This window comes from Novosphingobium sp. (genome assembly GCF_019748365.1).
Lineage (GTDB): Bacteria > Pseudomonadota > Alphaproteobacteria > Sphingomonadales > Sphingomonadaceae > Novosphingobium.
Map to the genome: position 1 here is coordinate 1 of NZ_JAIEPN010000008.1, position 48,217 is coordinate 48,217.

Annotated in this window: 36 protein-coding genes; 14 read left to right on the top strand and 22 right to left on the bottom strand. The window is 66.0% G+C overall.

Annotation, left to right across the window (positions count from 1 at the left end; genetic code table 11):
- Nucleotides 1–2: 2 nt before the first annotated feature.
- The 6 genes from K5Q19_RS01840 to K5Q19_RS01865 are packed head-to-tail and all read right to left on the bottom strand — an operon-like array spanning nucleotide 3 to nucleotide 3,604.
- Entirely contained in the window at nucleotides 3–293 is a 291-nt protein-coding gene (locus K5Q19_RS01840; protein WP_292940410.1) for a c-type cytochrome, read from the bottom strand.
- Complete coding sequence (locus K5Q19_RS01845) at nucleotides 290–760, bottom strand: cytochrome c (RefSeq protein WP_292940413.1); 471 nt, start codon at nucleotides 758–760, stop codon at nucleotides 290–292. Before K5Q19_RS01845 ends, K5Q19_RS01840 begins: the two co-directional genes overlap by 4 nt.
- Entirely contained in the window at nucleotides 760–1,335 is a 576-nt protein-coding gene (locus K5Q19_RS01850) for a methylamine dehydrogenase light chain (protein ID WP_292940416.1), read from the bottom strand. The genes K5Q19_RS01845 and K5Q19_RS01850 overlap by 1 nt, the downstream gene beginning before the upstream one ends.
- 3 nt (nucleotides 1,336–1,338) lie before the next feature.
- Nucleotides 1,339–1,938: a methylamine dehydrogenase gene (locus K5Q19_RS01855; protein ID WP_292940419.1), complete on the bottom strand. Its 600-nt coding sequence runs from the start codon at nucleotides 1,936–1,938 to the stop codon at nucleotides 1,339–1,341.
- Complete coding sequence (locus tag K5Q19_RS01860) at nucleotides 1,935–2,423, bottom strand: MauE/DoxX family redox-associated membrane protein (RefSeq protein WP_292940422.1); 489 nt, start codon at nucleotides 2,421–2,423, stop codon at nucleotides 1,935–1,937. Before K5Q19_RS01860 ends, K5Q19_RS01855 begins: the two co-directional genes overlap by 4 nt.
- Nucleotides 2,423–3,604 (bottom strand): amine dehydrogenase large subunit, encoded by a 1,182-nt coding sequence (locus tag K5Q19_RS01865; protein WP_292940425.1) that lies wholly within the window; start codon nucleotides 3,602–3,604, stop codon nucleotides 2,423–2,425. Before K5Q19_RS01865 ends, K5Q19_RS01860 begins: the two co-directional genes overlap by 1 nt.
- 154 nt (nucleotides 3,605–3,758) lie before the next feature.
- Between K5Q19_RS01865 and K5Q19_RS01870 the strand changes: the two genes are divergently transcribed.
- Nucleotides 3,759–4,409 carry a TetR/AcrR family transcriptional regulator gene (locus tag K5Q19_RS01870; RefSeq protein WP_292940428.1) on the top strand — a complete coding sequence of 217 codons (651 nt, stop codon included), beginning with the start codon at nucleotides 3,759–3,761 and terminating at the stop codon, nucleotides 4,407–4,409.
- On the opposite strand, the gene K5Q19_RS01875 is transcribed toward K5Q19_RS01870, so the two are convergent.
- Genes K5Q19_RS01875 through K5Q19_RS01885 form a run of 3 tightly spaced genes read right to left on the bottom strand, consistent with a single transcriptional unit; the run spans nucleotide 4,406 to nucleotide 8,477 of the window.
- Entirely contained in the window at nucleotides 4,406–5,866 is a 1,461-nt protein-coding gene (locus K5Q19_RS01875) for an aldehyde dehydrogenase family protein (RefSeq protein WP_292940431.1), read from the bottom strand. The two genes, K5Q19_RS01870 and K5Q19_RS01875, sit on opposite strands and share 4 nt — an antisense overlap.
- 8 nt (nucleotides 5,867–5,874) lie before the next feature.
- Nucleotides 5,875–7,200, bottom strand: coding sequence for a glutamine synthetase family protein (locus K5Q19_RS01880; RefSeq protein ID WP_292940434.1), 1,326 nt, complete (start codon nucleotides 7,198–7,200; stop codon nucleotides 5,875–5,877).
- A gap of 11 nt (nucleotides 7,201–7,211) precedes the next feature.
- On the bottom strand, nucleotides 7,212–8,477 hold the full coding sequence (locus K5Q19_RS01885; RefSeq protein WP_292940437.1) for a cytochrome P450: 1,266 nt from the start codon (nucleotides 8,475–8,477) through the stop codon (nucleotides 7,212–7,214).
- A 144-nt stretch (nucleotides 8,478–8,621) separates the two neighbouring features.
- Here K5Q19_RS01885 and K5Q19_RS01890 point away from each other — a divergent pair, with 144 nt between their 5' ends.
- Nucleotides 8,622–9,476 carry a 3,4-dihydroxyphenylacetate 2,3-dioxygenase gene (locus K5Q19_RS01890; RefSeq protein WP_292940440.1) on the top strand — a complete coding sequence of 285 codons (855 nt, stop codon included), beginning with the start codon at nucleotides 8,622–8,624 and terminating at the stop codon, nucleotides 9,474–9,476.
- A 962-nt stretch (nucleotides 9,477–10,438) separates the two neighbouring features.
- Here K5Q19_RS01890 and K5Q19_RS01895 read toward each other — a convergent pair.
- Nucleotides 10,439–11,272: a type 1 glutamine amidotransferase gene (locus tag K5Q19_RS01895; protein ID WP_292940443.1), complete on the bottom strand. Its 834-nt coding sequence runs from the start codon at nucleotides 11,270–11,272 to the stop codon at nucleotides 10,439–10,441.
- A 15-nt stretch (nucleotides 11,273–11,287) separates the two neighbouring features.
- On the bottom strand, nucleotides 11,288–12,274 hold the full coding sequence (locus tag K5Q19_RS01900; RefSeq protein WP_292940446.1) for an AraC family transcriptional regulator: 987 nt from the start codon (nucleotides 12,272–12,274) through the stop codon (nucleotides 11,288–11,290).
- A 211-nt stretch (nucleotides 12,275–12,485) separates the two neighbouring features.
- Between K5Q19_RS01900 and K5Q19_RS01905 the strand changes: the two genes are divergently transcribed.
- Genes K5Q19_RS01905 through gabT form a run of 3 tightly spaced genes read left to right on the top strand, consistent with a single transcriptional unit; the run spans nucleotide 12,486 to nucleotide 16,386 of the window.
- Nucleotides 12,486–13,661: a hypothetical protein gene (locus tag K5Q19_RS01905; protein ID WP_292940448.1), complete on the top strand. Its 1,176-nt coding sequence runs from the start codon at nucleotides 12,486–12,488 to the stop codon at nucleotides 13,659–13,661.
- 23 nt (nucleotides 13,662–13,684) lie between these two features.
- Nucleotides 13,685–15,094: an NAD-dependent succinate-semialdehyde dehydrogenase gene (locus K5Q19_RS01910; RefSeq protein WP_292940450.1), complete on the top strand. Its 1,410-nt coding sequence runs from the start codon at nucleotides 13,685–13,687 to the stop codon at nucleotides 15,092–15,094.
- Nucleotides 15,091–16,386 (top strand): 4-aminobutyrate--2-oxoglutarate transaminase, encoded by a 1,296-nt coding sequence (gene gabT, locus K5Q19_RS01915; RefSeq protein WP_292940453.1) that lies wholly within the window; start codon nucleotides 15,091–15,093, stop codon nucleotides 16,384–16,386. Before K5Q19_RS01910 ends, gabT begins: the two co-directional genes overlap by 4 nt.
- A gap of 24 nt (nucleotides 16,387–16,410) precedes the next feature.
- Here gabT and K5Q19_RS01920 read toward each other — a convergent pair whose 3' ends face one another.
- Together K5Q19_RS01920 and K5Q19_RS01925 are read right to left on the bottom strand one after the other, a co-directional pair.
- Entirely contained in the window at nucleotides 16,411–17,427 is a 1,017-nt protein-coding gene (locus K5Q19_RS01920; RefSeq protein ID WP_292940456.1) for an AraC family transcriptional regulator, read from the bottom strand.
- Between the two features lie 36 nt (nucleotides 17,428–17,463).
- A complete protein-coding gene (locus K5Q19_RS01925; protein WP_292940459.1) occupies nucleotides 17,464–18,351 on the bottom strand; it encodes a fumarylacetoacetate hydrolase family protein in 888 nt (295 codons plus the stop codon).
- Between the two features lie 129 nt (nucleotides 18,352–18,480).
- Between K5Q19_RS01925 and K5Q19_RS01930 the strand changes: the two genes are divergently transcribed.
- On the top strand, nucleotides 18,481–19,284 hold the full coding sequence (locus K5Q19_RS01930; RefSeq protein ID WP_292940462.1) for an acetoacetate decarboxylase family protein: 804 nt from the start codon (nucleotides 18,481–18,483) through the stop codon (nucleotides 19,282–19,284).
- A 115-nt stretch (nucleotides 19,285–19,399) separates the two neighbouring features.
- Here the strand turns inward: K5Q19_RS01930 and K5Q19_RS01935 are convergent, their stop codons facing one another.
- Nucleotides 19,400–20,671, bottom strand: a complete 1,272-nt coding sequence (locus tag K5Q19_RS01935) for an amidohydrolase family protein (protein WP_292940465.1) — start codon at nucleotides 20,669–20,671, stop codon at nucleotides 19,400–19,402.
- A gap of 348 nt (nucleotides 20,672–21,019) precedes the next feature.
- Between K5Q19_RS01935 and K5Q19_RS01940 the strand changes: the two genes are divergently transcribed.
- Together K5Q19_RS01940 and K5Q19_RS01945 are read left to right on the top strand one after the other, a co-directional pair.
- Nucleotides 21,020–21,889: a hypothetical protein gene (locus tag K5Q19_RS01940; protein ID WP_292940467.1), complete on the top strand. Its 870-nt coding sequence runs from the start codon at nucleotides 21,020–21,022 to the stop codon at nucleotides 21,887–21,889.
- Nucleotides 21,890–21,912: 23 nt separating this feature from the next.
- On the top strand, nucleotides 21,913–22,284 hold the full coding sequence (locus K5Q19_RS01945; RefSeq protein WP_292940469.1) for a hypothetical protein: 372 nt from the start codon (nucleotides 21,913–21,915) through the stop codon (nucleotides 22,282–22,284).
- Between the two features lie 30 nt (nucleotides 22,285–22,314).
- Here the strand turns inward: K5Q19_RS01945 and K5Q19_RS01950 are convergent, their stop codons facing one another.
- From K5Q19_RS01950 to K5Q19_RS01960, 3 genes are read right to left on the bottom strand one after another with little or no spacing between them, the layout of a single operon-like run.
- Complete coding sequence (locus tag K5Q19_RS01950; RefSeq protein WP_292940470.1) at nucleotides 22,315–23,760, bottom strand: TolC family protein; 1,446 nt, start codon at nucleotides 23,758–23,760, stop codon at nucleotides 22,315–22,317.
- 1 nt (nucleotide 23,761) lies between these two features.
- Nucleotides 23,762–24,868 carry an HlyD family efflux transporter periplasmic adaptor subunit gene (locus K5Q19_RS01955; RefSeq protein WP_365758074.1) on the bottom strand — a complete coding sequence of 369 codons (1,107 nt, stop codon included), beginning with the start codon at nucleotides 24,866–24,868 and terminating at the stop codon, nucleotides 23,762–23,764.
- The gene (locus K5Q19_RS01960; RefSeq protein ID WP_292940473.1) at nucleotides 24,852–26,549 is read right to left on the bottom strand and encodes an ABC transporter ATP-binding protein; all 1,698 of its coding nucleotides are present in this window, start codon (nucleotides 26,547–26,549) and stop codon (nucleotides 24,852–24,854) included. The genes K5Q19_RS01955 and K5Q19_RS01960 overlap by 17 nt, the downstream gene beginning before the upstream one ends.
- Before the next feature lie 116 nt (nucleotides 26,550–26,665).
- Here K5Q19_RS01960 and K5Q19_RS01965 point away from each other — a divergent pair, with 116 nt between their 5' ends.
- Nucleotides 26,666–27,577 (top strand): hydrogen peroxide-inducible genes activator, encoded by a 912-nt coding sequence (locus K5Q19_RS01965; protein ID WP_292940476.1) that lies wholly within the window; start codon nucleotides 26,666–26,668, stop codon nucleotides 27,575–27,577.
- 129 nt (nucleotides 27,578–27,706) lie between these two features.
- Here K5Q19_RS01965 and K5Q19_RS01970 read toward each other — a convergent pair whose 3' ends face one another.
- From K5Q19_RS01970 to K5Q19_RS01980, 3 genes are read right to left on the bottom strand one after another with little or no spacing between them, the layout of a single operon-like run.
- A complete protein-coding gene (locus K5Q19_RS01970) occupies nucleotides 27,707–29,113 on the bottom strand; it encodes a TolC family protein (protein ID WP_292940480.1) in 1,407 nt (468 codons plus the stop codon).
- On the bottom strand, nucleotides 29,110–32,289 hold the full coding sequence (locus K5Q19_RS01975) for a multidrug efflux RND transporter permease subunit (RefSeq protein ID WP_292940483.1): 3,180 nt from the start codon (nucleotides 32,287–32,289) through the stop codon (nucleotides 29,110–29,112). Before K5Q19_RS01975 ends, K5Q19_RS01970 begins: the two co-directional genes overlap by 4 nt.
- Nucleotides 32,289–33,353 (bottom strand): efflux RND transporter periplasmic adaptor subunit, encoded by a 1,065-nt coding sequence (locus tag K5Q19_RS01980; protein WP_292940486.1) that lies wholly within the window; start codon nucleotides 33,351–33,353, stop codon nucleotides 32,289–32,291. The genes K5Q19_RS01975 and K5Q19_RS01980 overlap by 1 nt, the downstream gene beginning before the upstream one ends.
- A gap of 316 nt (nucleotides 33,354–33,669) precedes the next feature.
- Between K5Q19_RS01980 and K5Q19_RS01985 the strand changes: the two genes are divergently transcribed.
- Nucleotides 33,670–34,182: a (2Fe-2S)-binding protein gene (locus tag K5Q19_RS01985; protein WP_292940489.1), complete on the top strand. Its 513-nt coding sequence runs from the start codon at nucleotides 33,670–33,672 to the stop codon at nucleotides 34,180–34,182.
- A 17-nt stretch (nucleotides 34,183–34,199) separates the two neighbouring features.
- Entirely contained in the window at nucleotides 34,200–36,389 is a 2,190-nt protein-coding gene (locus K5Q19_RS01990; RefSeq protein ID WP_292940492.1) for a molybdopterin cofactor-binding domain-containing protein, read from the top strand.
- 167 nt (nucleotides 36,390–36,556) lie between these two features.
- Here the strand turns inward: K5Q19_RS01990 and K5Q19_RS01995 are convergent, their stop codons facing one another.
- Nucleotides 36,557–39,943, bottom strand: a complete 3,387-nt coding sequence (locus tag K5Q19_RS01995) for a LamG-like jellyroll fold domain-containing protein (RefSeq protein ID WP_292940495.1) — start codon at nucleotides 39,941–39,943, stop codon at nucleotides 36,557–36,559.
- Nucleotides 39,944–40,044: 101 nt separating this feature from the next.
- Nucleotides 40,045–42,585: a glycoside hydrolase family 3 protein gene (locus tag K5Q19_RS02000; RefSeq protein ID WP_292940498.1), complete on the bottom strand. Its 2,541-nt coding sequence runs from the start codon at nucleotides 42,583–42,585 to the stop codon at nucleotides 40,045–40,047.
- A gap of 235 nt (nucleotides 42,586–42,820) precedes the next feature.
- On the opposite strand from K5Q19_RS02000, the gene K5Q19_RS02005 reads away from it, so the two are divergent.
- The 3 genes from K5Q19_RS02005 to K5Q19_RS02015 form a co-directional block, all read left to right on the top strand.
- Entirely contained in the window at nucleotides 42,821–45,829 is a 3,009-nt protein-coding gene (locus tag K5Q19_RS02005) for a TonB-dependent receptor (RefSeq protein WP_292940501.1), read from the top strand.
- A gap of 145 nt (nucleotides 45,830–45,974) precedes the next feature.
- Nucleotides 45,975–47,516, top strand: coding sequence for a tryptophan halogenase family protein (locus K5Q19_RS02010; RefSeq protein ID WP_292940504.1), 1,542 nt, complete (start codon nucleotides 45,975–45,977; stop codon nucleotides 47,514–47,516).
- Nucleotides 47,513–48,217 (top strand): ROK family protein (locus K5Q19_RS02015; RefSeq protein ID WP_292940507.1); only part of this gene is annotated, 705 nt, incomplete at its 3' end. The genes K5Q19_RS02010 and K5Q19_RS02015, both read left to right, overlap by 4 nt.

Consider the following 48,217-nt stretch of genomic DNA (forward strand, 5'->3'; position numbering starts at 1 on the left):
GTCTAGCAGGACTGGCCCATTTTTAATCCGGTGCTACCGGCCGATCCGTGGCCCCTTTTATTCCCGGTGTTCTCAAAGCGCGCGACAATGCCGCGCATCGGCGGGTTGGACCGGGCGTCGCCGCTGCCATCGGGGCGGTGGCAGCCCTGGCACTTGAGCTGATAATCGGTACGCGCCTGATAGGCATCGCGCACACCGGGGATTGCCGCCTCATCCGCCCGGACCACAGCGCTGGCCGCGAGCGCGAGGCTCAGCGGAAGCGACATGGCAAGGGCAAGGCGGCCGGGCTTCATTGGCCGCCCGCTGCGGCGTGGAGCTTGCCAACATCCTGCGCGGAAAGCGTTGCGCCGCCAGCGCGGATGCCAGCGATCTCGGCTTCGGCGAAGGGCCTGAACTCGGGGCCGGTCTTGGCAATTTCGCTGCCGACGTGGTTGAGCACGGCGGCGACGGAGGCATCGTCAAGCGTGGCCTGCGCGGGCATCACCCCGGCATAGGGCTTGCCGCCAACCTTGATCGGACCGCTAACCCCGCGCGTCACGACCAGCGTGAGGTAGCGCCGACCGGCATCGCTGGCGGCCATCACGCGGAAGTCCTCGCCCAGCGGCGGGAACACGCCGGGCACACCGGCCCCGGTCTTCGTATGGCAGGCAGCGCATTTGCCGTAGATCGCGGCGCCATCGGGCGCGGCATGGACAGGGAGCGTGAGACCGGCCAGCGCCGCAGCGCCGGCAGCGGCGAGCGCGAGGAACGCGCCGCGCATCACTTCGCTGCCGGCAAGGCTACGCCGATGACCGCCGCCACCGAGCAGTTGTAGATCGAGCTCTCCGAGCCGAGGCACCAGTTGTAATCGTTGTTCGACTGCGGGCGGGCCTGCGGGCGATCGCCCTCGTTGCGGTTGCACAGACACTGGCCGCACGAAGAAACGCCGCAGCAATCGTTGTAGCTGATGACATAGGCGCGCCCATCGGCGGGGTTGGTGCAGGTGCCGATCCAGGTGATCGGGCTCATCTCGGTGCCCGGCGGGCAGGTGTTGACCGAACCGCCGCAGCACGAACAGAGGAACCCGTCGATCGCGCAGTAGCGCCAGTAATCGCACGATGACTGATCGCCGGGATCCTGCTCGAGGCCGGAAACGATGGGGGGGCGCGCCGCGCTGGGGCCATGGGGCCCGTGCGGAGCTTCCGGCGCAGGCGTCGCGGCGCGCGCCACCGGCAGCAGCGGGATCGAGGCCGCGCCCGTCATCCCGGCACCCAGCCAGGCAAGCAGCGAGCGGCGCGAGGTTCCCCGGGCGATCCCGCGCGCAAGGTTTTCAGTCAGCTTGTCGAAACGCGCCATGGATCAGGCCTCCTGAGGTGCTTGGCGGCGGGCGAGAAATTCCTGGATCGAAGCGACGCCCCGCTCCTTGGCCTCGAAGAGGCTTTCGAGATGTTCGCGGCTGTTGACGAGGCCCAGCGAGGCGACGCGGCCTTCCTCGTCGAGCAGCACGGCATAGGGCAGCTTGGAGACACCAAAGGCGCGCCCAAGCGCTTCGGAGAGGACCACTGGCATCGCCTCCAGCCCATGATCGCGCACCATCGCGAGATAACCGGGCTTGCCTCCGTCACCCGCCACCACGATATCGAGCCAGCCTGCTTCGGCGCGCGCTGCGCTGCGCACGATGGGGAGCAGCGATTTGCACATCGGGCAATCGGGCGAGGCGAAAAACAGCAGTTGGCTGCGGCCCTGCCGCTGGCCGCCGATGGCGACGCCGACGCCGTTCATGTCCGCCAATGTCATCGGCGTGGCCTTTTCACCGAGCGCGACCTTCTGGTGCAGCGTGAGCGCGCCGGCGGGGGCGATCCGTTCATGCAGGATGCCCACCTGACGCGCGAGCGCGGCGATCAGCAGGGCCTGGACGATCACCGCCGTCCACAGCAAGATCTGGCTAGTCAGCATCATGCAGCTTTCCAATGAGCCGCGGGGATGGCGATGAGTTCGCTTGCCCCGAGGTAGAGTGCGAGAAGCCCGGCCGCCGCGAAAGGCGCATCGAGCGTGAACGGCGCTTCGGGCAGGACCGCGATGATCCCGGCGAGAACGGCAAGTCCTGCCGCGCGCAGCACGAGCGCGGTGGTGACAGGCTTGCTGCGCGCAGCAAGGTCGCAGCCGCAGTCCAGCGTTTCACCCCGGTGGCAGGCGAGGGCGAGTGCGTATGCGCCCCAGACGAGCGCAGCGATGACAGCGCCGGCCGTGCGCAATTGCGGGACGATGAGGCAGCCTGCAGCAACAAGCTCGAGCGTGCCCGCATGGATCAACAGAAGCTGCGCCGGAACCGGGCTGATGCCTGTCAGCCGGGACGTCGCCTCGATCATCCGCACCCGAGAGAGCGCCTTGTGCAGCGCCGAAGCGGCCAGCAATGCCGCGCAGAAGAGAGCCAGGGCGGCCATCACGGCACCTGGATCAGGATCGGATTGGCGGCGACCGTGGCACCCAGCGACCGCACGAAGGCACCGCTTGCCGCATCATAGATATCGATCGCACCGCTTGCCTGCGCGGCGACGAGATGCGGCGTGCTTTCCTTGGTGACCGCGATGGCAAGCGTCTGGCCCTTCAGCGGAATGCGCAAGGTGCGCGCCTTCTTGGCTGGATCGACCACCCAGACTTCGGTGCCGCCGTCCTTGTGGCTGCCTTCCTTGCCATAGGGGCTCATCAGCACATAGAGCTTGCCGGACGCATCAGCGTTGATCACCTGCCAGCCGCCGGGGCGCCATTCGGGCGCGCCGCCTTCGGCTGTGCCCACGCTGAACGAGCCGGGCAGCGGCCTTGCCACTGTGCCGGAAAGGTCGAAGCCCTGGATCATGCCGTGGAAGCTGACGAACCACGCGGTCGTGCCGACCATGGCCGGGGTGCCGAACAGCGCCTGATTGTCGATATCCTGCACCTTGGGCACCGACTTCGACGAAGCGGCGGCGCCGTTTGCATCGAGCGTCACGCTGAACAGCGAGCCATCGGCGCAGAGGCTGGCGAAGCCGCGCGGCCCGGTCGGGTAGATCTGCGAGCAGCCGGGCAGGTCGATCTCGCCCAGCACCTTGCGGGCATCGAGATCGACCACGGTGACCGACTGCGCCGGGGTGAAGTTCGCGATCAGTGCCCACTTGCCGCCATTGGTGAGCTGAAACAGGTGCGGATAGGTGACCGACTGCTGGCGCTTGCCACCAGGGAGCACAATCTCGCCCTTGGGCTGCAGGGTTGCCATGTCCCACACGGTGATCGCATCGGTCCGCTCGCCGCGGGTGAGGCGGCTGTAGAACGTCTCGGCGGTGTAGATCTCGCCCTTGTCTTTGGCGATCAGCGCATTGGCGAACTGCGCCGCGCGGACAAGGCCCTTGAGCGGCTGCACCGGATTGGCCGTGTCCACCACCGCAAGGCGGCCATCGACGATCGCGTTGAAATGGAAATCGTGGATCGCAACCCAGCTTGACGGCCAGGTTGCCGGAAGCTTGGTGACGCTGGGCAGGCTCTCTTCCGCGAGCGGCTGCGGGAAACGGTTCTCGGCGGCCGCAGCGGGCGAGGCCAGCACCGCGCAGAGGCACAGAGCAGATGCGAAAACGGGTGCGATCAATCGCATTCTATTCCCCTTTCAAAACGGGCGGACCCCGCTTTCCCTTCCGCAAGATGGCCCCGCGGGCATAAAATTGTCAACTGTCCTAAATTGGACGTTGGACATAAATTCGACTTGGGTTAGGTTTATCGCATGGCACTTCGCCCTGCCGGAGATTGACATGGACGCTATCCCGAAGCTGGTCACCGACCTCCTCATGCCCGATCGTGATGGCGGCTATGCCAAGGGTTATGAGACGCGCGAGCTGATCCTTCGCACCGCGCTCTACATCCTGATCGAAGAGGGCTACCGGGCCATGTCGATGCGGCGGATCGCGGCGGCTTGCGGCATGCGCCTTGGCAACCTCACCTATCACTACCCCACGCGCGAGGATCTCGTGCGCGAGCTGCTCAATGCGGTGATCAGCAGCTACGAAGTCGAGTTCGGGGCGATTGTCCATGCCCCCGGCCTCGCTCCGGAAGAACGCCTGACACGGCTGTGCAGCCTCATCATCGAGGACATCGGCAGCAAGAAGACCACGCGCCTGTTCCCCGAGCTCTGGGCGCTCGCCAACCATGATGCCTTCGTCTACGAACGCGTCCACGAACTTTATGACCGCGCCCGCGCGCCGCTGGTCGAGATCATCGCGGAAATGCGGCCCGATCTGCCGGAAGAGGCGCGGCTGGACCTTGCGCTGTTCATCTCGGCCTCGATGGAGGGCCTCACCGTTTTCGCCGGCTATCAGATGCCGTTTGCCCAGCGCATGCCGGCGGTGGAGCACATCGCGGTGCGCTCCTTCATCGATATCGTGCGCAGTTTCAATCCGGCCTAGGCCACGCTGCCCTCGAGGATCTGCAGCGTCTTGAGGTCGGAGTGGAAGTCGAGCGCATAGTCGCCGCCCTCGCGCCCGATCCCTGAGATACCGATCCCGCCGAACGGGGCGGTAAGGTCGCGCACGAGGAAGGTATTGACCCACACCGTACCGCCGCGCACCGTGCGGCCGACGCGCTGGGCGCGTTCTTCGCTGCCGGTGTAGACGATGCCGGAAAGGCCATAGGCGGTCGAATTGGCGAGGGCGACCCCTTCGGCTTCATCCCTGAAGGTCTGGAAGGTGAGGACGGGGCCGAAGACCTCGTGCTGGACGACTTCGCTATGGTTGTCCTTCGGCACGATCAGCGTCGGTTCGATCCAGTTCGCGCCTTCCTTGAAACGCTTGCCGCCGCGCACGATGGTGTCGCCTGCCGCCCGCGCGCGGTCGATGAAACCGAGGACGCGCTCCGCATGGACGGGGTGGATGAGGGCCGACATGGTGGTCGCGGGATCGCGGCTGTCGCCCATGACATGGGCGTCCGTGTAGGCGTGGAACTTTTCGAGGAACGCGTCCTTGATGCTGTCCTCGACGATGATGCGGGTGCCGGCCATGCAGACCTGGCCGCTGTCGTCGAACTGACCGGCGGCCTTCTTTGCGGCGGCGTCGATATCGGCGTCGGCAAAGACAAGGAGCGGGGATTTGCCGCCTAGTTCGGCGGTGAAGGGGACAATGTTTTCCGCCGCCGCCTTGCCGATGATCCGCGCGGTGGGGACCGAGCCGGTGAAGCTGATGCGCTTGATGCGCGGATCGGAGGTGAGCGCGTTGCCGAGTTCGGCGCCGAGGCCCTGCACGATATTGAACACGCCAGCCGGGAAACCGGCTTCTGCGATCAGGTCGGCGAGGACCGAGGCGGAAAGCGGCGACCAGTCGGCGGGCTTGAGGATCACGGTATTGCCCGCCGCGAGGGCAGGGGCGCACTTCCATGTCGAGAGCATGAAGGGCGCGTTCCACGGTGTGATGATCAGCGCGGGACCGGCGGGCATGCGGATGACGCGGTTCAAGGTGCCGCGCGAAGACCAGACGCGTTCCTCGTGGTTGGTCGCAAGATCCGCGTAGTTGCGGAAGTTTGCCGCGCCGCGCAAGATCACGCGCAGGCGCAAGCTTTCGAGCAGCATGCCCATGTCGAGGCATTCGACCATGGCGAGCTTTTCGACATTGGCTTCGATGAGGTCCGCCAGCCGGTGTAGATAGGCGCCGCGTTCCGCCGCCGTCAGCGCGGCCCATGCCGGAAATGCTGCAGTCGCTGCCTCTGCAGCAAGTGCGGCGGTCTGGGCATCGCCGCGCGCTATATCGGCGAGCTTGCGGTCCCAATCGAAGGGGCAGCGGGTCTCGAAGGTTTCGGGCGAGCTGACCCGCTTGCCGCCGATGAAATGGTCGGGCGAGACGGATACGCCGTCGATATCGATGCGGCCTGTCATGGTTGCTCTCAAATGAAGTGCAGGTAGTAGGCGGTCTGCTCTTCAGCCGACTTGCCTTCGAGAATGCGGACTTCCTCGCGCTTGATCGCGATGAAGTTGTCGACCAGTTCCTGCCCGATTGCGGCGGAGAGCACGGTATCGGCCTCCAGCGCATCAAGCGCGGCGCCAAGATCGTGGGGCGTGTGGCGATCGGTGCTGATCGTCTCGAGCCCGTCGTTCACTTCCTCGGGCGGCAGTTCATAGCCGTTTTCGAGGCCAAGCAGACCTGCCTGCAGCATGGCGGCCATCGCGAAATAGGGGCTCGCGGCGCAATCGGCCATGCGGTGCTCGATGCGCGCGGCGGGGCCGGTTTCGGCCGAGACGCGCACCGTCACGCTGCGGTGGTCGATGCCCCAGTTGGCCCAGTAGCCCGAAAGACTGGCGGGTTGCAGGCGAGCATAGCTCTGGGTGATCGGGGCCATGATCGCCGAGAGCGCTTCATGGTGCTGCAGCATGCCGGCGATGGCGCCTTGCATGGTGGGCGAAAGATTGCCGCTGGCGACATCATTCGCGAAAACGTTGCTGCCATCGGCGTCGAGGAAGCTGAGGTTGAAGTGCAGGCCGCTGCCGCTCTTCTCGGCAAAGGGCTTGGGCAGGAACGAGAGCAGGTAGCCGCGCTTGTAGAGCACTTCGCGCGCCATCTGGCGGAACAGGAAGGCATCGTCCGCCGCCTTCATCGCATCGGCATAGCGCAAAGTAAGCTCGAACTGCGGTGCGTCATATTCGGCGTTGATGGATTCGATGGGGATGCCGCAGGCCGCTGCCGTGGCCCAGACTTCTTCGATCAGGCCGGCGGGATCGGCGAATGGCCCGGTGCCGTAAACAAACGCGCCGGGCGTGTCATAGGGGACCCACGAGCCATCCGCGCCGCGCTGGAAGACATAGGCTTCCATCTCGATGCCGACCATCGGATCGAGCCCGCGTGCACGCCACGCCTCGATCGCGCGCTGCAATGCACTGCGGCCGCACAGCGCGAAGGGTTCGCCCTGAAAGCGCAGGGCTCCCAGGGCGATCTGGGTGTTCGCTTCCCACGAGGGACGCAGGGCTGCGGGATCGAAGGTGACTTCCATGTCCGGCAGGCCGGTGAGCAGGCCGCCGCCGGGGGCTGCCACAAGTTGCCGGTCATAGGTCACGGCATAAGTGCCGACACACATGCGGGCATGGCCCTTGTGGGCCTCGCTCATCGGCACATATTTGCCGCGCGCGAGATTGAGCTGGTCGGCAAGGAGAATGCGGCAGCGCTCAAAGGTTTCGGCGCGCACTTGTCCCGGTTCGATTTTCGACATGCGGTTCATTTCTCTCCCCTTCAGCGCGCCGTTACGCGTACCGGCAAATGCTTTATGCCGTGAATGAAATTGCTGCGCAAAAAGGCGTGGTCGCTGACCTGTTCGATGCCGGTCAGCCGCTTGGCCAGTTCCTGCATGACGATGGCAACCTCGAGCTTGGCCAGCCACATGCCGAGGCAGATATGCGGGCCGCCCTGGCCGAACGAGAGGAAGGGATTGCGCTCGCGCCCCAGGTCGATGCGGTAGGGATCGGGGATGGCGGTCTCGTCGCGGTTGCCGGCGATGAACCACAGCAGCACCTTGTCGCCTTCGCGCACCTCTTTGCCCTGAAAGGTGAAATCGCGCGTCGCGGTGCGGCGGAAGTGGGTGGTGGGGGAGGCATAGCGGATCATCTCGTCCGCCGCGCCTTCCCAGCTCGCGAAATCGCCGCTCTGCAGGCGCTTCAGCAGCGCCGGGTCGTTGGCGAGCGCATGGATCGTCGCCGAGATCGAATAGCGTGTCGTGTCGTTCCCCGCCGCCACCAGCAGGCAGAAGAAGTTGCGGAACTCGTCGCGCGACATCTGCGTGCCGCTGTTGGTGGGCTGGCGCACGAGATTGAGCACGCCGATCTGCTCGCCCGCATCCATCCGGTCGAGCAGCCCGTTCGCATAATCGAACAGGTCCATCGCGGCGGGCGAGCGGAACGGAAGCATGCGGTAGGCATCGCTATCGAGCTGATCGACGACGAAATCGGTGTAGTCCGGGTCCGCATTGGAGATCAGCGCATCGCCCTTTTCGACGAGCCACGGCCCGTCTTCCTGCGGCACGCCCATGATCTGCGCGAGCATCTGCATGGGGAGGCGCCGGGCGATGCGGTCGACCGCATCGAATTCGCCTTCTTCGAGCGCGACATCGAGCAGGTTCGTCACGATGCTGCGGATCTGGTCCTCGAACTGGGCGACGGTGCTTTTCGAGAAGGCCTTGGAGACCAGCGCGCGGAAGCCGCGGTGGTGCGGGGCGTCGGTTTCCTGGAAGGTCTTGCGCGCCTCGACTTCCTCGGGGCTCTGGTCTTCCATGCGAATGCCGCGTGCGGAAGAGAGGAGATCGGCCTGCCGGTTGAGCTCGAGCAAGTCGGCATGGCGGGTGACCGACCAGAAGCCCGTCTCGCCGCTCGTCATTTCGGACCATGCCATCGGCTCTTCGCGGCGCATGCGCTCGAAGGTTGCGAAGGGGGCGCCTTCATTGAAGGCGTCGAGCGAGGACAGATCGACGTGCGGGTCGGCCTGGCGCGAAAATGCAAAGGGCATGCAGAACCTCTCCTGTTCGCTTGTCGTGCTAGTCTCGGGCCGGGGATGGGACTTGGCATAACCGGACAGAGTGGGGCGGGGGCCTTCTGATCAGCGCGCGGCGGGCCTATTGAGGCGGGGTCAGCAATCGCAGGGAGCCGCAACATGGGCGAAATCATCGGAGCAGGGCTGGTCGCGCACGCGCCGACGATCATGATGTCGGAAGCGGATCGCTACGAGCTGAACGAGGGCAAGGAAATCAGCCTTGTGCCGGGGCTCCACCGGCTGAAGCGCGAAGTGCTCGATGTGCTGAAGCCCGATGTGATCGTGCTGTTCGATACGCACTGGTTCACCATCGTCGAGTTCTGCATCGCCGCCCATGCGCGCCGTACCGGGCGCTATACCTCGGACGAATTGCCGCGCGGTATGAAGCAGATCCCCTACGATATTCCCGGCTGCCCCGAGCTTGCCTTCGCGATGGCTGAGCGCGCGACCGAGCACGGGGTGCGCACGACGGCGAACGATGATCCCTACCTCCCGATGCACTACCCCACGGTCAATCTCTCGACCTTTCTACAAGGCGAGGAGAAGTGGATTTCGGTGAGCCACGCCTATTCGGCCGAGCCGCACAATTTCCTCGGCGTCGGCGCGGGCATCGGGCAGGCGATCCGCGAATCCGACAAGCGCGTGGTGCTGATCGCGAGCGGTTCGATGAGCCACCGCTTCTGGCCCTTCGACCAGATCGCGCAGCATGAGGCATCGGACCCGATCCACATTTCCTCTGCGGAAGCGCGCGAGGCAGACCTTGAACGCCTGCGCTGGTTTGCGGAAGGCAACCACGCGGCGGTGATCGACACGATGCCGGACTATCTGCGCCATGCGCCCGAAGCGCGTTTCGGCCACTACCTGATGATGGCGGCGGCCTGCGGGGGGCACGAATGGAAGGCGAAGGGGCGCCAGTTTTCGGACTACGAGAACGCGACCGGGACCAGCCAGGTGCATGTGTGGTTTGATATGTAGGGTCGCCAGCGCGTCCCGCTTTTGTTGCTCGTCGCCCGGGCTTGATCTGCGGTCCCGCTTGGAATGCGGGCGCGGTGGTTGCGGCTCTGGATTCCCGCCTGCGCGGGAATGACGAGGTTTTTGAACGTGTCGGGGTTTGGTCACCACGGGCTTGGCTTGGGGTTCCGCTTGGATGGTCGGCGCGGCGGTTGCGGCGAGAAGCGGGACCCCGGATCAAGTCCGGGGTGACGGGGATGGTTGTTTTCCTCCAACCTTCGTCATTCCCGCGAACGCGGGAATCCAGAGCCCCAAAACGCCGCGCCTGCCGCTCTGGATTCCCGCCTGCGCGGGAATGACGAGGTGGTTGGCAGAGTGGTCTGAGCCTGTTGGATTTGGCGGCGCGGCGGCGCGGTGTTTGGGCAGGGAGGGTGATCGCGCGACCGGTGCGGCGCCTGCACTGGCGCTGCGGGGAGGACGTCGTGTTCCGCCTTGGTGCGAGTGGCCGGATGGGCAGAAGCGGTCCGGCGCAGCCTTCTCGTCGATCATGGCCCGGGACCGGGGTAGCGGCTCGCGTGCGTACCGGTCTTTGCTCGCATTCGGCCAGATGCCGATGGGAGCCATGATCTGCGTGCTGGCGCGGTAGTGTGCCTGGCCAAGGACTTGGGGGAGACCGCCCCACCTTGAACCCGCAGCCCGCACCGGTCGCGTTGGCGTTTCACGGCCAAAGGAGCGAGGGCGAGGCCGGCCTAGCCTGCTCCCGATCTGGGCGGGGTGTATAACCCATTTGGTTCGTTTTGTCAAGGGTTCTGATCGGAGGAGGCGTTGCTGGCCCACCCCCAGCCCCTCCCGCAAGCGGGAGGGGGATTGATGTGTGGTTGCAATCCCAAGCTTCGTCATTCCCGCGAAGGCGGGAATCCAGGGCGGCGGGCGCGGTGTGTGGGGCTCTGGATTCCCGCCTGCGCGGGAATGACGAGGCTTTGTTTTTAAAGGACTTTGGCTTCGATCCAGGCCAGAATTTCGGCGCGGCGGGTGCGGTTGTCGAGGACGTCTTCGTCGACGCCCAGCTGCCAGGCGAGGCCCGCGTTGGCAGGATCGGCGGCGAGGGCTTCGAGCTTGTCGCGGTAGGCGACCAGTTCCGCCATGTCGGCGAAGAAGCCCTGGGTGACCATGTCGTCGGCGTAGAGCGTGTAGAGCTGGACGAGCTGGGCGAGATCGAATTCGGGGTGGTATTGCACCGCCCAAACTTCGCTGTTCGCCAGCGGGATCACCGCCGCCTGAATTTCGCTGTGCGCGTTGGAGGCGAGCAGCGTCGCGCTTTCGGGCAGGCGGATCACTTCGTCGTAGTGGATACAGGGCGCGTCGAAGACCGGAGCCTTGCCCTTGAACATCGGGTGCGCGCGGCCAGCCTCGTTCAGCAGGATCTTGCGCGCAAAGCCCACTTCGCGGCCCTTGGGATTGAAGGCGACTTCTCCGCCTGCCGCGACGGCGGCGATCTGCAGGCCCCAGCAGGAACCGAAGATGGGAAGACCGGCCTCGGCGGCCTGCTTCAGGAGGTCGATCTGGTTCGTGACGGCAAATTCGGCGTCATAGGCATGGAGCGCCGAGCCGGTCACGACGAAGCCCGCGTAATCGGACCAGCTACGCCCGCCGGGGATCATCTCGCCCTCGTCGGCGCCGTTCAGCACGTCGAGCGCGATGTCCGGATAATGTGCGGCAATCGCCTCGATGTAGATTTCGCTCGAGGTGCGCACACCCAGTTCATGCGCGCGGGCGCGCTTGGGGGCGGTGTTGCCTTCGAGCAGCAGCAGTCGGGTCATGGCTTGTCCTGAAGATCAGTGCGCCGTGCTGGCGAGGTTCGCGCGGTAGGCCTGCGGGGAGACCCCGCTCCAGCGGTGGAAGGCGCGCGTGAAGTTGCTGTGTTCGGCATAGCCCAGCCTTAGCGCGATCTGCGCGATCGACAAATCGGGGCGGACGCGAAATTCGAACACCGCTTGCCGCATGCGGCATTCATCGAGCACTTGCTGGAACGAGGAGCCCTGTTCGGTCAGCTTGCGGCGAAGGGTGCGGCTCGACATGCCCATTTCGCGGGCGAAGCGCTCCTGCTCGATGGCGCAGGAATTGAGATCGCGCAGCACCATCTGGCTGAGGCGATCGACCAGCGGTGTCTCTCGCCGCTTGGTGACGATCGAGCGGGTGAGCTGGCGGACATCGCAGGCGCCCGGCTGCGCCGAAGGCAGTGCGAGATCGAGCAGCGCGGCGGGGAAGCGGATCTGGTTGGTATCGGCGCCGAACGTGCAGGGCGCGCAGACAACCTTGCCGATATCGCCACGCATCTCGTGGCTTTCGGCCTCGAACGCGAACTCGACCTTGTCCCATGCTCCCCGCGTCCCGCGCTTGAGGATCTGGCTGACGATGCCCAGCGTGAACATCGCATCGTGGTGGCGCGGCCAGATATCGGGATCGAGGATGCGGTAGCTGACCGAGGCCATGTCGTCCTCAAGGCCGAGGCGGATATCGGTGCAGTCCTGCAGCAGCGAGAAGTAGTCCACCAGCCGCCGCAACGCGGAGCCGACGCGCCCCGCCGAATTGATCGCATCGCCCAGCGGCCCCAGTGCGGCCAGATCGTAGTTGCCGCCGGCAAGCCAGGGGATCGCGACATCGCGGGTGCGGCTGACCACAGCTTCGGAAAACCGCACGAACTCGGCCAGCGGCATGGATTCCGGAGGCGGGCCATCGCCGAGCATCGGCGCGGCAAGCGTGTCTTCCAGAAAGCTTTCCCAGCCGTTCATTGCGGCGGCGCGGACGGTCGCTGGTGCCATGCTGTCTCCCCGGGGTGCACACATGCGCGTGCTCTTGTGATGGAAGGCTAAGCGATTCGGGGCAAACTGATATTGATCCAGATCATCAAAAGGTGATCGAAAAATTCACCAGCTTGGGCATGGACGCGGGCGCCGGAATGTCCGATCCTGCCAAGCGGGCACACCCTCGCCATGCAAGGGCACCGGGGACAGACGGGGAGACAGAGTGGACATGGCGAGAGCTACGCCGGCGCGGCGCGACATCGACGTCAATGGCTGGCCCGCGATCCTCTGCGCCGTGATCCTTGGCACGATCGGCGTGCTTTCGTTCATCATCCAGCCCGGGATCGTGCAAGGCTATGTTACGCAGCTGCAGGTGGACGAGGCGACTGCCGTCAACCTCGCCGGTGTCGAGATGCTGGGCGTTGCGCTGGCGACGATCTTCATGGCCGTGTGGGGCACGCGGATCAACTGGCGCTGGGTCGTGGCGGGCGGCCTGCTGATCGCGGCGGCGGGTGATCTGGCGTCGCTCGGTGCGCCGCTCGGCGGGCGTTTCGAGTTGGCGCGCTTCGTGGCGGGGCTGGGCGAAGGGACGATCACTTCGATCAGTTTCACCTTCGTCGGCGTCACCAATCGCGCCGAGCGCAATCTTGCGCTCTATCTCACCCTGCTGCTCACCTACGGCGCGTTCGGGCTTTGGTTTCTGCCCGATTTCCTTGGCAGCCATGGGCTCGATGCGATGTTCGTCGGCTTTGCCCTACTCTCGCTGGCCTCGCTCGCCACGCTATCGTTCCTCCCGCACGCCTATTCCGCGGAGGAAATGGTCAATCCCGAAGCGCGGCAACTGGCTGTGCCGATGCTGGTGATCGCGCTGGCCGGGGTGCTGGCCTACAATATTGCGCAGGGGATCGCCTGGGCTGTGCTGTTCCTTGTCGGCATCGGCGCGGGCCTTCCCGAGCAATCGGTGGCAGATGCGCTGTTCCTGTCGCAGATCCTTGCCGTTGGCGGCGCGCTCGCTTCGGTGTTCCTCGCCGGCCGCGTGAACCGCAACGGCGCGATCGCGTTCGGCATCCTTGCGGGCGCGGCGAGCATTGCCCTCCTGATCGGCAAGCCCAGCCTGACCCTGTTCGTGATCGGCGTCTGCGGGTTCAACGTGCTGTGGAACTTCGTGCTGCCGTTTATCCTTGGCCGCGTCTGCGATTTCGACGAGACCGGGCGGATGATGTCGTTCGCGATCATGATGCAGATGATCGGCCTTGGCGGCGGTCCGCTGATTGCTGCGCAGCTGCTGGATGGCAGCGGCTACCGTTCGGCCGAATTGCTCTGCGTTGCGCTGTTCATCGTCAGCTATGCGCTGCTGCTGGTTCCCATTCGCAAGCATCAGGCGCTATCCGCGCTGCCAGCTTGATATCGTTTCAAGAGGAGTCGTCCGTGTTTGCAACCGTGCCAGAGGGCACCGGCCTCGCTGTCCACAATCCCGCCACCGGCGCACTGATCGCGACCGTGCGCGACTATGCACCTGCGGAAATCAGCGCGATCATTGATGCCGCCGATGCCGCCCGTCCCACCTGGGCGACTGAAACCGCCAAGGCCCGCGCGGCGGTGCTGCGCCGCTGGTACGGCCTCATCATGGAGCGGCAGGAGGAGCTTGCAGCGCTCATCACCGCCGAATGCGGCAAGCCGCTGGCCGAAGCGCGCGGTGAAGTGGCCTATGGCGCCTCGTTCATCGAATGGTTCGCCGAGGAAGCCAAGCGCGCCTATGGCGAGACGGTTCCGACCTTCGCGGCAGGCAAGCGCGTGCTGACGATCAAGCAGCCTGTGGGGACCTGCGCCGCGATCACGCCGTGGAATTTCCCGATCGCGATGATCACCCGCAAGGTGGGTCCGGCGCTGGCGGCGGGGTGCTCGATTGTGGTGAAACCCGCCGAAGCGACGCCGCTTTCGGCGCTGGCACTGGAGACTTTGGCACGCGAGGCGGGGGTGCCGGCGGACGTGTTCCGCGTGACGCCCTCGAACGATCCGGCGGCTGTCGGCACGCTGTTCTGCCGCCATCCCAAGGTGCGCAAGCTGAGCTTCACCGGCTCGACACGCGTCGGCAAGATCCTGATGGCGCAGGCGGCGGAGAACGTGACGCGGCTGAGCCTTGAGCTGGGCGGCAATGCGCCGTTCATCGTGTTTGACGATGCCGATCTCGATGCTGCGGCTGATGGCCTGATGGCGAGCAAGTTCCGCAACGCCGGGCAGACCTGCGTCTGCGCCAACCGCGTGCTGGTGCAGGATGGGGTTTATGATGCCTTTGTCGAACGCCTTCGCGCCAAGGTCGCCGCGTTGGTCGTCGGCGATGGAGCGGCGCCGGGCACGACCATTGGCCCGCTGATCAACGCGGCAGCGGTGGATAAGGTGGAGAGCCTTGTCGCCGACGCGCTGGCAGGCGGCGCGAGCGCGCTGATGGGCGGAAATCGCTCCAACGCCGGGGCGGGGTTCTTCGAGCCGACCGTGCTTGCCGGCGTGACGGCGCAAATGGCCATTGCCAGTTCCGAAATCTTCGGCCCGGTCGTCCCGCTGATCCGCTTCAAGGATGAGGACGAGGCCGTAGAGATCGCCAACGACACGCCCTTCGGGCTCGCCGCTTATTTCTTCGCGCGTGATCTGGGGCGCGTGTGGCGGGTGATGGAAGCGCTCGAATACGGGATGGTGGGCGTCAACGACGGCATCATCTCCACCGAAGTCGCGCCGTTTGGCGGCATCAAGCAATCCGGGCTCGGCCGCGAGGGATCGCGCCATGGCCTCGATGAATATCTCGAACTCAAATACTGCCTCATGGGAGGAATTGGCCGATGACCACCAATCAGGACCTTTGGGCCCGCCGCGAAGCCGCTGTTCCGCGCGGGGTCTCCTCGATCCACGCGCGCTTCTTCGAGCGCGGGGCGAATGCCGAAGCGTTTGACGCGGAAGGCAACCGCTACATCGATTTCGCGACCGGCATTGCGGTGTGCAACACCGGCCATTCGGACCCGCGCATCGTCGATGCGGTGAAGCGGCAGCTCGATCAGTTCTCGCACTGCTCGTTCCAGGTGACGCCTTACGAGAGCTACATTTCGCTGGCCGAGCAGCTGAATGAAGCGGCGCCCATCGAAGGGCCGGTCAAGACGATCTTCCTGACGACCGGCGCGGAAGCGCTTGAGAACGCGGTGAAGATCGCGCGCATGGCGACCGGACGGCGCGGCATCGTGACGTTCCAGGGCGGCTATCATGGCCGCACGCTGCTCACCCTCGCGATGACGGGCAAGGTGCTGCCCTACAAAGCCGGGTTCGGTCCGCTGCCGGGCGATGTGCACCATACGCGCTTCCCGATCCCCTATCATGGCTTTGACGAGAAGCAGGCGGTGGCGGGGCTGGAAGCCCTGTTCGCCTCGACCATCGAGCCGTCTGCCGTTGCGGCCATCGTGCTCGAGCCGGTGCTGGGCGAGGGCGGGTTCTACACCGCAAGCTATGCGTTCTTCCGCGCGCTGCGCGAGATTTGCGACAAGCACGGCATCCTGCTGATCGCCGACGAGGTCCAGTCGGGCTTCGCGCGGACGGGCAAGCTGTTCGCGATGGACTGGGTGCGTGAAGCGACCGGCGTAACGCCTGACATCATGACCATCGCCAAGGCCATGGCCGGTGGCTTCCCGATCTCGGGCGTGATGGGCCGCGCCGATATCATGGATGCGCCCGATGCGGGTGGGCTGGGTGGCACGTATGGCGGATCGCCGCTGGGCTGCGTGGCGGGGCTGGAAGTGCTCAAGATCATCAAGGAGGATAACCTCTGCGAACGCGCCGTCACCATCGGCAACACGATCAAGGGCACCCTGCGCGCGCTGCAACAGGGCGGCATGCGCACAATCGGCGATGTGCGCGGCCCGGGCGCGATGATTGCGATGGAACTGGTGCATGACGGTGATCCGGACAGGCCCAATCCTGAGCTGACCAAGGCGATCGTGCAGGAAGGAGCGAAGGACGGGCTGCTGCTGCTTTCGTGCGGCCTGCGCGGCAATGTCGTGCGCTTCCTGCCCGCGCTGACGATGCCCGATGACCTGCTCGGTGAGGCGATGGACCGGCTGACCGGCCTGATGCGGCGCGTGGCGAACTAACCGAATTGGAAATAGGGACTGTCCCTATTTCTGTGGTGTGACCTCGCCCTTGCGGTAGCGTCCGGGCGAGACACCGAAATGCCTTGCGAAAGCGCGGGTGAAGCTCGCGCTTTCGGCAAAGCCCACGTCGAGCGCGATGGCGCTGACATTGCGGCGGCTGGTGCGCAGCAGGCGCGCGGCGGTTTCCATGCGGTGGGCTGAAACCAGCGCGCGCCAGCCGCTGCCTTCGGCGGCGAGGCGGCGGTGCAGCGTCGGCACTGACAAGTCGAGCCGTGCCGCGACCTCTGCGAGTGGCGGCGGCGTATCGAGCGGCGCGGCCTCGATCAGCGCCTTGACCGCATCGGCGAGCGAGTCATTGCCCTCACGCCCCGCGAGGCGGCGCAAGTGTTCGTCGAGAATGGGATGCAGCGCCGGGCTGAGCACGCGGCCGCGCAGATCGAGATAGCGCGCCTCGATGGTCAGCGCGTTGCAATCCTGCTCGAAGAACACGTCGCAGCCGAAGTAGTCGCGGTAGCGCGCATAATCGCCCACGCGCTCGTGCTCGAAACGCACTTCGCTGAACTCGATCTCGCCGCCGGTGAACTGCCGGGCGAGGCTGACCATCGCGCCGATGGAGTATTCCGCGTCCTGCCGGCGGCGCGAGAGCGACTGATCGACCAGCCCATAGGCGAACGTTGCGCGCTTCCCCTCGTCGGTGAACTGGTGGCGACTGGCCTGCTGGAAGGTCGAGAGATAGCGCGAAAAGCTGGCGAACGCGGTCCTGAGATCAGGCGCGCTGAGGAACAGGAAGCTCAGTGGCCCGATGCTGTCAGACCCGGCGAGGCGCCCCGCATGCAGCCCGAAATGCGGATTGCGCACCAATGCCGCCGCTTCCTCGAAAAAGGCGAGGAAATGCGCGAGCGGGATCAGGCCTTCGGGGTCCTCGAGCATCTCGCGCGTCACAGCAATCTGCTCGAGCAGGCCGTTCGACGAGTGTCCGGTCAGCTCGACGCAGTTGGCGACGTGCCGCAGGAACTGCGCCGAGATGGTGGGCTCTGCCATGCGGGCAGCCTAGCAGTCACCCCGTAGCGGACAAGCTCACTTGGTCTCGAGCGCGGACTCATAGAAGGCTGCGCCCTGGCCGCCAGCCGCCCGCTTGCCGCGAAACTCCCAGTCGCCGCCCATCGCGGTCGAGATGACTTCCTCGGATTCGGTCGGCTGCGCGCCGCAATCGTCGCGGATCGGGGTGGGGCCGTGGACCACGGTGTTGGTGAGCTTGCCGAGGCCTTCGACTTCGACTTCCACCACATCACCCGGCTGCACCGGGCGGCTGTTTGCGGGGGTGCCGGATAGGAGGACATCGCCCGGCTCCAGCGTGATCGTGCGGGCAATATCGGCGACGAGGTAGTGCATGTCCCACTCCATCTCGCTGGTGTTGCCGTCCTGCCTGACTTCGCCGTTGACCAGGGTGCGGATCTGCTTGTTCCGGAAATCCCAGCCGGTCACGAGGCCGGGGCCGATCGGGCAGAGCGTATCCGAGCCCTTGACACGCAGCATCGAGCCGGCGTCGGTATCGCGGAAATCGTGGAGGCCATAGTCGTTGGCGACCGAGTAGCCGAGGATGTAGTCCGCCGCTTCCTCGGGCGAAATGTTGCGGCAGGAGCGGCCGATGACGATGGCGATCTCGCCTTCGTAGTTGAGGTACTTGCAGCGCTCGGGCCGGACGACGGCGCCCTTGTGGGTGTTGAGCGCGGTGATCGGCTTGTGGAAATAGGTCGGTGCGGGCGGAAGCTTGGTGATGAACTCCTTGACGCGGCTGACGTAGTTGAGGTGCACGCAGATGATCTTGCTGGGGTTGCACGGCGCGAGGTGCACCGCTTCGTCGACGCCAATGCTGCGGCCGTCCTTGGTGACGAGCTCGTCGCCGTGGCGGGTGGTTAGGATGGGGTAGCCATCGAGCAGGATGCGGCGGTATTCGGTGGTCATCGCAGAAGCCCTCGTTTCCATTTGCGTTACCCCTTAGCCAAGGCCGACGCCACTGGCATTGGCCGCTGCGGCCAAGCTTGGCAGGAGAAGGGCGCTAGAAGCACAGCGAGACATCCAGACGAGGTAATGATGAGCAACCTGAAGGGCCTGTTCTACCCGCGCACGCCGAGCGGCAAGGCGAGCATCGTGCCGCCGGTGCCGTGGCACTATTCGGGCGAGCTCATCACGCTGGAATACCGCACCGACCCCGCCAAGATCGCGGCGCTGCTGCCAGAAGGTTTCACGCTGGCCGAGGAAGACCCCGGCGCTGTCGCGGCAATCTGGGCGGACTGGCAATCGACTTCGGACGATCCGTTGCAGATCCTCGATCCGGTGCGGGTGCAGTACAAGGAAATGTTCATCGTCGTGCGCTGCCAGTTTCAGGGCAAGACCTGGTCGCGCTGCGTCTACATCTGGGTGGACAAGGAATTCGCGATGCTGCGGGGGCAGCATCAGGGCTATCCGAAGAAGCTGGGTTCGATCCAGATGAGCCGCCCGGTCTATGTCGGCAAGGCGGGCCCGCGCCTGCAGCCGGGCGGGACGTTTGGGGTGACGCTCGCGGCGTTCGACCGGCGGCTTGCCGAAGGGCGCTTCACGATTACCGAGACGGCGGAGAAGCCCGGCTTCGTCAATGGGCTGCCGATGGTGCACAATCGCTGGATGCCGGCAATCGAGACCGATGGCACGCAGAGCCTCGACGAAGTGGTGACGATGTCGAGCTATGATGTGGACTTCGGGCGCTGCTTCAAGGGCGATTTCGACCTCACGTACTTCGACTCGCCGGTCGAGGAGCTGCTGGATATCGCGCCGCAGGAGAAGATTGCCGGGTACTGGCACGAAGTCGGCGTCTCGTGGCGCGCAGGGACGACTTTGGCGCGGAATAATCTGGTCTGAAGACTACCCCCGTGTCATTCCCGCGAAGGCGGGAATCCAGTGGGGCTAGCGCAGCGTTTACCGCTCTGGATTCCCGCCTTCGCGGGAATGACGAGGGGGGGTGGGCAAGGCGTAACTAACGAACCACCGCGCCGCCTTTCATGACGAGCTTGATGCGGGTGAGCGCTGACAAGTCGCGGGTCGGGTCGCCCTCGACGGCGATCAGGTCTGCAAGGAGGCCCGTCTTCACCGCGCCGCGATCGGTGAGGCGGAACGCCTGCGCATTGCCCGACGTGGCGGCGATGAGGACAGCGGCGGGCGTCATGCCTTCGGCGGCCATCGCGCGCATTTCGCTGGCGTTGTCGCCGTGGGCGAAGACGCCGACATCGCCGCCCATGCAGATCGGCACACCGGCGGCGAGCGCGGCGCGGAAGGCGGTGCGGCCCTCCCAGACACCGGCGGGCGGATGCTCCGGGTCGGTCCAGCCGCGATAGCGCGCGATGGCCTCGCCAGCGGCGAGCGTGGGGCAGAAGGCGATGCGCTTGGCCGCCATCGCCTTGAACACGGCGGGCGTGCCTTCATCGCCATGTTCGATGGTATCAACCCCGGCGGCAATGGCGCGGCGCATGCCCTCGGCAGTCACGGCATGGACCGCGACGGTGCGCCCGGCATCGTGGGCGGCGGCGGTGGCGGCGGTCAGCTCGGCTTCGGAAAAGGTCGGCAGGCTCGGCTCGCCCGGGCGGTAGTGGTAATCCGCGTAGAGCTTCACGACATCGGCGCCCGCCGCGATCTGGTTCCTCACCGCGCGGACCACGCCTTCGACGCCGCTGGCTTCCTCGGCGCCTTGCGGGACGGCGACGCCGGGTTCGAAGCCCTTGGGACCATAGGCGCCCTGCGCGACGATGGCGCGGGTGGCGACGAGGAGGCGGGGGCCGGGGGTGAGCCCGCTGTCGATCGCCTTCTTGAGGCCGACATCGGCATAGCCTGCGCCTTCGGTGCCAAGGTCACGCTCGGTGGTGAAGCCCGCGCGCAGGGTGGTCTCGGCCGCCTTGGCCGCGCGGATCGTGCGCAGTGCAAGCGGCTCGTGGAGGACCTGATCATCCCACGGCGTCTCGTTGTAGGGATGGAGGAACAAGTGGCCGTGGCCCTCGATCATGCCGGGCATGAGAGTCTGGCCGGGCAGGTCGATGGTCTGGGTGCCGGGGGGCACGGACAGGTTCGGGCCGACTGCGGCGATCCGCTCGCCCTCCACCAGCACCTGCCAGCCGGGATGGGGCGCGGGATCGGTGCCATCGAAGACCTGCGCCGGGCGGAGCAGGGTGCGCTGCGGTTCGGCGTTTGCTGCGAAAGGCAGGGCAAGCACGAGCGCGAGCAGCAGCTTGGAGACCGGGGCGATCAGAACCTTCATGCGCAGCGCGCTCCGTCTGAATTCAGGTCAGGTTGACACGGTTGACACAGTCCTGAGCGAAATCGCGCAAGGCCCCTGAAGGCCCGTGTGCCTGCGGGGCATTGGGCCTTGCGGGGCGCGCATCTGCGGGGATTTCCGATCATCGGGCGAGTGTATCCCAGTGCGGACAAGTAGGACAGAGGCGGCGGAGAAAACCGCGCCGGCCTCATGCAGCATCGCGTTAACCACGGCGGCACGCAATGGTTTACACGGTTGTTATCGGGCAAGTCCGTAGGCTAACGATCGGGCAGATGGCCGCGCACTGCCGGGGGCGGCAGCGCGAGCCGGGGCTCAGGGGGGGAGAATTGCATGATGAAGCGTATGGCCGTTCTGGCATTGGTCGCGGCGGCGCCCGCAGCGATGGCGCAAACCACTCCCCCGCCGGCCTCGGCCAGCGCTGCACCGGCGGTGCCGACCGCCATCGTCTTTTCGGAAAAGGGCGCCAACGGGATGAGCGATCTGCCGATGGGCGTCCACCGCATCCCCGACAGCAATGTGGTTGTCTCCGGCTATCAGGGCGGCGGCGGAATCGGGATGCTGTTCGGCGTCGTCGGCATGCTGGTGCAGAGTTCGGTGAATACCGGGGTCGGCACAGACAAGGTCCGCACGGTCGAGGATGACTTGCGCTTCGACGTCCGCGCCAAGGCGATCGAGATGACCAATACGATCATGGCGGGCGATGCGTTCCGTTCGGCCTACACGCTCACGCCGCAGCCGGGCGGGAGCACGATGACGGTGACGCCCTATGTCGTGCTCACCTTCGTCAAGAAGACCGAGGACTTGCGCCCCTATGTCGTGCTGAAGACGAAGGTCGCGACCGGGACCGATTCCGGCAAGACGATCAAGTATTTCTGCTGCGAAGGAAAGGCCCTGCCGCTGGCCAGCCTGACCGAGAACAACGGGGCCAGGCTGAAGGAATTGCTGACCTCCGAGCTCGATACCGCGATCAACGTGATGCTGCGCGATCGTTCGCAGCCGTTTCTGCGGAATGACGAGGCCAAGATCGAAACCTTCGGCATGGTGCCTTTTGTCGGCAAGCCGCTGAAATGGAGGGGCTTCGATCTGGGCCAGTACAAGGATTACAATCTGGTCGAGTTTCGCGGCGGGATGATCGTGTTCTCGGGCGTGAATATCGTCGAGCCGGGGTCGCTTGAGATCAAGCCCGTTGTCAAGAAATGACGGCGCGGGGAGGGCAGCCGGTTATGCGGTCATGGCTGATCGTGGCCACCGTGCTGGCTGCCGGAACTGGCACCGCGAGGGCCGAGCCAGCCGAACCGGTGGCCGCACCGCTGAAATGCGATATCGGCCCCGTCCACCGTACCTTCGGCGGGACCAACTGGATCGTCTACAGCTGCGCCGACCAGACTTCGATGGCCATCGTATCGGACAAGGGCAATCCCGCTGCGCCGTTCGTCTTCGTCCTCAAGTCGGAAGACGGGGCCTATGCGATCTCGGGCGAAGGCAATGGCGATAGAAATGCCAGCGACGCCGCGGGTGACGCGCTCGAGACGATGAGCCCGGCGGAATTTGCCGCGCTGCTCGCCGCAACCAAGGCTGCTGCTACCAAGTCCTGATGCGCGGGCCCAGGGGGGTAGCCCTTCGCCTTAGGGCAGAGGCCCGTCCGGCAGGCCCAGCGCGGCGCGGTCCGCGGTTGCGCCGGCAAGGTCGACACCGGCCAAGGCCGCGCGGGCCTGAGCATCGAGCAGGCGGACGCGGGCGTCGGTAGCGGCTTCCTCGCGCATGTTGAGCAGGAAGAAGTCGCTCGCGCCAAGGTCGAAGCGGCGGCGTTCGGCGGCGGCAAGGTCGTCGGCGAGGGCGGCTTCGTCGGCGGCGAGGCGGGCGGTCTTGGCCGCGCCATCAACCGCGATGGCGATGCCCTTGACCTCGACCGCGATCTGTTCGCGCACGAGCTGCTGCCGGGTGCGCAGACCATCGATCTCGGCGCGGGCCTCGGCGATCTTGCCCTTGGCGGCGCGGCGCTGGAGCGGCACGGTGAGGCGGATGCCGACGATGGCTTCCTCGCCGTCGCGCGATTTGCCGCCGGCGCCGGTCCCGCCGATATCGTAGGACAGCTCGCCGCGCACATCGAGGCGGGGCTTCAGTTCGTTTTCGGCGAGCGCGAGCTTGAGTTCGGACTGGGCGAGGCGGGCGCTGATGGTCTGGACGTCGGGCCGGTCCATCGGCGTGCCCGGGCGGGTCGGCCGGAAGCCGGGGAGGCTGGCAGGCAGGCGTTCGGGGCCAGGGACAAGGCGTTCGCCATTCTCGTCGCGGTAGAAGAACGAAAGCGCGTTGGCGGCGGCGCCGAACTCCTGCTCGGAGCGGACAACGAGCGCGCGGCGGCGGACGATGTTGGTATCGGCCTCGGTGAGGAGGATCGCGGGGCGCGCGCCGAGCTGGACCTGCCGGGCGATGCCCTCGCGGCGCTGTTCGGCAAGATCGAGCAGGGCCTGATAGGCCTTGAGGCGCAGACCCGCAGCGACCCAGTTCTGGTAGTTCGCGGCGGCGCGTGCCTGCACGCCGATGGCGACCATCTCGCGCTCCAATCGCGCGGCATCGATATCGCGCGCGGCCATGGCAATGCGGCCACGGCGCTCGTCGATCGCCTTGTCGCGCAGGAGAGCGAAAAGGCCGCCGATCTTCAGCTCGCCAAGGCGGTCGGTATAGGCCTTGTCCTCGTAGATCGGGAAAGTGCCGCTGCTGACGCGGTAGCCGCCATAGATCGAGCCGCCATTGCCGGTGAGCGGGCGGGTGGCCTTGCTTTCGAGGTAGCTGCCCGAATAGTAGCCGAGCACGCGGCTGCCGACATCGACATCGAACACGGTGTCGAACGCGCCTTCGGCGGAGAGCGCGCGGCCCTCTGCCTGGCGGACGCGGGCCATCGCCTCGACGATCTGGGGCGCCTGCGCTGCCGAGCTGGCGAGGATTTCGCCCAGCGTCAGCGGACCGGCAGCCGGGCTGGCCGCTGGCGCCGGATCGGCCGGTGCCGCAGCGGCCAGCGGCCATGCGCAGCCGAGCGCGAGCGCGGTGAGGACAGGTCGGATCAGCCTCATGTCACTTCGGCTTGCCGGCCTTGCGCACGGTGGCATCGTCGTCCTTCGAGACGCCACCCGTATCATCGTCCTTGGCGTTCTTGCCGCTGATCGACGCCTTGATATCCTTGCTGAATTCCAGCGGGAAATCGTTGAGCTGGCGCCAGAGTTCGTAGCCGACCTTGACGGTTTCCATCTGGATCCAGCCGCGCACCTTGGCGCCGAGCTTGGTGAAGCGCAGGTCCGGCCAGGGGCGCTTGCCCGGCGCGGGATCGACGAGGACGCGGAAGAGGCCGCCCGAGCCGGAGGTGGGATCGACCGCACGAACGCGGCCATCGAAGATGCCCTGCGCCACGGAGGGCCAGCCGCTGAACTGGATCGCCGGCCAGCCTTCGAATTCGAGGCGGACCTGCTGGCCGGGGCGGACAAGCGCGATATCGCGGCCATCGATATAGAGCGCGACGGCGCGTTCCGCCGTTTCGGGCGCGATGGAGGCCAGCACGGAACCGGGCGAGACGACGCCGCCGCTGAGGCCGGCGTTGACGGTCTGGACGCGGCCGGCCCGCGGCGCGCGCACGACCTGCGACGACTGGCGGGCCAGCTGCACATCGATGCGCTGGAGCTTGGCGCGCGATTCGGCGAGCTTTGCACCGCCCTCGGCGACCTTGATCTGCGCGAGTTCGTAGTCGCGCCGGGCGATCAGGCCGTCGCGCAGCAGCGAGGAGGCGCGGTTGACGTCGAGCATCGCGGTTGCGCGCGACTGGGTCACGGCGGCGATTTCCGCCTGGATCTGCGCGCGTTCGGCGGCGAGGCGGGTGAGGTAATCGGGATCGAGATCGACCACGCGGGCGATCGGTTGGCCAGCGACGACCTGCTCACCGTCCTTGACGTACCACTCGGTGATCCGCCCCGAAACGAGCGAGGAGACATCCGCCGCGCGGTCGTCCGGATTGAGCGCGACGACGAGACCATCGCCGTTGGCCGTCTGCACCCAGGGCACGAACGCCATGACCAGCGCGGCGGCGGTGATTGCCAGCGCGACCATCCACGCGGTGATGACCACCACGCGCGGCGCCTTCATGCTCGCGAGCGTGGGGAAATTCTCGATGTGCTCAAGACGATACGGCACGTGCAGCCTCCCGATCCTTTACATGGGCCTGCAGTTCGGCGGCGGAGGCAAAGCGGATCTGTTCCTGCTTGCCCAGCCAGAGCCAGCCATCGAGCGCGAAGGAACCGGGCCGGGCGGTGCACATGAGCACGGTGGTGCCGGCAGCCTTGAGCCGTTCGAGCACGCCGAACAGCTGCGCCGGCGGCATGACATCGAACACGGGCGCGAGCACGAGCATCTTGGGGCAGGCAAGCAGCGCGTTGGCGAGCTTCAGTTCCATGACTTCGCCCACGGTCAGCGGCCAGCCCGAGGAGGCAAGCGGGGTATCTAGCCCTTCGGGCAGGCTGGCGATGCGCTCGCTGAGGCCGACGGCCTCGACCGCATCGAGGATGCTTTCCGCCGTTGCATCGGAAATCGCGAGATTGAGGTACTCGCGGATGGTGACTTCGACGATCGTCGGGCGATCAAGCACGATGATCTCGGAGCGCAGCAGGTACATGTTGAGCCCGCCGAGATCCGAACCGCCCACGGTGACAAGGCCGTGCTCGGGCGCGACGTGGCGCTTCAGCAGCATCGAAAGGGTGCGCTCCACACCCGGTTCGGGCACTGTCACGAGGCGTTCGCCGGCAGTGAGCGAGAAGTTGAGGTGCGTTTCGCCAAGCTTGACGTCGCGCAGCGAAATGGCGCCATCGCGCGGGCCCTGGGTGCTGGGCATCGGCAGCTTTTCCTGGGCGATGCCATAGAGCAGCGAGAGTTCCTCGCAGCTCGCGACGAGATCGTAGAAGGAATCGAGGTACCAGCCGAGCTGGCTGACACCATAGAACACCCCGGAAAGGATAAGTTCTGCGCCGACGAGCTGGCCGATGGTAAGCTCGCCCGCAAGGATCAGATTGCCGCCGAGCGCGAGAAGCGCCGCCGACGCGGTGGCGTAGAGCGTGAAGAACGCCAGCGTCTGCGCGAAGCTGTAGCGGAAATAGCCCTTGTGCTTGGCGATGTAGTTCGCGGTCATCGCCTCGGAACGGCTCATCGCGAAGCCGACATGGCGGCTCGACTTGTAGAAGCCGTTGGAACTGCCGACGCTTTCAAGCCAGCGCGCGGTATCGTGCTTGGCATGGCTCAAGGCAACCGCGCTGGTCATCGAACCGCGCGACCAGAGCAGCCAGATCACGAGGAGTGCAAGCAGCAGCACCACGTTGAACGCGAGGAAAAACGGGTGGTAGAAGCTGGTGACGACGAGGCCGACCGCAGACTGCAGCACGATGGTGAAACCGCCGATGAGGAGGCTCGGCACCGCTTTCTGCACGACGGTAAGGTCGAAGAAGCGGTTGAACAGGTCCGCCCGCCGCGCATCGCCGAAGAACGGATCGCGCGCGTGAACCGCGCGTATCGTGATCTCGGCCACGATGCGGGCGAAGAGGCGGCGCTCGAACAGGTTCATTACATAGACCCGGAGCGCCGAGAGCATTGCCACGACGAAAAGCAGTGTGAAGAGAAGGCCCGCCAGCGTCCATAGCTGGGCGGGCAGCGCAGTATAGGCGACGCTGTTGATAAGCAGCTGGACGGAAATGGGGGTGGCGAGTGACAGCAGCCCGATGGCTATGCCGTACACCGCTGCCAGGCGCAGATAGCCGGCGTCCGGGCCGATGATCTCGGCCAGCCAGCGTATTGCATCGCGCAGTTCGACCCGCGTTGGTGCAGCCATGAAATTCCCTGAGAGCTCTGATGTCCGAAACCGGTATGGTCCCTCTAGGACATTGTGCAGCGCAGCGCCAATTACAACTCTTGTCTGACGGCTATAGGCTGTGATTATATCCTCGGATGCCAACGATCCGCCAGCTGCAATACCTCGTCACGTTAGCTGACACGGGATCCTTTGCCGAGGCGGCGCGGATCAGCCATGTCTCGCAGCCTGCACTCAGCCAGCAGGTCAAGGCGCTGGAAGAGCGGCTGGGCGTGCGGCTGCTGGAGCGTTCGACCACGGGGGCGATTCTCACCCCGATCGGGCGGAGCATCGTTTCCAAGGCGCGGGGCATTCTGGGCGAAGTGCGCGGCATCGAGGAACTGGCGCGCAGTGCCGCAACGGGCCTTACGGGCACGCTGCGAATGGGGACGACCCCGACGCTGGGGCCCTATCTGCTTTCACCGATCATCGCCGATCTGCACCGGGCGGCACCGGGCCTCAGGCTCTATGTGCGCGAAGGCATTCCCGACGAGCAGGCGCTGCAAGTCTCGCGCGGGGAGCTTGACGTCATGCTCGGGCCGCTGCCGATCCGGGGCGATGACCTCGAGATCGAGCCTTTGTTCCGTGAACCACTCGATCTGGTGGCAGCGGTGGACAGTCCCTTTGCGCAAGGGCCGGTGGCGCCCGGAGCGCTGGCGGGGCAGGTGCTGCTCTCGCTCGATACGCGGCACCACCTGCACCGCGAGACGCAGCTGATTGCCGAAGCGTACGGCATGGCGCTGAGCCCGGATTACGAGGGCACGAGTCTTGACAGCCTGCACATGATGGCGGCCTCGGGTCTAGGCCTCACCGTGTTGCCGCGGCTCTATCTGCAAAGCGATGTGGGCGGGCTTTCCGGGCTGAACGTTGTCGATGTCGAGGGTTGGAAGGCGCACCGCTCGGTTGCGCTGGCGTGGCGGCGGGGAACGAGCATGGAAGCGGCGTTTCGCGTGATCGCCGAACACGTGCAGCGCTCGGCACGGCGGATGCTGGAGCGGGAGTTGGGCTGAGCTTCTTGCCGGCGGGCGCTTGTGCGTGGGGCTCTGGATTCCCGCCTTCGCGGGAATGACGAAGCTTCCTCCACCGTCCCTCGTCACCCCCGCGTAGGGCGGGGGTCCAGAGCGGTTGGCCGCGGCGCTCTAGGGCTTTGCCGCTTCCCAGCCCCCACCGAGCGCCTTGAACACGCTGATTTGCGCATCGGCGCGGTCAGCCTCCGCTTGGGCAAGCGCGGCGCGGGTCTGGGCGCGCTGGCGTTCGGCATCAAGCAGCTGGAGGAAGCTGTCTGCCCCGAAATCGAAGCGGGTGCGCGAGAGGCGGGCGGCGTCGGTGCTGGCGCTCATCGCGCGGCGCAGAGCGGCTTCGCGTTCAGCAGCACCTCCGGCGCGGGCGAGGGACTGCTCGGCTTCCTTGAGCGCATTCAGCACGGCGCCATCGAAGCGGGCGAGCGAGCCTTCCGCCACGGCCTTGCTCTCGCGGATGCGGGCCCGGGCCGCGCCGCTGAACGGGAAGTTCCACTTGATGAGCGGCCCGACCGAATAGCCCACCGACTGTGCCGAGCCGAGATTGCTGAACTGCGTAGCGCCGAGCGAGGTGCTGCCGAGCAGCGAGATCTTGGGATAGAGTTCCGCGGTCGCGACGCCGATCCGCGCCGTATCGGCGGCAAGCGCGCGTTCAGCCTGGCGCACATCGGGGCGGCGGGCCAGCAGCGCCTGACCATCGCCGACAGGGAGCGGCTCGCCGGCCATCGGAACGCTGCGGCATCTGGCTGCCGCACTGTCGAGGATCGCGGCAGGAGCATCGCCCGTCAGCACGGCCAGGGCATAAAGCGCGGAGCGGCGTTCGGCCTCGAACACGGGAATCTGCGCGCGGGCCTGTTCGACAAGGACGGTTGCCTGATCGACTTCGGCCTGCGTGCCGCGTCCGGCAGCCAGGCGGCGCTGGGTGAGATCAAGCGTCTTTGCCTGCAGTTCCGCGGTTTCGCGCGCGACATCGGCCTGTTCGCCAAAGCCGCAGGCCGAGGCATAGGCACGCGCGGTTTCAGCGGCGACCGAGACGCGGGCGGCATCGACGGCAGCCTGTGCGGAGGCGGCATCGGCGCGCGCGGCTTCGATGGAACGGCTGACGCCGCCGAACAGATCGATCTCATAGGAGGCGTCGAACCCGACCGAGAAGAAGTCGTTGGTAACCGTGCGGCTCAGAGCCGGGATGACCTGCTGGCTGCTGGTGAACTGCGCGCTCACGTTCGAAGTGGGCAGGCGCGCGGCACCCGCTTCGGACAGCACGGCGCGCGCGCGCTGCAGGTTGGCGGCAGCGACGCGCAGATCGGTGTTTTTGGCCAGCGCTTGCGTGACGAGCCGTTCGAGCTCCGGATCCTTGAACAGCTGCCACCACCTCTCCGGCAGTGGCGAGGGCACAACCGCGCCGTTCTCCAGCGCTTCGGTCAGGCGCACCTGTTCGGGCGGCAAGGCGGCGGGGCGCTTGTAATCGGGACCCACGGCGCAAGCGGAGAGGATCAGCGCGGGAAGGAGGGCGGCGAGACGCTTCATGCCTCGCTCTCCGCCGCCGGGACGGCCTTTGGCTTGCGGCGGAGCCAGTGGCCGACGCGTTCGCCGAGATTGCGACTGATGATGTAGAACGAAGGCGTGAAAAGGAGACCGAAGCAGGTCACCCCGATCATCCCGAAGAACACCGCGATGCCCAGTGCCTGCCGCATCTCCGCGCCCGGACCCGTGGCGATGACGAGCGGCAGGGTGCCGAGGATGAAGGCGATCGAGGTCATCAGGATCGGCCGCAGGCGCTGGTGCGCGGCGCGTTCGGCGGCGGCGCGCGGCTCGAGCCCTTCATCCTCGCCCTGCCGCGCGAACTCGACGATGAGGATGGCGTTCTTGGCGGCAAGGCCGATCAGCACGACAAGGCCGATCTGCGTCAGGATGTTGTTGTCGCGGCCCATCAGATCGACACCGACGATGGCGGCGAGCAGGCACATCGGCACGATCAGGATCACCGCCAAGGGCAGGACGAGGCTTTCGTACTGGGCGGCCAGGAGTAGGAACACGAAGATCACTGCAAGGCCGAAGACGAGGCTGCCGGTGTTGCCGGCCTGCTGCTGCTGGAAGGCAAGTTCGGTCCACTCATAGGTGAACCCGGCCGGCAGATTGGCCTTGGCGAGCCTGTCCATGGTGACAAGCGACTGGCCGGACGAGAAGCCGCGGGTGGTATCGCCCTGCAGCTCTGCGGCCGGATAGAGATTGAAGCGCACGACGCGGTAGGGGCCGCTGTCGTTCTTGAGCGTCATCACTGCGGCGAGCGGGACCATCGTGCCCGAGGCCGAGCGGGTCTTCAGGCGAAGGATGTCGCCGATATCGTCGCGGTAGGGCGCATCCGCCTCTGCCGTCACGCGGAAGGTGCGGCCAAGGAAGTTGAAGTCGTTGACATAGGTGCTGCCGAGATAGGTCCCGAGCGTGGAGAACACGCGCTCCACCGGCACGCCGATCTGCTCCGCCCGCTCGCGGTCGATGTCTGCCTTGAGGCGCGGCGTCTTGGTATTGAAGGTGGTGAAGACCGAGTTCAGGCCGGGTTCCTGATTGGCGGCCATCATCATCTTGAACGCGGTGCCTTCAAGCGCGGCATAGCCCGCACCCGAGCGGTCCTCGATCATCATCTTGAAACCGCCGCCAGTGCCGATGCCGCGAACGGGCGGGGGCGGGACGATCAGCACGTTGCCAGCGGTGATCGCGGCTTCGGCCTTGCGAAGCTCCATCGCGACCTGGTCGGATGAGGCGGTGCGGTTATCGAAATCCTTGAGCGTGATGAAGATCGCGCCTGCGTTCGGCGCGGTGGTGAAAGTCGCACCGTCGAAACCGGCGAAGGCGATGGTGGTCTTTACCGCCGGGTTCTGGCGGGCGATCGCGGCGGCCTGCTGGACAATCTCGTCGGTGCGCTGGAGCGAGGCGCCCGGCGGCAGCTGAACAACGCCGATCAGGTAGCTCTGGTCCTGCGCGGGGATGAAGCCGGTGGGGGTTTCATAGAAGCGCCATCCGGCAACCGCGAGGAGCAGGACATAGGCCACGCCGATCATGCCCAGCGAGCGCACGAGGCGCGCGGTGAGGCGGCCGTAGCGCTCCGACAGGCGCTCGAAACCGGCGTTGAAACCACGGGTCAAGCGCACCGGCACACCGCGCCAGCCGGCTGGCGGTGCGGTTTCGGCATGGCTCCTGGGCTTGAGGATCAGCGCGGCGAGTGCGGGCGAGAGCGTGAGCGAAACGAAGGCGGAAATCGCGGTGGCACTGACGATGGTGAGCGCGAACTGCTTGTAGAACGCGCCGGAAATGCCCGGGATGAAGGCCGTGGGGATGAACACCCCGCACAGCACCAGTGCGATGGCGATGAGCGCGCCGGAGACCTCGTCCATCGTCTTGTGCGCGGCCTCGCGCGGGGAAAGGCCCTCTTCCATCAGGCGCTCGATGTTTTCGACCACCACGATGGCGTCGTCCACGACGATGCCGATGGCGAGCACGAGGCCGAACAGCGAGAGATTGTTGAGGCTGAAACCGAAGGCCGCCATCGCCGCGAAGCTGCCGACAAGGCTGACCGGGATCGCGATGATCGGGATGATCGAGGCGCGCCAGCTTTGCAGGAACACCAGCACGACCAGCGCGACGAGCACGATCGCCTCGAGCAGGGTTTCCTGCACCGCTTCGATCGAGGCGCGGATGTATTCGGTGGGGTGGAACGGCACCGAATAGATCAGCCCGGGCGGGAAGGTCTTGGAGAGCGCCTCCATTTCTGCATCGACCGCCGCCGCCGTTTTCAGCGCGTTCGAGCCGGGAAGCTGCGAGACGCCGATGCCGATCGAGGGATACGTGTCGCGATAGGCGTTGGTGCCGTAGTCCTGCGCGCCGAGTTCGATGCGGGCGATATCGCGCAGGCGGGTGAGACGGCCTTCCTCGTCGCGCTTGATGATGATCTGGCCGAACTCGTCCGGCGAGGTCAGACGTCCCTGGGTCTGGATACCGAGCTGGAACGCGGTGCCGCCCTGGTTGAACGGCGGCTGGCCGACCGAGCCCGCCGCGACTTGCGCGTTCTGCGCGCGGATCGCCGACGTGATCTCGTCGACCGTGAGGTTGCGGCTGGCGGCGGCATCGGGATCGATCCACACACGCATGTTGTAATCGCGCGCGCCGATGATGCGCACGCCGCCGACACCGGGAATGCGGCTCAGCCGGTCGAGCACCTGCAAGGTCGCATAGTTGGCGACATACTGGTGCGACAGCGACTTGTCCGGCGAGTAGAGGTTGATGACCATGAGCAGGTCAGGTGAGTTCTTGCGCACCGTGACGCCGATCTGGCGCACTTCCTCGGGCAGGCGCGGCTCTGCGGTGGCGACGCGGTTCTGCACCAGCACCTGCGCCTGATCGACGTTGGTGCCGGCCTTGAAGGTGACGGTGATCGAGACATTGCCGTCGCCCGTGGAGGACGACTGCATGTAGATCATGTTCTCGACGCCGTTGATCGATTCCTCGAGCGGGGCGGCGATGGTTTCGGCCAGCGTTTCCGCAGTCGCGCCCGGGTAGTTTGCCGAGACGACCACGGTGGGCGGGGCGATTTCCGGATACTGGCCGACGGGCAGCGAGGGATAGGCAATCGCCCCGATGATGACGATCAGGATCGACAGCACCGCCGCGAAGATCGGACGGTCGATGAAGAAATGCGGCAAGCGCATTACTGGGCCGTGGCTTCTGCCGCAGCGGGCGCCTTGATCGCGGTGGAAGCGGGCGAATCCGCAGCGGCGCGGGGCTTCAGCGGGATAACCTTGGCATCGACGGCCATGCCCGGCTGCAGCCGCGCAAGGCCATCGAGAATGACCTTCTCGGTCGGCGCGAGGCCGGTCTTGATCACGCGCAGGCCTTCGACGAGCGGGCCCGTCTCGACATTGCGCTGCAGGCTCTTGCCGTCCTTGTCGATCACGTAGACGAAGCGGCGGGTCTGGTCGGTGACGATGGCTTCATCGGGCACGAGCAGCGCGCTGTAGGTGCCCGAGCCGAGCAGGCGGGCACGGCCGAACATGCCGGGGACGAGGAAGCCGGTGGGATTGTCGACTTCGGCAAAGGCGCGGATCGTGCCGGAGTTGCGGTCGATCGCATTGTCGACGAATTTCATCAGGCCGTGCCAGCGGTAGCTGGTCTCGTCCGCCAGCTTGATGTCGACCGGATTGGGCGCATAGCGCGAGGACTCGCGCTCGCCGGTCTGCGCCTGGCGCACATATTTGAGGTAGAAGGTTTCCGCGCCCTCGAAGGCGAAGCGGATCGGATTGACGGTAACGACACGGGTCAGCACCGTCTGGCCAGCCGCTACGTAAGTGCCGATCGAAACGCGCTTGTCCGAGATCCGGCCGCTGATGGGCGAGCGGATCGTGGTGAAGGACAGATCGAGCGACTTTGCTTCGAAGTTGGCACGGGCGGCGCCGGCGGCGGCGACGGCGCTGCGCAGGTTCGCTTCCTTGGTCTCGAACTCCTCGCGGCTGATGGCCTGCGCATCGACGAGCTTTTGCGCGCGGGTGAGTTCGGTGCGGGCATTGGTGACAAGCGCCTGCGCCTTGACGAGATCGGCGCGGGCCTGCTGCGCGGCGGCGCGATAGGGGCGCGGATCGATGGTGAAGAGCACCTGGCCCTTCGCCACCTCTACGCCTTCGCGGAAATTCACGCTTTCGACGGTGCCGGAAATGCGCGGACGAATCTCCACATCCTGAACCGCCTCGAACCGGCCAACGTAGTCATCCCAGTCCACGACCTGACGCTTGAGCGGCAGTGCGGCGGAGACATGCGGCTTTGGCGGCGGTGGAGGCTTTGAAGGGGAGCAAGCGGCCAGTGCCGCAGTTGCGAAGAGGGGGATCAGGATGATTCGGCGCACTTAACCTAAGTATGGGTATGGCGGTTATAGCGCAACTGTTGCTGCGGTGCAGCGACGCGGCCCAAAGGAAATGGCGTAATTACGGTTCACTTGGGCAAGACCAGTCTTGCCAGTGGCGCAGCGGAAAATCCGTTGCTAAAAGGGACCGATTGCGACAGGCAGACGATGCGTCGCTGCAAGGGGAGTGTAAAGCGTGGCTATCGAGGCAAAGGTTAACGGAAAGCCGGTCAGCTTTGCGGTCGAGCCGGATACGCCCTTGCTCTGGGCGATTCGTGAGGAGCTGGGGATGACCGGCACCAAGTTCGGCTGCGGGATCGCCGCCTGCGGTGCGTGCAGCGTGCATATCGACGGCGAGGTTACGCGCTCGTGCAGCGTGCCGGTGAGCGATGTGGCCGGCAAGTCAATCACCACGATCGAGGGACTCGGCGGTCCGGACGGGACCCTGACAGCCTTGCAGCAGGCGTGGATCGCGCATCAGGTGCCGCAGTGCGGCTATTGCCAGTCGGGCCAGATCATGGCAGCGGCGGCGTTGCTGGCCAAGACACCCAAGCCCACCGATGCCGATATCGACGCGGCGATGACCAATATCTGCCGCTGCGGGACCTATCCCCGCATCCGCGCGGCGATCCACGATGTGGCCGGCACGGCTGCCGCGCCCGCCGCAGCTCCCGCTGCGCCCGCCACCACCCCCGCCAACCCGGCCTGAGGAGCAAGCACATGGGCATGATCCGCAGAACATTCCTGATTGGCGGCGCGGCACTGGTCGGCGGCGGCATCTTCGCGGTCCAGTATGGCGACAGCTCGGCCAAGTCGCAGGCGGCCAAGCTGACCGATGGCAAGGGCGGACACAATTTCGGCACCTGGCTGCGCATCGGCGAGGATGACACTGTCACCATCTATTCGCCGCACACCGATATCGGGCAGGGTTCCAACACCGGCCTTGCGCAGATGCTGGCCGAAGAGCTGGATGCCGACTGGAGCAAGCTTTCGGTCGTCTCGGCACCGGCGGAATCGGCTTTTGCCAATGTGGTGCTGGGCAAGGGCTTCCTTTCCGAGATGAGCGGCTATCCCGGCATTATCGGCGCGATGCCGATGTCGCTGCTGGGCATGGTCGCGCGGCAGCTCAACCTGCAGATCACCGGCGGCTCCTCGGCGCTGCGCTTTACCGGGCAGCAGGGGCTTCGTGTGCTGGGCGCGGGTACGCGTCAGGCGCTGATCGAGACGGCGGCGGGGCGCATGGGCGTGCCGGCGGGCGAGCTTACGACTTCGGACGGCAAGGTGGTCCATGCCAAGAGCGGCAAGTCGCTGCGCTATGGCGAACTGGCGGCCGAGGCGGCAACGCGCAGCCTCTCGACCAAAGTCGCGCTGAAAGACCCCAAGGACTTCAAGCATATGGGGAAGTCAGTTCCCCGCTTCGACATTCCCGCCAAGGTCAACGGCACTGCGCAATACGGCATGGATGTGATCAAGCCCGGCATGCGCGTGGCGACCGTGATCGCGGCGCCGGTGCGCGGCGGCAAGCTCGAGTCTGTCGATCCCAAGCCCGCGCTGGCGATTACCGGTGTCGAGAAGGTGATCAACCTTGAAAGCGCCGTCGTTGTGGTCGCCAAGGGCTATTGGCAGGCGCTGAAGGGCGCGCGCGCGCTGGCGCCGAAGTTTACGGATGGCGGGCATGGCCTGATGACCACGGCGACGATCTTTGCTGAGCAGGACAAGCTGCGCAGCGAAGGCAAGCCGGACAAGACCGTGGGCGAAGGCGATGTCGATGCCGCGCTCAAGGCTGGCGGCGTGAAGTTGCTCGACGCCGACTACAGGATGCCCTTCCTCCACCACGCGATGATGGAACCCTTTGCGCTGACCGCGCACTACAAGGACGGGCACCTCGACGTGTGGGGCGGCATGCAGGACCCGCTTGGCGCCAAGGCGGCCGCGGCAACGGCGGCGGGGCTCTCCGCCGACAAGGTGACGTTCCATCCCATGCTGATCGGCGGCAGCTTCGGCCGCCGCCTGCCCATGTACATGGAGATCGTCGATCAGGTGGCGCGGGTGGCCATGCAGGTGCCCTATCCGGTCAAGCTGATCTGGTCGCGCGAGGAGGAAGTCTCGCAGGGTGCATACCGTCCGCAAAGCTCGGCCAAGTTGACCGCGGCGCTGGGGCCGGACGGCAAGATCACCGCGTGGCGCAACGATTTCGCGCAGCCGGAAGATGGCCTGCGCGAAGTGCCGTTCTTCTATGATGTGCCCGCCGTGGCGCGGCGGCACTTTAAGCAGGTTTCCAACCAGACGGTGGGCGCGTGGCGCTCGGTCAATGCGACGCAGCATGGTTTCACGACCGAAAGCTTCATGGACGAGCTTGCCCATCTGGCCGGGGCCGATCCGGTGGAGTTCCGCCTCAAGCACCTCAAGCCCGGGCGGCACCGCACGGTGCTGGAGCAAGTGGCGAAGCGCAGCGGCTGGGGCTCGCCGCTCGAGCCGGGCCGCGCGCGCGGCGTGGCGGTAGTGGAATGCTTCAACACCATCGTTGGACAGGTGATCGAGGCTTCGCTCGCCGAGGACGGCACGCCTAAGGTCCACAAGGCTTGGGCGGTGGTCGATTGCGGCACGGTGGTGAACCCGACCGCAGCCGAAGGGCAGATCCTTGGCGGACTCGTCATGGGGCTTTCCTCCGGCATCGGCGAGGCGATCACGCTCGACAAAGGCGCGGTGCAGCAGAGCAACTTCAGCGATTATGAAGTGCTGAAGCTGGCGAATGCGCCGACGGTCGATGTGCATTTCATCAACAGCGGCGCGGAAATGGGCGGGATCGGCGAGCCGGGCCTGCCGCCCGCGACGCCGGCACTGGCGAATGCGCTGTTCGCGCTGACGGGCAAGCGGGTGCGCAACCTGCCGATCAGGGATCAGGCGAAGGCTTGAGAGGCGGCGCGGATTGAAGCGGGACCCCGAGTCAAGCAGGGGTGACGGCGTCCTATAACCTCCGTCGTCATTCCCGCGTAGGCGGGAATCCAGAGCCGAAAGCGCTGCGTTAGCCGCTCTGGATTCCCGCCTTCGCGGGAACGACGAGGGTGGGGTGAGGTCGGCCTTTACGGTGCGACTTTCACCCTGTTTTCCGGCGTGTTCCAGCCGCGGATTGCAATGCTGGCGGGCTTGGCGCTGGCGGGGACGCGGACTGTCACCATGCGAGTCTCACCCGGCATCAGCGTGATGTAGTTGTCCTCGAAATAGGCGGGCAGTACGCGTGCACCGGCCTTGTCGAGCACGGTGAGCTTGATCGCCAGTGCCGGGGTCTTGCCGGTATTGGTGAGCGTGAGGGCAAGCGGACGATCGGCGCCTTGCGGTGCGCCTGAAACGGCCTTCAGGCTGATCGTGGCGGCGGGCATGGCATTCAGCGCGCGGTAGGCGGATGGATCGCGGCCGCGCCAGTAGAGGTTGCGGCTGAGGATGGCGCCTCTCGCATCCACCAGATCGAGCGCGACGAGGACCATGCCGCCCTTGCCGACCAGCGGGGCAAGATCGACTGTCCCAGCCGGAGTTGCGGCGTTGGCGGACGCCGCGAGCGATTGCTCCTTCTGCAGCAGGATCCTGCCCGCAAGATCGGTGACGCGCACCTTTGCGGTGAGGCCCGGCAGATCGCCACGCGTGGTGTTGATCACCATCAGCGCATTGTCCGGCAGGTTGAGCTGGATGTGCACCGGTTCCGCCCCGGCACGTGCGCCGTAGTAGGCGGCGTGGGTGTCCAAGTCCGAGCTGTAGAGCTGCCATGCGTTGGAGGGCCACGAGGGGTGCGTCATCCAGAACAGGCGACCAGAGTTCTTGGTCCACAAGTGACCGACGAAACCCTCCATCATCGCCTTGTGCGTTTCGAGGTTCATCAGCTGCGCCTTGCGCTCGAAATCGGCGAGGCTGGTCGCGGGGCCGAACATCTGGGCCAGCGTATCCATGAAGGTGCGCGTGTCGCCGTTTCCGCTGAAGTGCCAGTCGTGATAGGCCATCGTATCGCCCAGCGGCCAGCGGTCGGCGGCGGGCACGCTGGCCTCGATCGCTTCGCGCGTGGCGAGGGAGGGCGTGCCGGTCTCGACCGAGAAGCCCGAGGCGAGATCGGTGAAATAGCCTTCCGGTGGCCGGTAGTTGTAGGGGCCGGACCCTTGCAGGTTCACGACGTTGGAGGAGCCGGTGTACCAGCGCGTGCCATCGAACTTCGTGACCAGCGCATCGAGGCCTTCGTTGAGCGCGGGGTAGGGCACGCCTTCGTTTCGGCCGAACCAGACCACAATCGAGGGGTGATTGCGGTAGCGCGCGATAGTGTCTGCCGCGTTGGCGAGGAAGAGCTGTGGGTCCTCGGGCTCGATCTGGAAATCCTGTGTCGATTGCCAGAAATCATTGAGGATCATCATGCCGTTCTCGTCGGCAAGGTCGTAGAACGCGGGCTCGGTGTTGTTGCCCATCCAGTTGCGGATGACGTTCATGTGGGCTTCGCGCTCGAGGCGGAAATACGGTTCCAGTTCGGCGCGGCCGAAGCGCTTCATCGCATCGTCCATGCCCCAGCTGCCGCCGCGCGCGGCGATGCGCACGCCGTTGACGCGTAGGGTGAGGTGAGGGAGCTGGGTGGATGGCGGGACGGGGCGGACGGCGGGGGACCTTTCGCCCGCTGGCGTCAGGCTTTGGGCCCAGCCGAGCGGGGTCTGCTTGATGGCCTGATGGCGCACGTCGATCAGCGGCAGTTCGCCGGGCTTTGCATCGGTGGGATCGACTTCGACGCGGTTGAGGCGGCCTGCGTGGTCGAACAGCGAAAGTTCGTAGCTGACCTCGCGGATGCCGAAGCGCAAGGCGCGGGTGTCGGATGGCTGGCCATATGCGGCGGCGGATAGGGTGAGCGTGTAGAGCGCTGGGTCGCCATAGCCATTGGGCCACCAAAGGCGCGGATTTGTGATGTGGAGCGCGGGGTCGGTCTGCGGTGAGAAGCTGACAGCGGTTTCGCCGGGGGCGGCGGTGACGGTGCGGGTGAGGGTTGTCTCGCCGATTTTCGCGGTGACCGTGAGCGGGACGGGCGCAGCGCCGGGGTTGATGAGCGGAACGGTGATCGTGATGTCCGCGCTGTCGGTTCGGGGGAGGGGCAGGTCGGTCACGACATGCGGATCGCCGAGACGGACGGGGCCGGTCGCTTCGAGCGCCACGCCTTGCCACAGGCCGGTGTTGCGATCGCGGATGCCGGGGATCCAGTCCCAGCCCTCGGTGGCGACGAAGGTGGGGCCATCGATGGCGAGCTGGCCGCCGTTTTCGCCGACGCCGCCCTTGACCGATTGTTCGTGCGGGATGCCGGGGTGCGGCGGGGGGCTGACTTTGACCGCAACCACATTCTCCCCGGCCTGCGGCGTGAAGGGGAAGCGGCCGCGCGCGAAAGCGCCTTTCGTGGTGCCGGCGCGGGTGCCGTTGATCCAGACCTCGGCGGCATAGTTGATCCCGTCGAAACGCAGGGCGAGGGCCTTGCCGGTGGCTTCGGCGGGGACGGTGAATGTGGCGCGGTACCAGTAGTCCTGCCGGGCAAGGCTCTCGGGGATCGCGAGGTTGTTGAGGCCGTAGTACGGGTCCGGATAGACGCCGCGGTCGACCATCGTGGCGAGGACGGTGCCGGGAACGCGGGCGGCGAGCCATTTGGTAGTGTCCACGCTGGGGCGGGATAGCGCGGCGCCATCAGGTCCGGCGAGATCGGGCGCGGGGATCAGCTTCCAGCCGTTCACTTGCCACTGGCCGGGGGCGGTGGGGGCTAGCGCGGGCTGAGGTGCGACCGGGACGGCGCGCGGGGTGCTCGGCGTTGTGTTGCTGTGGGGAAGCAGCCAGGCGTCCTGCTGTTCGGTGAGGCCGATATTGGCTTTGCGCTGGAACGGCCAGCCGACGCCGACTTCGCGGAATTGGACTGCCGCGAAGTCCGGTCGCGCGGCGAAGAGCGCGGCGGGATCGCGGACGGTGTCGTCCAGCGTGGCGGCGGCGAGGGAACCGGCGAAGTGGGGTTTGCCGGGGAGCGGCGGGGCTATGGCAATGCGGGGTTCGGTTGGCGGGATAGTGGCTGCTTGTTGGGCGGCGAGCTTGCCGTCGATGAAGAGCCGCGCCGTCTTGCCGTCGAACGTGGCGGCGAGGTGGGTCCAGCGTTCGGCGGTGAGGGGTGTGGCGGCGGCGAGCAGGCTTTGGCCGATACGGAGCGCGGGGTGGCCATCGCTGAGGACGAGAGCGCGGCCTTGCTGGATCAGCGTGACTTCGCCGGGCTGGATGCGGTCCGGCTTGACCCATGCCGAGAGGGTGAAGGGGGCGTTGGCGGCAGCAGCGGGCACTTCGCGTTCGATGCCGAGGCCGCCTTCGAGGATGCGGACGTTGTAGGGCCCGCCGTTATCCGGCACCTCGGCCAGCAGCGGTGCGGCGGTAAGGGCGCTGGCGGCAAGGAGGAGCGGCGCCAGACGGCGTTGGAATCCGGGCATTTTTCTTCTCTCTCCCCGCATCCGGGTCCAAATTGCCCGGATGTCTGACAACGCAATCAGTTCAGTGCGCCATAGTCAAATAAAAATGCATAATAGATTCATTATTTGGCGGCCGGCCTGCATCCGGCAAGGATATCGCCCTTCGTACCCAGCGTCACGCTGGCAAGGCTAAACGACAGCGGACCGCGCGTGGCCAGCACGAGCGGGCTGGAGACGGCATTGCTGGCCGAACCGGCGGGAAGCAGGCACTTGAGCGGGACGGCGAGCACTTTCCATTCACCGATAGGGAGTGCGGAGAGCTCGGGCAGGGCGACCGGCGCGGCGCAAGGGCCGTTGCCACAGCGTGCCGAGAGGGTGACGGGTGCGCCGGGCCTTGCATCGAGCTTCAGGTTCACGAGCAGCAGTACATCGCCATTGGTCTCACGCGAGAGATCGCGCGGGGATGCGGATTCGAGCGCGATGGTGGCGGCTTCGGGGCCCTTGCCGACAACGATGCGGCGCGCGCCTTCCTGCACGTCCTTGTCGATCGCGGTGATGGTGATGCGGCCGCCGGGTGTCGAGGCCGGAACCGGGCCGACGACATGGGGCGCCGCATAAGGGTCGGTCAGCACGAGCGACCAGCCGGTCTGGGCCTGCCCACGCTGGAGAAAGACGCCGGGGACGGCTTCGGCAGCGACGCCGGGGTCTTCCGGCAAGGCGGTCCACGGCTCGGCGCCCTGCGCCATCGATAGGCCGTAGCCATAGGCGTAGAGCGGGTCGTCGCCGTGCCTTGCCGTGCGCGGCCATGCCGTGGGGAGGCGGCCGGTGAAGTCTGCCCCGTCCTTGCCGTAGAGCACGTCGGCGACGCCTGCGCCTTCCGAGCCCGGCAGCCACGCGACGACGAAGGCATCGGCGGCGTTGAGTTCGGGGTTCACGAACAGGGGCCTCCCGGTGAGCATGACCGCGACAACGGGTATCCCTTGCGCTTTCAGGGCCTTCATCGTGGCGAGGGGGCCGGTGAGATCGCTGCGCAGCTGCAGCGAGCGAATGTCGCCCTGAAATTCGGCATAAGGCGTTTCGCCGAACACGACGACCGCAGCATCGGGCTTGTCCTTGAACCGGCCATCGGGTGCAAGCTGTGCGCTGCCGCCGGAGGCTTCGGCGGCCGATTTGAGGCCCTCCCACAGCGTGGTCGCGCCGGGGAACTGGTCGCGCGTTAGGCCGGTGCCCTGCCAGGTGATCGTCCAGCCGCCGGATTGCCGCGCGACATCGTTTGCCCCATCGCCCGCAACAAGCAGGCGCGCGCCTTTCTTCAGTGGCAGGACGCCGGTGTTCTTGAGCAGCACCAGCGACTTGCGCACGGCTTCGCGGGCAACGGCGCGGTGTTCGGGACTGCCGAGGAGGTTCCATTGGCCCGCGAGTGGCCGGGTGGACGGCGCGCCCATTTCGAACAGGCCGAGGCGGAACTTCACCCGCAGGATCCGGCTGACGGCATCATCGAGGCGGGTCATCGGCACGGTGCCGTCCTGCACCTGCTTCAGGAGGCTGCCAAAGAGCGGCTTCCAGCTATCGGGCGCCATATACATGTCGACCCCGGCGAGGAGCGCCTGCGGGCAGCTGGCGTTGGTGCAACCGGCGATCTGGCCGTGCGCGTTCCAGTCGGTGACGACGAAGCCGCCGAAGCCGAGGCGGTCCTTGAGCACATCGGTGACGAGGCCCTTGTTGCCGGCGATCTTGACGCCGTTCCAGCTCGAGAAGCTGGTCATCACGGTGGCGACCCCGTTCTCGATCGCAGGCAGGTAGGGGGCGCCATGGACAAGGCGCAGCGTGGTCTCGTCGATCTGCGCATCGCCCTGATCGTGGCCGTCGGTCGTCGCGCCATCGGCGAGGAAGTGCTTGGTGCTGGCGATCACGCGGGGGCCTGCGAGCACGCGGTCGGTTGTGGGCGGGCCCTGCAGGCCGCGCACCATGCGGCCGACATAGCTGGCGACGAGCGCGGGATCGGACGAATAGCCTTCGTAGGCACGGCCCCAGCGCCAGTCCTGAGGGACGGTGACGGTGGGGGCGAAGGTCCATTCCTGCCCGGTGACGCGGATCTCGGCAGCAGTGGCGGCGCCGATCCTCTCGATCAGATCGGGATCGCGCATCGCGCCGAGGCCGACGTTGTGCGGGAAGAGAGTCGCGCCGATAATGTTGCTGTGGCCGTGGACCGCGTCGGTGCCCCAGATCACGGGGATCGCCGGGCAGCCCGGGCGGCCGCGCATCGAGGCAGCGTGGAACAGGTCGGCGTAGCGGAGCCATTCCTTCGCAGGGGCGAGGTCGTTGCCGCCAGGACCGGAGTTGCCGCCATTGAGCACCGAGCCGAGATTGTAGCGCGCGACATCTTCCGGCGTCAGGCTGGCGATATCGCCCTGGATGACCTGGCCGACCTTGCAGGCCATATCCATCTGCTTGAGAAGCTGGGCGATTCTGGCTTCGTCCGCATCGGTCACGACTTTGGGCCAGGCGATTCGCGGCCATTGCTCCGGGTGAACGTTCGCAGCCGAGTCGTTCGCGCCTACGGTAGGTGCGGCAAGGAGTGCGGCCGGCGTGAGACTGGCGGCGAAAGCTGCCGCGCAGGCCAATCTGCCAATGGTGCCGCTCAGGTGCGAAATCCGCTTCATTCCTTGGCTTTCCTCTCCGTTCCGCGGGTCTGAACGACCTTGTCGGGACTCACTAATAATGCAGGATGATAATATAATTTGAATGACAACGTTGACAATACGGCCAAGGTGATCGTATTTCAACCGTGCCACACGCATTCGGCCCAATCCGCATCGCGGCAAGCCGGATCACCAGAAAGGCGGTAGCACTCCGGTCAAAGCGGGGGCTGCCGCTCAATTTGCAAGGGGAGAGACCATGTCTGATCGTTTCGCACGTCCAAGGACCGTGCTTTCCAAGAAGGGGCTTATGGGCGCCGCGTCGATCATGGCGCTGCTGGTTGCCGGCAATGCTGCCGCGCAAACGGCGCCGCAGCAGACAGCTGAGGCCGATACCGCCGCCAGCGACGAAAGCGCCGCGCCGATCATCGTCACCGGCTTCCGCCAGTCGCTGGCCGCCGCGCTGGATGCCAAGCGCAATTCCAACCTCATTCTCGAATCGGTGAGCGCCGAAGATATCGGCAAGTTCCCCGATCAGAACATCACCGAATCGCTGCAGCGCCTGCCGGGCATCCAGATCGACCGCGAAAACGGCCAGGGCACCAAGGTGCGCATCCGCGGCCTCGAGCAGAACCTCACCGTGCTGAACAACGAACTGTTCGTGACCGGCCAGGAAGTGTTCAAGGTTGGCGAGGGCAACTTCACCCGTACCGACAGCCTTGAAAGCGTGCCTTCGGAACTCATCGGCGGCGTCGAAGTCTACAAGTCGCCCAATGCCTCGCTGCTTGAAGGCGGCCTCGGCGGTATCGTCAACCTCAAGACGCGCAATCCGCTTGATCTCAAGAATGGCCTGACCGTCGCGGGCAACGCGCGGCTCAACAAGGCCAATGGCATCGATGGCTGGAAGCCGACCGGTGCGGTGGTTGCGAGCTACAACTTCAACGACAAGTTCGGCATCATCCTCTCGGGCAGCTACAGCAAGACCAACGCCCACTTCGACATTCTGGGCGGCGAAAACCGCGGCAACTGGGCGTTCGGTGCGGGGCGCCGCGACACGGCGACAGTGCCGACCAACTACTATGCGCCGGAATACCGCTACTTCACCGACCGCGACCAGTACCGCACGCGCTGGGGCGTTTCGGCGGGCCTTGCGTTCCGTCCGACCGACACGCTGAGCCTCGACCTCAACTACTTCCACTCCGATCTCAAGGTGGACACGCGCGAAGGTTCGGTGAAGTTCCCGTTCGGCCAGGGCGAATCGCTCGGCCTGCTGCCGGGCTACCAGATCAACAGCAACGGCGTGCTGACCAGCGGTACTGTCCGCGCCCAGTCGGCCGAAGCGATCTCGCTGGTCGACGTGAGCACGATCCGTTCGGACAACGTGCAGTTCGGGACCAAGTTCGACAACGGCTCGAACTTCCGCGCCAACCTTGAAGCCACCTATTCGAACGGTTCGCTCTTCCGCGACGTGGCGAACAACGACGTGCGCTATACGCAGTACACGGTGCGGCAGGGCGCGGTCGGCGGGGCGCTGCAGAACGGCGTGGCGCTCAACAGCGCGGCTCCCGCCACGTTCGACTTCACTTACAGCAACGGCAGCCTGCCGCGCTTCGGCATCGCGCAGAACAGCCCGCAGGACCTGTTCAGCAATCCGGCCTATGGCTTCTTCAAGTCGCACTGGGCCTTCGGCGACCGCTCGAAGATCAAGGGGCACTCGCTCCGCACCGACTTTGCCTGGGATGTCGATCCTTCGGAAAAGGGCAAGATCACGGTGAGCGCCGGCTTCCGTTATGGCCAGCGCACGGTGGACTTCACCTCGGGCCGCTATCTGGCGGACTATTCGGGCAAGGGCGAGCTTGATGCGACGAAGATCCCCGCTGCCGAACGCGTGCCCGGCTTCAACTACAACTACACGCCTTATGGCTACTTCCAGGACGGCGCGATCGGCTACAAGATCTGCGACCTGCCCGAAGCGAACAAGCCGGCCGCCTTTGCCGGGTGCAGCCGCTTTGGCAATTCGCCCGCGCTGATCACGCCGTATGACACCTTCACCAGCAATGCGGGCCGCGTGGAAACGCTGGTCAACCCGAACATTCCGGGCGGCAAGGCGCTGATCCAGAACCGCGCGCAGATGGTGAACGCGCTGAAGTGGATCCAGGACCTCTATCCCTCCACACCGTTCAGCTTCTTCGAGGATCCGCTGCAGACCTTCTTCGTGAAGGAAGAGACCAAGACCGGCTATGTCATGGCCGATATCGGCGGCAAGGATGACGGCTTCCACGTCAACGTGGGCCTGCGCATCGTCAACACCCAGCTGAAGGTCGACCAGAACCAGGGTACGGCGAACCCGACCTACTTCGGCACGGACAGCTGGAACGGCGTGGTCAAGGACTTCGACACGACGAGTGTCCAGCGGTCCTACACCGACTTCCTGCCGAGCCTGAACGTGGTGATCGATGCCAACCAGGACATCAAGGTGCGCGCTTCGGCTGCCCGCGTGACCTCACGCCAGCCGCTGTTCGATCTGGGCCGCGGCTTCGCGACCGACTTCACCCGCGATGCGGCGACCGACCGGTTCCTGTTCACCAGCGGCAGCCGCGGCAACGCCACGCTCGATCCGTTCCGCGCCTACCAGTTCGATCTGGGCGTCGAATACTACTTCGGCCGGCAGGGCCTGCTGTCGGCGGGCGTGTTCTGGAAGGAAGTCGACAGCTTCGTCGTGACGCAGACCGTGCCGGTCTTCGTGAACGACCAGGGCGGCGGACGGATCGGGCCGGTCTCGCAGCCGGTCAACGGCAATGGCGGCCGGGTCAAGGGCTTCGAACTGGCGGCGCAATATGCCTTCCCGTTCGGCCTCGGCTTCACCGCGAACTACACGTTCTCGGATACAAGCACCGAGTTTGCCAACGACTTCGAGACGGGTCTGCCGCTGCCGGGTGTTTCGAAGCACTCGTTCAACGGGCAGGTCTACTTCGAGAAGAACGGGTTCGCGGCGCGTGCCTCGTACTCGTGGCGTTCGAAGTCGTACCTCGGCAACTTCGGCTTCGGCGATGGCGGCGTGACGCGCACGCTGGGCATCTACCAGAAGCCCTATGGCCAGCTCGACGGGCAGATTTCCTACCAGGTGACGCCGAACTTCAACGTGTTCCTCGAAGGCATCAACCTCAACAAGGAAAACACCGAGACCTACCTGCAGTTCCCCGAACTGCCGTTCCGGTATGAATCGGGCTCGCGCCGCATCTTCGCGGGCATTAAGTTCAACTTCTGATCCTCTGCTCCACTCCCTCGGAGCCTCTTGGGGGGAGGGCCTTTGCGGGCCTTCCCCCCTTTCTTGTCCAACGCGTGGCTGAGCCCTTGTCTTGGGGGCGGATGACCGCCAGCATCGGACCGGACCTATGATGACCCCTCTACCTTTGCGTTCCATACTGATCGTTGGCGGCGGCACCGCCGGCTGGTCCGCGGCGGCGCTGCTTTGCGCGGTGCTCGCGCCGTCCGGCTGCAAGATCACGCTGATCGAATCGAGCGATGTGCCTACCGTGGGCGTGGGCGAGGCGACGATCCCGCCGGTCTTCGAGTTTCTGGCGAACTACGGGATCGATGAGATTGATTTCATTCGCCATTGCCAGGCGACCTTCAAGCTCGCAATCCGCTTTGACGACTGGCTGGAGCGGGGCCATTCCTATTGGCACCCGTTCGGCAATCTGGGGGTGACGATCAACCAGCGGCCGTTTCACCACTACTGGTGGAAGAACAAGGCTGCCGGGCACGGCGAGAGCATGGCCGATCTGTGCCCGGCGATTGCGCTGGCGGAGGACGGCAAGTTTGCGTTTCCACCGCCGGACAGGAGCTATCCGGGCGGGGCGCTCAATTATGCGCTGCACTTCGATGCCGGGCTGGTGGCGCAATACCTCCACAGACATGCGACCGCGCGCGGGGTGGAGCATGTCGACGCGCGGATCGCGGGCTGCGAGATGGCGCAGGATGGCGCGATTGCCGCCGTCAGGCTGGAGGACGGGCGGCGCATCGAAGCCGATTTCTTTATCGATTGTTCCGGCTTTCGCGGGCTGCTGATCGAAGAGACGCTTCACGCCGGCTATGAGGACTGGACGAAATGGCTGCCCTGCGACCGCGCTGTCGCGATGCCGACCGCGACGGTAGGGCCGCCCGCACCTTACACCATTTCTGCCGCGCATGAGGCGGGCTGGCGCTGGCGCATCCCGCTGCAATCGCGGGTGGGCAACGGCTATGTCTATTCGAGCCGGTTCATCAGCGATGAGCAGGCGGCGGAGACCCTGCGCGGCGCAGCGGAAGGCGAGCCGCTGGCCGAGCCGCGGTTTCTGCGCTTCACCGCCGGGCACCGCAAGGCGATGTGGGTGAAGAACTGCCTCGCCGTCGGGCTTTCGAGCGGGTTTCTGGAACCGCTGGAATCGACAAGCATTCATCTCATTCACACCGCTCTGAACCGGCTGCTGGACTACTTCCCCGACCGGCACTGCGATCCTGCACTGGCGGCTGCCTACAACCGCGAGGCGGCGGACGAATATGCGCATATCCGCGATTTCCTGCTGCTGCATTATGTGCCCAACCGGCGGCACGGCGAGCCGTTCTGGGACGAGATCCGGGCGAATGCGCTGCCCGATACACTGGCGGCGAAGCTCGATCTGTTCCGCCGGACCGGGCGCATCGTTTCGCGGCGGCGCGAACTGTTTGCCGATATCAGCTGGTTCTTTGTGGCGGCGGGCATGGGGATCGTGCCGGAAGCGCTCGATCCGCTCGCCGATGCGGCGGACTTTGGCGAAGTGCGGCGGGTGATCGGGCAGATCAGCGAGGTGATGGGGCGCTATCGAGCGGCGGCGCCGCTGCATCGGGATATGCTGGCACGGCTGCTCGATCCGGCGCTCAAGGGGCGGCCCAACTTCAAACAGACCTGGGGCGCTTCCGGGGGCGGGGAATGATCGCCGGGCTCGAACTGGGCGGCACCAAGTGCGTCGCCACGCTGGCGCATGGGCGCGAGGTGATCGACCAGCGCCGGGTGCCGACGCGCGATGCAGAGGCGACGGTCGGCGATCTTGCCGCGATCCTCGATGAATGGGTCGCTGCGCACAGCGTGAAGGCCATCGGCGTTGGCGCTTTCGGGCCGATCCGCACCGACCGGGCGGCGGCAGATTTCGGCACCTTCCTCGCGACGCCCAAGCCGGGCTGGCAGGGCTTCGGCCTCGCCGCGCATCTGAGGGATCGCTATGGCCTGCCGGTCGGGCTCGACAGCGACGTCAACGGTGCGGCACTGGCGGAAGGGCGCTGGGGCGGCGCAGTGGGCATGGCGAATCATGCCTATGTCACGGTTGGTACCGGCGTCGGCGTCGGGCTCGTGGTGGGTGGGCGGGCCATGGCGGGCCGTGCACACAGTGAAATGGGCCACATATTTGTCGACCGTCTGCCGGACGATCTTGCGCCGGGAACCTGCCCATTCCACGGGGCCTGCGTGGAAGGATTGATTTCCGGACCGGCGCTTGCTGCACGGGCCGGGCAGGCTGGCGAGGCACTGGACGACTTGCATCCGATATGGAAACCCTTCGTTCATGTTCTTGCACGGCTCGTCCATACCATCGTGTTGACCGGGGCACCCGAGCGCGTCGCGCTGGGCGGCGGCGTGCTG

What these genes read in the sequence shown, in the direction of transcription:
- K5Q19_RS01925 (WP_292940459.1), bottom strand. Translation starts at nt 18,351, where the DNA reads ATGACCACCGAATACCGCCGCATCCTGCTCGATGGCTACCCCATCCTA.
- K5Q19_RS01840 (WP_292940410.1), bottom strand. Translation starts at nt 293, where the DNA reads ATGAAGCCCGGCCGCCTTGCCCTTGCCATGTCGCTTCCGCTGAGCCTC.
- K5Q19_RS01935 (WP_292940465.1), bottom strand. Translation starts at nt 20,671, where the DNA reads ATGAAGGTTCTGATCGCCCCGGTCTCCAAGCTGCTGCTCGCGCTCGTG.
- K5Q19_RS01870 (WP_292940428.1), top strand. Translation starts at nt 3,759, where the DNA reads ATGGACGCTATCCCGAAGCTGGTCACCGACCTCCTCATGCCCGATCGT.
- K5Q19_RS01920 (WP_292940456.1), bottom strand. Translation starts at nt 17,427, where the DNA reads ATGGCAGAGCCCACCATCTCGGCGCAGTTCCTGCGGCACGTCGCCAAC.
- K5Q19_RS01850 (WP_292940416.1), bottom strand. Translation starts at nt 1,335, where the DNA reads ATGGCGCGTTTCGACAAGCTGACTGAAAACCTTGCGCGCGGGATCGCC.
- gabT (WP_292940453.1), top strand. Translation starts at nt 15,091, where the DNA reads ATGACCACCAATCAGGACCTTTGGGCCCGCCGCGAAGCCGCTGTTCCG.
- K5Q19_RS01950 (WP_292940470.1), bottom strand. Translation starts at nt 23,760, where the DNA reads ATGAGGCTGATCCGACCTGTCCTCACCGCGCTCGCGCTCGGCTGCGCA.
- K5Q19_RS01960 (WP_292940473.1), bottom strand. Translation starts at nt 26,549, where the DNA reads ATGGCTGCACCAACGCGGGTCGAACTGCGCGATGCAATACGCTGGCTG.
- K5Q19_RS01885 (WP_292940437.1), bottom strand. Translation starts at nt 8,477, where the DNA reads ATGCCCTTTGCATTTTCGCGCCAGGCCGACCCGCACGTCGATCTGTCC.
- K5Q19_RS01875 (WP_292940431.1), bottom strand. Translation starts at nt 5,866, where the DNA reads ATGACAGGCCGCATCGATATCGACGGCGTATCCGTCTCGCCCGACCAT.
- K5Q19_RS02005 (WP_292940501.1), top strand. Translation starts at nt 42,821, where the DNA reads ATGTCTGATCGTTTCGCACGTCCAAGGACCGTGCTTTCCAAGAAGGGG.
- K5Q19_RS01940 (WP_292940467.1), top strand. Translation starts at nt 21,020, where the DNA reads ATGATGAAGCGTATGGCCGTTCTGGCATTGGTCGCGGCGGCGCCCGCA.
- K5Q19_RS01890 (WP_292940440.1), top strand. Translation starts at nt 8,622, where the DNA reads ATGGGCGAAATCATCGGAGCAGGGCTGGTCGCGCACGCGCCGACGATC.
- K5Q19_RS01905 (WP_292940448.1), top strand. Translation starts at nt 12,486, where the DNA reads ATGGCGAGAGCTACGCCGGCGCGGCGCGACATCGACGTCAATGGCTGG.
- K5Q19_RS01865 (WP_292940425.1), bottom strand. Translation starts at nt 3,604, where the DNA reads ATGCGATTGATCGCACCCGTTTTCGCATCTGCTCTGTGCCTCTGCGCG.
- K5Q19_RS01975 (WP_292940483.1), bottom strand. Translation starts at nt 32,289, where the DNA reads ATGCGCTTGCCGCATTTCTTCATCGACCGTCCGATCTTCGCGGCGGTG.
- K5Q19_RS01945 (WP_292940469.1), top strand. Translation starts at nt 21,913, where the DNA reads ATGCGGTCATGGCTGATCGTGGCCACCGTGCTGGCTGCCGGAACTGGC.
- K5Q19_RS01990 (WP_292940492.1), top strand. Translation starts at nt 34,200, where the DNA reads ATGATCCGCAGAACATTCCTGATTGGCGGCGCGGCACTGGTCGGCGGC.
- K5Q19_RS01860 (WP_292940422.1), bottom strand. Translation starts at nt 2,423, where the DNA reads ATGGCCGCCCTGGCTCTCTTCTGCGCGGCATTGCTGGCCGCTTCGGCG.
- K5Q19_RS01845 (WP_292940413.1), bottom strand. Translation starts at nt 760, where the DNA reads ATGCGCGGCGCGTTCCTCGCGCTCGCCGCTGCCGGCGCTGCGGCGCTG.
- K5Q19_RS01930 (WP_292940462.1), top strand. Translation starts at nt 18,481, where the DNA reads ATGAGCAACCTGAAGGGCCTGTTCTACCCGCGCACGCCGAGCGGCAAG.
- K5Q19_RS01965 (WP_292940476.1), top strand. Translation starts at nt 26,666, where the DNA reads ATGCCAACGATCCGCCAGCTGCAATACCTCGTCACGTTAGCTGACACG.
- K5Q19_RS01995 (WP_292940495.1), bottom strand. Translation starts at nt 39,943, where the DNA reads ATGCCCGGATTCCAACGCCGTCTGGCGCCGCTCCTCCTTGCCGCCAGC.
- K5Q19_RS01895 (WP_292940443.1), bottom strand. Translation starts at nt 11,272, where the DNA reads ATGACCCGACTGCTGCTGCTCGAAGGCAACACCGCCCCCAAGCGCGCC.
- K5Q19_RS01880 (WP_292940434.1), bottom strand. Translation starts at nt 7,200, where the DNA reads ATGAACCGCATGTCGAAAATCGAACCGGGACAAGTGCGCGCCGAAACC.
- K5Q19_RS01970 (WP_292940480.1), bottom strand. Translation starts at nt 29,113, where the DNA reads ATGAAGCGTCTCGCCGCCCTCCTTCCCGCGCTGATCCTCTCCGCTTGC.
- K5Q19_RS01855 (WP_292940419.1), bottom strand. Translation starts at nt 1,938, where the DNA reads ATGATGCTGACTAGCCAGATCTTGCTGTGGACGGCGGTGATCGTCCAG.
- K5Q19_RS02000 (WP_292940498.1), bottom strand. Translation starts at nt 42,585, where the DNA reads ATGAAGCGGATTTCGCACCTGAGCGGCACCATTGGCAGATTGGCCTGC.
- K5Q19_RS01900 (WP_292940446.1), bottom strand. Translation starts at nt 12,274, where the DNA reads ATGGCACCAGCGACCGTCCGCGCCGCCGCAATGAACGGCTGGGAAAGC.